Origin of the sequence: Oryzomicrobium sp., from assembly GCF_021287045.1 — a bacterium.
Lineage (GTDB): Bacteria > Pseudomonadota > Gammaproteobacteria > Burkholderiales > Rhodocyclaceae > Oryzomicrobium.
In genome coordinates this window covers 56,687-114,357 of the sequence record NZ_JAJTBG010000011.1, presented here as the reverse complement: position 1 = coordinate 114,357, position 57,671 = coordinate 56,687, and the positions used below count along the sequence as shown (strand labels likewise).

The following is a 57,671-nucleotide window of genomic DNA, read 5'->3' as shown; positions in this document are numbered from 1 at the left end:
CCAAGTCCACGTTGGCGCGCAGCACCGCCATCACGTCGCCGTTGCCGGCCACGTTGGGGCGGATGCCCAGGAGGGCGCATTCCTCGCAGAAGGCCTTGAGGCTATTCACATAGGTGCCCGCGTCGTCGAGCACCAGCATCTTGCTGGCCACCTGGGTCCGGGTATCCACGCTGGGCGGTCCTCCGGCCTCAGGCGATGGCACGGGCGACATCCGCCGAGCCGCCGGCCGCCGCCCCGTCCTCGCTGCCGGCCGGCGCATCGGCCGTCACGGCGATTTCCTCGCCGCGCACGGCAACCTTCTCGGGCAGGGTCACCACCGTCTCGAAGCGCCGGAAGTCGGCTCCGGCGGCCCCGTCCAGGAAGCGCACGGCGATCTTGCCGCCCTCGCGCCGGATCAGGTCTTGCACCGCATCCATGCCGACGCCGCGGCCGGACACTTCGGTGACCGCCTCGGCCGTGGAGAAGCCGGGGCGGAAGATCAATTGAGCCACTTCTTCGTCGCTCAGAACGTCGTCCGCACCGATAAGTTGCTTGTCCAGGGCGATGCGGCGGATGCGCGCCAGGGCCAGGCCCCGGCCGTCGTCGCTCAGGGCCAGTTGCAGGCCGTCCCCGACCAGGGCCAGGCGCAGGGTGATCTCGCCGGCGGCGGGTTTGCCGGACTCGCGGCGCACGTCGGGTGTTTCGATACCGTGGTCCATGGCGTTGCGCACCAGGTGCATGAACACGTTCTTGAGGGCGCCGGACACCTGGTTGTGCAGGAAGTAGCCGTTGTCCTCGATGCTCACCACCGGTGCCACCTTGCCCAGCTCCTTGGCCAGGGAAGGCAGGGAATCGAACACTCCGGAGAGGATCTGGGCCACGGATTCGGTGCCGAGCAGGCGCAGCACGCGCTGCACCTGGTCCCGGGCCGCCACCAGCTCGTGCAGGTTGCCCGGATTGACCTTTTCCAGGCGGTGCAGGGTTTCCTGGATCTGCTCCCGGTCCACCAGCAGGTAGCGCTCGCCGCCGCGCCGCCCGGGGCCCTTACGGCCCAGGCTGACCTCGTTGATCTTGGCGTACTGCTCCACCTCGGCTCGCACCGCTGCCAGTTGCTCCAGCAGGGCGGCCGAATCCCAGGCCACGGTGGGGCGCGGCTTGCGCAGCTCGTCGTAGATCTGCTCGGCCCCGTGCACCGTGTTGGTCAGGTGGCGCAGGCCGTAGGTGCGGGCGTTGCCCTTGATGGTGTGCATGTTGCGGAACAGCTGGGCGACCACGTCGGCGTCCTGCTTGGGCGTGGCGCGGATCAGCTGCTCGTTCTCGTCGATGAACTTGAGGGCGCCGGCGATGAACTCGTGGAACTTCTCCTGGCTGACGGCGAGGATTTCGCCGATCAGCTCCAGCTCGCGCTTCTGCTCCCGGGCCTCGGCGGCCAGGCGGCGCAGTTCGGTGACATCGCGCACGCACAGCAGCAGGCGGACCACCGTGTTGTTGTCGTCCACGATCGGCGACCAGTTGAGGTCGAGCACCTTGGTCCGGCCGCCGGCCAGCCGCTTCTCGATCTCGCCGACCAGCAGGTGGGCGTTGAACTCGAAGTTCATGGCGTCCTCGCCGATGCAGGCGCCGACGGCGGCCTCCACCTGGGACAGGGCATCGGCCCCCAGGTCGGTGTCGGCGAACACCAGTTCCATGACGTCTCGGCCGGCGATGTCGGCGGTTTCCAGGATGCTTTCGAGGAAGGCCGAGTATTCCGGATGGACCCGGTTGCCGGCAGCGATGGTCAGGATGCCCTGGGGCATGTGCTGCAACATGGTCTGGATGTCGGTGGTCTTCTGGCGCAGCAGGCCGGAGCTTTCCTCGATCTTGGCGACCATCACGTTGAAGGCACCGATCGAGCGACCGATCTCGTCCTTGCCCCCCACCGGCAGACGGCGGCTGAAGTCCTGGCTGTCGGCGATCTCGCTCATCATCGCCTGCATGCGGCCGATGGGCAGGACCACCTGGCGGTAGAGCAGGTAGCCGACCACGCCCAGGGCCAGGATGGTGGCCAGGCTGACGGCGGAAATGGTGGTGACCGTGTTCGACAGGCTGTCGTTCAGGGCGGCGATGGCGCTGTCCTTGGAGCGGTTCTTCTCGACGCGCAGGGCATCGACGATCTGCTCCATCTCGCGCTGGTACTGGGCCACGTTGGCGAACAGGTTGGCCTCGGCCAGGGAGGTCTGGCCGGCAAGCTTGAGCTGGGCGGTCTGGTCGATCTCGCCGAAGTAGTTGGCCAGGCTCTCCTTGGCCTGGTCCACCAGGCCGGTCTGGGCGCTGCCCGTGGCCTGGTGGGCCTGGAAGTCGAGGCTTTCCTTGAGTTGCAGTTGCTGCTTGAGCAGCTTGTCGCGGGCCTGGGCGGCGATGGTGGTGTCCGGGGCGGACACCAGGGCCATGGTGGTGAGCTGCACTTCCTTGAGCAGCGACACCAGGTCGGCCGAGGCCAGGGCGCTGGTCACCACGCCTTCGGTGACGCCCCGCACTTCCCTGGCGTTGGACCGGGACTGGATCACCGAATAGCCGCCGATCAGGGACAGGGCGACGAACGTCAGGGCAACCAGCAATATGATGCGGCTTCGAATAGTCATCTTGAGATACCCGCCTGAGGTGGTAAGCGAGGCCCCGCCGGCGGCCCGATAAGGCCTGCTGCGGGGGATTCCGGACATGGCCGGGAGAACGGGCGGGATTATCTAAGTCGAAAGTTATAGCCGCATTACAGTCATGAAACCGCGATGTAGGTGACGGCAGGATGACGGCACCGCCAAGCGGCAAACCCACGCTCCGGCGCTTCCGGCAGCCGGCACGCCGGCCCGTCCGCGGCGGCGGGACCCGCCACGACGGCGTCACGAAAACCGGCGAGTCGCCGGCAATGGCCGGTGGGCAGGCGCCGCGGCGCGGTTCGGGGCAATCTTCAGGCAGCGCGAAGCCGAGACCGGGAAACGCCCCCCGGCTGGCTGCCCACTGGGCCAGATCGGCCCAGACCTCAGCCCCGCGTCAGGTTCAGTGAAATTTACTGACTGGCGCCACCGCCTCGCCCGCCTTTGCCGCCCATGCTCCGGAAACCCCCATCCGGCAAGGGTTTGACCTCGCCGTGGAAAAGCGGCACTACGTCACGGCACGGGTTTCTTCGCCCGGGCATGTCTCGGATTTGCAATAGCGCTGTAACAATTCCAGACTACTTTGCACGGGTCATCCCACACACGGAGCATCCATGTTCAAGACTGCCCTGCGCACGACTGCCATCACGGCCATCGCCTTTGCCGCCCAGACCGCCTTCGCCGCCGAAATCACCGGCGCCGGCGCTTCCTTCCCCGCCCCGATCTACGCCAAGTGGGCCGATGCCTACCAGAAAGCCACCGGCAACAAGGTGAACTACCAGTCCATCGGCTCCGGCGGCGGCATCAAGCAGATCACCGCCAAGACCGTCGACTTCGGCGCCTCCGACATGCCCCTCAAGCCCGCCGACCTGGATAAGGACGGCCTGGTGCAGTTCCCGACCGTGATCGGCGGCGTGGTGCCGGTGGTAAACGTTCCTGGCATCAAGCCCGGCCAACTCAAGCTGACCGGCGCCGTGCTGGCCGACATCTACCTGGGCAAGATCACCAAGTGGGACGACAAGGCCATCGCCGCCCTGAACCCGGGCCTGGCCCTGCCCAGCCAGGACATCGGCGTAGTGCGCCGCGCCGACGGCTCCGGCACCACCTTCATCTTCACCAACTACCTGTCCAAGGTGAGCACCGAGTGGAAGCAGAAGGTCGGTGAAGGCACCGCCGTGCAATGGCCCCTGGGCCTGGGCGGCAAGGGCAACGAGGGCGTGTCCGCCTTCGTGCAGCGCCTGCCGGGTTCCCTGGGCTACGTCGAGTACGCCTACGCCAAGCAGAACAAGCTGACCTACGCCCAGCTGCAGAACAAGGACGGCGTGTTCGTCGCCCCCGACGACGCCACCTTCAAGGCCGCCGCCGCCAGCGCCGACTGGAGCAAGAACGCCTTCTACGAAATCCTCACCGACGAGCCGGGCAAGAACTCCTGGCCGATCACCGGCGCCACCTTCATCCTGATGCACAAGCAGCAGGCCAAGCCGGCCCAGGCCGCCGAAGTGCTGAAGTTCTTCGCCTGGTCCTACCAGAACGGCGACAAGATGGCCGAGGACATGGAGTACGTGCCCCTGCCCGACGCTACCGTCAAGCTGATCCACCAGTCGTGGAACCACATCGGTGACACCGCCGGCAAGCCGGTGTTCTCCGGGAAGTAATCCGCCCCCCCATCGGCGATACGGCGTTGGGGGCTGCGGCCCCCAACGCCGTTCATACACGAGCCCCTTCCCATGAGTCAGCCAGCCAATCCCGCCGCGGCATTCTCTACCGCCGCCCTCGAGTCACCCGAGTTGCAGCGCAAGCCGCACAGCAAGTTCGGCGACCTGGTCTTCGCCGGCATGGCCCGCGGCTTCGCTTTCCTTGCCCTGGCCTTGCTGGCCGGCATCATCATCGCCCTGGCCGTGGCCTCCTGGCCCAGCATCGAAACCTTCGGCGCCCGTTTCCTGGTCAGCACCGAGTGGAACCCGCCGGCCGAGCGCTTCGGCGCCCTGGTGCCCATGTACGGCACCCTGGTGACCTCCCTGATCGCCCTGGTGATCGCCGTTCCCGTCAGCTTCGGCATCGCCCTGTTCCTCACCGAACTGTCACCGGTCTGGTTGCGCCGCCCCCTGGGCACCGCCGTCGAGCTGCTCGCCGCCATTCCCAGCATCGTTTTCGGCATGTGGGGCCTGCTGGTCTTCGCCCCCCTCTTCGCCACCCACGTCCAGCCCCTGATCGCCAAGACCCTGGGGGTGCTGCCCCTGATCGGCCCGCTCTTTTCCGGCCCGTCCCTAGGCATCGGCCTGCTCAGCGCCGGCATCATCCTGGCGATCATGATCATTCCCTACATCGCCTCGGTGATGCGCGACGTCTTCGAGCTGACCCCGACCATGCTCAAGGAATCGGCCTACGGCCTGGGTTGCACCACCTGGGAAGTGATCTGGCGCGTGGTCCTGCCCTACACCAAGTCCGGCGTCATCGGCGGCGTCATGCTCGGCCTGGGCCGCGCCCTGGGCGAGACCATGGCGGTGACCTTCATCATCGGCAACACCAACTTCCTCACCTCGCCGTCCCTGTTCATGCCGGGCAACAGCATCACCTCTGCCCTGGCCAACGAGTTCGCCGAGGCCTCCCCCGGCCTGCACACCTCGTCCCTGATGGAGCTGGGCCTGATCCTCTTCGTCATCACCCTGATCGTCCTCATCCTCTCCAAGCTGCTGCTGATGCGCCTGGCCGTGGGTGAAGGCAAGAAATGAGGGGAACGGCCATGAATCTCTACGTCAAACGCAAAGCCATCAACGGTCTGGCCCTCGGACTCTCCCTGTCGGCCATGGCCTTCGGCGTGTTCTGGCTGACCTGGATCTTGTGGACGGTGCTGGACCTGGGCTTCAGCGCCCTCTCCCTCGACCTGTTCACCCAGATGACGCCCCCGCCGGGCGCGGAAGAAGGCGGCCTGCTCAACGCCATCGTCGGCAGCCTGATCCTGGTCGTGCTGGGCACCGCGATCGGCACGCCGATCGGCATCCTGGCCGGCATCTATCTGTGCGAATACGGCCGCCACACCCTGCTCGGCCGGGTCACCCGCTTCGTCAACGACCTGCTGCTGTCGGCGCCGTCCATCGTCATCGGCCTGTTCGTCTATGCCCTGGTGGTGGCCCACACCGGCAAGTTCTCCGCCTGGTCCGGCGGCGTCGCCCTGGCGCTGCTGGTGCTGCCCATCGTGGTGCGCACCACCGAGAACATGCTGCAACTGGTGCCCAACTCCCTACGCGAGGCGGCCTTCGCCCTGGGGGCACCGAAGAACGTGGTGATCCGCCGCATCACGCTGCGGGCGGCCCGTTCCGGCATCGTCACCGGCGTGCTGCTGGCGATCGCGCGCATCTCCGGCGAAACCGCGCCGCTGCTGTTCACCTCGCTCTCCAACCAGTTCTGGAGCCTGGACCTGAACGCGCCCATCGCCAACCTGCCGGTGACCATCTTCAAGTTCGCCATGAGTCCCTTCGAGGACTGGCAGCGCCTGGCCTGGGCCGGCGTGCTGCTCATCACCGTCGGCGTCCTGCTGTTGAACATCCTCGCGCGGGTGGTTTTCCGCGCCGAAAAGACTAACTAAGTCGTTTTGGGAATCCAGACCGTGCAAACCACTACCGACTCGCAAAAACACGTCCCGCAGATCCAGTTCAAGGATTTCAACTTCTACTACGGGAAGTACCACGCCCTGAAGAACGTGACCTTCGACATCGCCAAGAACAAGGTCACCGCCTTCATCGGCCCGTCCGGCTGCGGCAAGTCCACTCTGCTGCGGACCATCAACCGCATGTACGACCTCTACCCCGAGCAGCGCGCCGAAGGCACCCTGATGTTCAAGGGCATCGACCTGCTCGACCCCAAGGTGGACGTGGCCTCGCTGCGCGCCAAGGTGGGCATGGTGTTCCAGAAGCCCACCCCCTTCCCCATGTCGATCTACGACAATATCGCCTTCGGCGTCGGCCTGCACGAGCGCCTGGGCAAGGCCGACCTGGCGGACCGGGTGGAATGGGCACTACGCAAGGCCGCCCTGTGGGACGAGGTGAAGGACAAGCTGAGCCAGAGCGGCATGAGCCTGTCCGGCGGCCAGCAACAACGCCTGTGCATCGCCCGGGGCATCGCCGTGAAGCCCGAGGTGCTGCTGCTCGACGAACCGACCTCAGCCCTCGACCCCATCTCCACCGCCCGGATCGAGGAACTGGTGGGCGAGCTGAAGGACGACTTCACCATCGTCATCGTCACCCACAACATGCAGCAGGCGGCGCGGATTTCCGACTTCACCGCCTACATGTACCTGGGCGAGCTGATCGAGTTCGGCGTCACCGACGAAATCTTCGTCAAGCCGTCGCGCAAGGAAACCGAGGATTACATCACCGGGCGCTACGGCTGAGAAAACGCGTCATCGCCCAGCAAAACGGCAGGGGATCCCCTGCCTTTTTTCATTCGCGGCCGAGGCCCGTGGGTTTCCGGATCACCGGTCCTGCCCGCCCCGCTTCGCTTGCACGGCCGGCCCCTTGTATTGGCTGGCCCGCCCGCCCATCGCGTCGGCCTCCTGTTCCAGGGCCACCTCGTCATTCACGGGTACGCCGCCGGTGTGCAGGGTGGGGCTCACCCGCCCCTGGGCCTGCTGCACCACGTGCCAAGCCTCGTGGGGCAGGTGGCGCTCCTGGCCCGGGGCGACGTGGATGTCGCTGCCCTGCGCGTAGGCCAAGGCATTGAGCTGGGCCGGCTGGGAGGAGTTGTAATGCACCCGCACCGAATCCAGGGAAATGCCGGACAGGGCCTCGATGCCCGTTTTCAGGGAATCGGGCAGCCCCGTCTCATTCCTGCCGGCGGCACCTGTAGCTACGGGGGCCTGACTGGCGCCCGTAGCCGCCTTGCGCTGGACCTCGTCCTCGTCCGCCGCCACCCGTTGCAGCGGATCGAAGCGGCCCTGCAGCGGCTCCTCGTCGTCGGCCTGCAACTGGGCGGTCTTGGCCTGCATAGGGGCCTCGTCCTCTTCTTCGGCCTGGCGCTGCGACACCCCATCCGGCTGGAGGGCGGCCAGCTGCCTTACCGCCAGGCTCCCATCGGCCTTGGCCTGCAAAGCCTGGAGCCCCGCCTCCCGTCCGCCGCCAGCGGAAACGTGGCTGTCGCCTTGGCGGCGCTCATGCTCGGTAGAAACGGAGGATGTCATCGGTTTTTCGCTGTAGGCCCGCATGGCGTTACTCCAGGGTTCGAGGCGTGAATGGGATGGCACAGGTGGTAAAAGGACAAGGAAGCGCTTGCCGGGTCAGGGGATCTGCTGCTTTTTCTGCTGGTAGTCCCATACGGCATAGACGATGATGCCCAGTAGCACCAGGAAGAGCAGGCCATTGCCTTCGGCAATGCTCTCCAGGGCCGGGTCGCAATAGAGCATCGCCATGCCGATGACGAACAGGGGCACGACGGTGCCGCCGAGGAACCAGAGGAAATGGCGGCGGAAGGTGCCCCGGCATTCGCAGCACCCGGCGAAGGCCACCAGGAAGGCCAGCGACACCATCAGGAAGCAGTCGAAGGCCAGCCGGAACAGCCAGCGGTTGGGGCAGACGATGCCGCACACCGCCGAGCTCTGGTTGGTTTGGGTCGGGTAGAACTCGTTCTTCAGCACCTCGTCCGCCGGCAGCCCGGACGTCCCCGTCGGCAGCCGCCAGAAGCCGATGCCGTTGAAGTTGTCGCCCATGTAGATCACGTCGTCGTCGATCCGCGCGCGGCCGTCGGGAACGATCACCGGCACCGTCATGCGTTGCAGGTTGCGCCGGTCGTCGCCCTTCAGGTTTTCCTCCAGGCTGCGGCGCAGAAGCTTCTTGTCGTCCGTGGTGGGCTCCCGCAGCAGCACCAGGATCAGCATGCGGTCCGCCTCATATTTGCCCCGGGCGTCGGCGTCGTAGAGATCGGCCCATTGCAGCAGTTTGGCGTGGTTGAAGATGCCCTGGCCCAGGGCGTCCGACGGCAGCATGAGGTTCACGAACTGCCCTCGGCCGGCCAACCGGCCATGGAGCTGGACGAGGAAGCCTTTGAAGTCCTCGATGAATTCCGGGTCTTCCGGGTAATGCTCGAAGAACAGGGTGACGCCGTTGCCCAGGCTGGGCCGGTCCGTGCCCAGGCTCAGGTAAGGACGGATGGCCGCCATGGCCCCCGTCGGCGCGATGGATAGCAGGCGGTCGAGCTCGCCTGCCAGGGCGGCGAAGGCCGCGACCCGCTTCTCCCGGTTCAGCAACGCCCAGGACGACCAGTCGCTGCGGCGGACGACCAGGTCGACCTGGGTGCGGTACTTGCGCGCGGTTTCGAACACCTGGCTGCTGGCCGCGTTCCAGTGGGCCGCATTGCTCACGGTGCCGGAATCGTCGAAGCCCACGGCGTAATAGCCGATGCGGCTGAGCACGCTGAAATCGACCGACTGGCTCTCCCCCGCCAACCAGAAGGGATAAAAACCGTACACCTGCTTTTCCATCTTCTTGGGCCGGCACTTGCAGTCCGGGACCGGCTGCCACTCGACCGGTTTGGCCGGGTCCGGCACGTGCCGCTTGCGCGCCTGGTCGGCCAGGAAATCCTGATAGTCCGCCACCCTGGCGCGCTGCGCCTGGAACACGGTGTCGATCTCGGCCAGCAGATCCCGGGGGGTGGCGAAATCCCGGCCCTTGAGCGGTTGCAACGTCCCGGCCAGGTCCTCCGGAATCTTGTTGGCCTTCAGCCAGGCGAAGAATTTGTCGTCCAGCTGGGTCAGGCGCTTGCCGGCGACCTCGCCCTGGATCGTTTTGGCGTATCCCTTCAGCCCGGTGCCGATGCGTCCCTGGACGGCGGAAAGGAATATGCCGCGCAGCGGATAGTCCACCCCCTCCATGCCGTCGAGCATGGGCAGGGCATAGCTCGGCACGGCGCCGGCCGCCGCCAGCAGCCGGTTCCACGAGGCGGTGGAAAGCCGGTACGCGGTGCTGTCGTCCACCTGTGCCAGGATCAGGGGAAGCCATTTCCGCGCTTCGTCCATGACCTCCTGGCACGCCTGGGACAGGGAATCGGCCCGTTCCTTGGCCGTGCCCATGGGCTTGCCTTGCAGGCGCAGGCTGACCTCGTCCGCCAGCCCCGAGCCGCCACCGGCCCCGGGCAGGGACGCGCCGCCATCTCCGGCAGCAGCAGCGGGGGCGGGGGCTGTAGGGGCGGCAGCCGTTTTCGGCGCCTCGGCCGGCACGGCGAGCTTTTTCGTCCGATAGGCCGCCAGTTCCTGGTCGATGCCGGCCAAGACCTCCTGCAAGGCCTTTTCGACGGCCGCCCGGCTTGGATAGCCCGGGTCCTCCAGCTCCCCCAACTGGTCGAGCAGGTAGGCCGGCACCCGGGCCGCCTTGAGCCGGGCCATGCCCTGGGGCGTGAGGGAGAAGACCGACATGGACTCGGCGTAGCGCTGCACCACGCCCGACCAGGCCCCGGCCTGGGCCTGGAGCAGTTCGCGCACCTGGGCGGAAAAGGCCTCCTGCTCCTGGAAGCCGGCGTCCTTCATGACCGCCAGGGCGGCCAGGGCCTCCTGCCGGGTCCCCAGGGCCTTGAAGTCGTCGGCCAGCAACTGGTAGGAGATGCCTTGATCGTCGAGCCAGCGCTGGCGCCCGGCCGTGCCGGGCGCGGGCTGGTACTTGAGGAAGCGGTCGATGATGTCGATCACCTGGGCCGCCGACCCCGATTTGATCTGGGGCGGGATCTGGTCCGCGTCCTTCTGCTCGGTCTGCCAGATGGCGAACGCCCGGCTGGCGACGATGCCCCGCCACTTGTGGAACACCCGGTCGATGGCCGCATCCCGCAGCAGTTCGGCCACCAGGGCCTGGCGCGAGGCCATGTCCCGGCCGATGGTCATGTCCTGCTGGCCGCAATAGGCGGCCAGCCCTGCCCGGGTGTCGATGCCGACGATGCCGTCGATGCGGTTGCCATAGAGGCCGAAGTAGGCCAGGGCGATCTGGACCTGGCGGGCGTCGTCCGGGGTCAGGTAGGCAAAGGTGTCGCGCCCCACCTCGCATCCCGGCTGGCCTGCGGGGGGAGCGGGTTTTGCGGCGGCAGGCGCGGCGGCGGGACGAGCCGGATCGGGTGCCGAGGCCAGCGGCAGCGGCAGGCAGCACACGGCGGCCAGCAAGGGCAGGACGATGGCCTGGGCCAGGCGGTTCGTGGTCATGCGATGGACTTTCCTTCTTTGAAGCGTTCCCGGGCGATGCCCGCCAGCAGGTCGTCGCTGCACACGCGGGCCCGCTTGCGCTGTAAGGCGCGCAACACCGCGTAGCGCGCCACGTTGGCGATGGCCCCGCCGGCCAGAGGATGGTCGGCGGCGATCCGGGCCAGATCCACGTCGTCCGCCAGGCGGGTGGCAGGGTCGAGCATGCCGTGCCACAGCCGCAGGCGCTGCTCGGCATCCGGCAGGGGGAAATAGATGGCGGACTGGAAGCGCCGGGCAAAGGCCTCGTCGATGTTGGCGCGCAGGTTGGTGGCCAGGACCACCATGCCGGGGAAATCCTCGATGCGTTGCAGGAGGTAGGCCACCTCCTGGTTGGCGTGGCGGTCGTTGGAATTCGACGTCTGGGTGCGGCGCCCGAACAGGGCGTCGGCCTCGTCGAAGAACAGCACCCAGTTCTTGTTCGCCGCCTGGTCGAAAACGCCGGCCAGGTTCTTCTCGGTCTCGCCGATGTACTTGGAAACGACCATGGACAGGTCGATGCGGTACACGTCCACCCCGGCGCTGGCGCCGATCAGGGTCGCCGTCAGGGTCTTGCCGGTGCCCGGCGGCCCGTAGAACAGGGCCCGGTAGCCCGGCTTGACGGAGCGCTCCAACCCCCACTCGCGCATCACCTCGGGCCCCCGCTCCAGCCAGGTCTGGAGGTGCCCCACCTCTTCGAGGACCTGGGGCCCCAGCACCAGGTCCTGCCACCCCAGGGGCGTGGTGATCAGCTTGGCCGGAAAGGTGGCGCTGAAATCGGGCTTGTGCCGGGTGCCGGCGATGAGCAGGTGCAGATATTCGCCGCTCAGGGTGAGGGCGCTGCTGAACAGGGTCTCGGCCCGCTCGCCGTGCTCCAGGCGCAGGATGCCCCGGCGGGCGAAGAAATGATCGTTCTCGAACAGCGGGATCATGCGGAAGCGCCGCTCCAGGTCGGTGCCGGCCGCAACGAACAGCGCCGTCTCGCAGGTCGGCAGAAAGCCACCGTGGTTCTTCCCCGGCCAGCCGCCGAACTCGGTGAAGGCCCGCTCCAGCGCCCGGTTGCGGGTGAACAGCGGGTCCAGCGCCTGGGGACGAACGTGAGGGATGAGGGCCAGAAGCAGCACCAGCCGCTCCTCGGCGCTCATGTCCAGCTCCCGAACCAGTTCGGCGTAGGCGCCCTGCGCCGCCGTCAGGTCCGGCGGGGGCAGGTCGTCGAGCCCCCAGGGGCGCTGCTCGAAATAGGCGGTCAGGCGCGTTTCGAGCACCTTGGAGAACCAGTCCAGCTCCCCGGACAGGATCGCCGCGTTGTCGTCCCCGGGCCAGGAGGCGGTCCGGGGTTCCCGTTTCTGCATCGTGATGGCCGTCATCGCCACTCCACCATTACCGGTGCCGCCATCCACGGATGGCGGATCACCGAAAAGCCCCAGGGCAGCCGATCCATCAGCACGTCGATGGTCTTTGGCTCCACTTTCAACCGCCAGGCGTCGTCCTGGCGGGACAATCCCCCGCCGCGCTGCAGGAAGGCTTCGCGCAGCCCGGCCACCGAGGTGCCGCCCAGGGCCTTCCAGTGCGCGATCATGCTGGCGAGCATGCCGTCGATGGCGGAGCGTTCCCGCTCGTCGATCTCGATCCCGGCATCCAGGGGCTCGTGCAACTCCAGCCCGCACAGCAGCTTGTTGAGGGCCAGCTCGTGCTCGGGCGCAGCGCATCGCTCGTCCACCATGAACTGGAGGAGATGGCAGGCCCGCCGGGCATTCTCGCCGTCGATGAAGCGACCCTGTTCCAGCAAGCCCAGCATGGAGAACAGCCGGGGCAGGTAGGGGGAGGCCAAAACCTGGCCGGCATTGGCCACCTGGATGCCCCGCCCCGCCAGCGGAGCCGGCGGCGCCGATGGCACCGCACCGGGGGCCGACGCGCCGCCCTTGCCCCCCAGCCAGAACAGGATGTGGCGCGTCACCATGCCCGGCGCCGCCGCCGACTCCAGGTACGCACGCAGGGCCTGGCGCGCATCGCCCGGCGCCGGCCAGTCCGCCGCCAGGAAATCGATGTAGGCGCTGACGAAGGGCGCGGCGGAAGCGAAGCGCACCTTCGGGAACAAGGTCCCCAGCAGGAAACGCCAATGGCGGCGGCGGCGCTCGGCCTCGCCCATCCCCAGGTTGGCGGCGGTAACCGCCTCGGCATAGGGCAGCAGCCGGGAAAAATCCGCCCCGCGGAAATAGTGGGCCAGGCGGGACAGCAGGGCATCCGGGCACGCCTCAATCAATCGCGCCGCGCCAACCCGGCTCTCCAACAGGGGCAGGAGCACGGCCTCGAGGCCGTTCGGATCGTTTTCCAGGGCGTGCTCGATCCAGGCGGAATCGGGAAGCGGTTCAGGTTGAGCAGCGGTAGACGCGGCCGGCGGAGAGGAATGGCGGCCGGCGGAATCGGAGACCATTCCTGACTCCGCCCCGGTGGTGTTTCCGGTGGCCGGGCTCCCCAGCCCCGCACCGGGGACCGACATGGTCGCCCCTCCCGCCGGCGAGGCAGCGACAGACGCGATTGCCCCACGGCTTGGCTCGGCAGTAGCGCCCTCGGCAATTGCAGTGGTTGCCGCGGTTACGGCAAGGCCGGCATGGCGTTCATCGCCCCGGCCGACCTCCGATTCGGGCACCCCTCTTGTCGGCGTTGCTTGCCGGGGAACGACCTGTGCGTCGATTTCCCCAACGGGCACCACGGAGGCTCCCGAGGGTGCCGTTGAATTGGCCGAAGAAAAACGCTGCCCCTCCCCGGACTTTGCCGTCGGCGCACCGCCAAGCGCCGCATCCAGCCGCCCCCCTCTGGAGCGTTCAGGCCCGGCAGATAGCCCTTGAGGAACGGCGCCATGCCCCTCCACCGCCAGCCCAGCCGGGGATGCCCTGTCCGCAGTGGAGACGGCAGCAGCCCGCTCGCCCCCCCCGACGAGATCAGGCGTGGGCAGCGCCATGGTGCGCTCCACAGGCGCTGCACCCGATGCATCATCCCCGGGCATGGCAGGTGCGGACGACGAGGCTGTCGGCTCCGCTGCTCCGTCGCTACCCGTCGGGCTCACGCCCTCTTCCACTCCGGGCCCGGCAGACAGTCCTTTGCCAACCGGATCAGGAGGAATGGCGCCATGCCCCTCTGCCGCTCCCCCAGCCGGGGATGCCCTATCCGCGGCAGAAACGGCGGCAGGCCGCTCGCTCCCCCCGATGGGGTTGCGCATGGGCCGCGCCATGGAGCGCTCCACAGGCGCAGTACCCGATGCGGCATCGCCTGGCATGGCGGATGCGGACGGCGGGGCCGTCGGCTCCGCCACCCCGCCGCCGTCAGCCGGGCTCACTCTCTCTTCCACTCCGGGCCCGGCAGACAGTCCTTTGCCAACCGGATCAGGAGGAATGGCGCCATGCCCCTCTGCCGCTCCCCCAGCCGGGGATGCCCTATCCGCGGCAGAAACGGCGGCAGGCCGCTCGCTCCCCCCGATGGGGTTGCGCATGGGCCGCGCTATGGAGCGCTCCACAGGCGCAGTACCCGATGCGGCATCGCCTGGCATGGCGGATACGGACAGCGGGGCTGTCGGCTCCACCGCTTCGTCGCCACCCGCCGGGCTCACTTTCTCTTCCACTCCGCGTCGATCGACAGCGCCCGCCATGGCGGCAACGGCGCCCACGCTGGGGATGAGCGCCGCCGGGCCGACCCGTGGTCCCGCCGCCACAGACGAGCTTTCATCCCGCTCCTCACCCGGCGCTACGGCGGACCTTTCCGTGGTCCCGTCCGATGGGGGCCGCAACGTTAAGGCGTCCCCCTCGGCGGCAAGCGTGCCCGAGGGCATCGCGGTTTTGCCGTCGGCCGCGGGATGCGGCGAGGTTTGCTCCGCGACATCCGATAACGCCGCTCCTGGCCTCGCCTTACTGTCGCTGCCGCGGCCGGACATTGATGCCGATGCCGAAGTCAGCGGGGACAGGGCAACGGGGGCCGGAGCCTCCTGGCGTAACCCGCCGCCAGTGCGATGCGTCAGCGGGGCACTCCCCAATTTCCCAGGCGCCGCCTCGCCCTCTGGCTGCGATGCGCGCTCCTGCGGCGGAGACCCATGACGTGGTTCCTCCGGCCCACCCGTTGCCGCCGACGGCGGGAACAGGCCGGCCGGGGGTACGGACACAGCACCAGTCCGTGCCGCCGCACCCTGCACGGAGGCGGAAGGCGCCGAGCCTTCCACCTCCCGCACAGTTCCGCCCGGCAATACGGGCGCGGCTTCGGACCGCCCCGGCCCGAAAGCAGGGTTCGGATTCGGTTCTTCAACGCCGTTCCGTCGAAGGGCGGCATCCCCCTTCTGAGGACCAGGAGGGGGGATGCGTTGCTGCCCCGGCGAACCGATCGTCGCTCCGCCTTCCGGCAGCAGCATTACCGTCCCTGGCGGCTCATGGCCGCCAACCTCTGAGCCAACCTCTGAGCTGCCCGTAGCGGCCGGTAGCGCGGATTCCGTCCTTCCTGGCCCATGCGTCATCGCGCCCGCCTGCGTGGGAGTGGGGACCGTACGCGCTTCCGCTTCCTTCGCTCCCCTGCCCAGCGATGCTTTCACCTCCCCGTGCAATACGGGCAGGCGCTCCTCGGCTGCACCGAGAGAATCGTCTCGTCGCGCCCCGGGCGCATCGGTCGCGGCAACGTCCTCCGGCGGCGACTCAGCCACGGGCGGCCAAGGTGCCGGAACCTCCCTCGGACCCCCGAGATTTTCCACTGGAGGCGGCCGCGAGGTTCCCGGTAGCGAGATTTCCGGTAGCGTGGGCATCACATCACCATGAGCCGTCATCGGCATCGACGCTGAAGCAGCAGGTGCCGCCCCCTCCGGCGCACGGACTTCCCTACCCGGCACGGCAGCCGCCGCGTCGGGTCGCCCGGCTCCAGAAGCAGTGCTCCGATCTTGCTGCGGAAGGGTGTCCTCCCCTTCCACGGCGCCCAGAGGGGCGGTCCGTTGCCGCCCTGCCCCTCCCGGCAATGCCACGTCTGCCGACGGCGGCTTCACATCCCGTGGTCGGGTGGCGTGCTCATCAGTCCTGGGCAACGCGTGTTGCGCAAACGATGGCGCACCAGTTCCCGCCGGAGCACTCCTCGGCGCATCGCCATGGGGCGTCGCCCGCCCATTCCCGGCGGTGGACTCACCCTGCTTTCCGCCGCCCCCTTGTGCAAAGGGCATGGACTCATCCGCTGGCGCTTGAAAAGCGGCACCGGCAGCAGCGCGGTCGGCGGCTCCAGACGAAGGGCCGCCGGACGCTCGGTCCGCCCTCCCGGATTCCGGCATCCCCCGCCCGGCCGCAGTCACCAGAGCGGCGTTGCCGGCGGTTGCTTCCCTTGGACCGGCGCCTGCCCTCCCGGGCACCTTTGCCGTGGGCTGCTGAGCGGCCTGGCCCCCCTCAACATCGCCCGGCATGGCAGCCATGCCACCCCGCCGCGTCTCCTGGCCTCCCCCTTTCCTCACCAGCCCCTCGGAAGAAGGAGCGTCCCATGCTCGGGGGGCGCCTAGCATGGCGCGCGCGCCACCGAGCATCGGGAGGTCAGGCGCATCCGGGCGCCCCATCACAGACGGCAAAGCGCCTTCGCCCGGGGAAAGGTCGGGGCGCTGCCCCCCCGCCACCGCAGGCTCACCATGTGCCGCAGCGGCGTCTACCGGCAGGTACCCAGCTCCAGTCGTGGGCAGCACACCATCGCGCCCTTGGCCAAGACCGGGCGGAGAATCGGAGGGAATCGTAGCGCCGCCGGGAAGTCGCGCTTGATCGCCCCCCAGGCCATCCGTTGCCGCTCCTGGCGGGTTGGCGGTTGCGCCGACCGATCGTGGCGCTTCTTCTAGCGCCATGTCGCCGGAAGCAACGCGCGGCGCCGGGCTTGCGGGGATGACGCCATCGCCCGGCCTGGCCGGTAACGGCGTTCCACGCGTAGTACTCGTCGCCCCTTGGTTGAACGCCGGTAACGACTCAACGCCAGGCGAAGGGACGGTAACAGGGGGCCGCCCGATTTCGCCGGGCAGCACCGATCCTTGACCATCGCGGGCGCCAACGGCGTTCATCCCGCGCTCCCCCGCTTCCACCGCCCGAACCGGGGCGCTTGCCATGGTAGCCCCGTGGCCGGATGCTGTAGCGGCACCTCCTGCCGCCAGAAGCCGCTGGCGCTGCGCCGCGTCCACGCAGGAAGCTGGCAAGGCATGACCGGACGGAGAGCCGAGGTCGTGTGCTGACGCGGAGCCCGTGCCGCCAGGAGTCTGTACCCGTGAATCAGCGGCCCACGGAGCACCGCCCTCCCCGGCTCCGCCTACGTCCGCCTGGGATGCAGCCGGCCGGGATCGAGACTGGGATTGGGGTGAAAGCTGAGGCGTGGCAGCAAGCCCAGCTCCTGCCTCGATCGGCAGCGCGGAATCCTGTCGAGGCCCACTCCCCACCGCGCCCCGTTCCGCCGACGAAGCCATGCGCCCTGCATCCGAGAGGTGGAGTTTCCCCTCATTGCCCACGTCGTGGATTGGCAGAGGCCGCATCGATGCGGAAGCGGCGGACTCCCCGGACGCCACGTCTCGGGAAACGGCGGACGATCCGGTCAGGGGCAGAATCGCCGCGACAGCCGGAGGCATGGCTTGCCCAGAGGCGAGGGGGGCCGCTCCACCGGAAATGGCTGCCTTCGATACGCCAGCGACGCCGCCCCCATCCTCGTCACGGCCCATGCCGAGGGGGCGCCCAGGCTCCTGACCTTCGGGTTGCCCCGCTTCTTGCTCCGCCGCCGTTTCTGGTCCTGGAACTACGGGGACAGCTACCGTCGTGCCTACGACCACTTGCGGGACATCGGTTCCGCCCCGATTCGATGGCGCGAGCGGCGCCCCCAGCGCTTTCGCATCCAGCCGCCCCTGGCCCCCTCCCAAGGCTGCCGGGGCGGAAAACGGCGATGCCTCCGCGCCCTGCGCCTCTACCACTTCTGCCACAGGAGTGCGCTGCTCCTCTCGTACATCGGCGCTCTCGACTACCGGGCCCTGGTCGCCAGGCTGCCCGGCTGGATCAGCTTGATCGTTTCGACGGCTGGCGGCCGGGGCGGCGGCAGTGGCGAGTTGAGCCGCCCCAGGCTCCAGTGTTTTCTCCCGCGCAGCAACGGCCCTGGAGGCCGGGCGCTCCAGTGCCTCGCCCTGGCCATGCTCTCCAGCGGCAATGAAGGAGGCCCCCACTTGAGAACCATCCGGCCGTGCCAGCGGCGCACCATGCCGGCTATCGTCCTCCCACGCCGTTCCGGTGGCCACGGGAAGATCTGCGGCACGGTCCGCAAGGCTCGGTGCGACATCCCCTGACCCCTGCGGCGGTGAAGCATCCGCCTGTTCCCGTGCCACGACCTCCGCAGCACTGGACGTAGACAGGGCGGCCATCGCCGGCGGGGAAACCGCGCCCTCGCCCGCAGTGACATTCACGACGCCAGGCACCGTGTTGCCGCCACTGTGCAGCTTGCTCATTTCCTGGGCATGGACCGCACTACCCACCACCGTCCCCAGCTTCACCACTGGCTCCCGGCTGGAGCCGCTCGTAGCGGCCCGCTGCGGCGATGGCGGCTCTCCCTGAGGCATGGTGCCATCCGGAGACGATGCCCCCACCTCGCGGAACGGTAAGGCCAAGGCCCGAGAAGCGGCGTCCTCACGCCCGTCCCCGGACAGCACGGGCGGTTGCGCCATCGATGCTTTTCCGGCCCCTGGACCTGCGCCCGCCCGCCGCGCGCCACCGCCTGTGGAGCCGCCGCTCGGCCCTTCCGACCTTCCCACGCCGTCCACACCGCCGGACGCCACCGGCACGGCGGCATCCACGGCGGACGCATCATCGATCACCAGGCGCATCGCCTCGCGCCAGATGCGGAAGCGGGTATCACCGCGCCGCGCCGAGGCCGCTCGCTGGGCGACCCGGTCCCAATGGCGGGCCGAGCCTTCGGCCCGGCTTCCGGGGTACAGCAGGGCCAGGCATTGCGCCAGTTCCGGGTCCTGTAGCTGGCGGATCATCCGCTCCTGCACCGCAGCGTCCTGCCGCAGCAACTCCAGCAGGCGCCGCCGGTTCGGTCCGGCCTGGCGCAGGAGTGTGGCCGCCAGCGCGAACGGCTCGTCGCCGGGGACATTCCAGGGCAGCACGCCGTTTTGCAGGTAGCTGGCCAGCAGTTCGAACTCGGCGGCATGGCCGGGAATGATCCTGGCCCCGTCTTCGCTCCCTTCCAGGAGGGCCGCGATCCTGTCCCGCAGGCTGCGGCGCAGGGCATCCCCCAGGCGGGTGCACAGCTCATCGGGGGTGAGCCGGTCGGACACTTCGCCGAGATCGACCTCCAGGCGGTCGATCGCGCATATCGCGCCGGCGGGAACATCCAGCCCGTCGAACACGCTGTCGATCACGGCCGCCAGGCGGTCGCGGCACAGCCCGGGCCAGTCGCTCCAGGGCGGTTGGTCCGCGTCCACGCCTGGCCCCATGCCGGTTTCGAAGCGCAGTTCGTCGATGAAATGCCGGCGCCCCATCCTGCCCCCTAGATCCACCGGCCCCGCTCGCCCGACTTGCGGGCGCAGCGTTGCAGAAACAGGGCCAGCACCCGGGCCGCCTTGTCGGCGTCGCCTTCGCGCTTCTGGGCCAGCCAATCGCCATGCAGGCCCTCGAAGATCGCCATCTGGTCGAAATCGAGCCACAACACGTCGACCTGAAGGTGGGCCGGGCAGCACAGGGCGAAGCTTTCCTCGACCAGCTTGCGGAACTCCGGGTTGTCCAGCCGGGGCGACCAGGCGGGAAACACGGCGCTGATGCGGAAGGCGTAGAACTCCTGCCGATCCGCGGCAACCGCCTGCCCATTTCCAGGATGCCCGGGATACAGCAGCAGGTGCTCGACGAGATGGAAGCCGATGCTGCCATGCACCAGCGCCGCCATCCGTTGGGCAAAGCGGTTGGCGACTCGCGCCGCATCCGCCCGGCTGTCATGGCGGGAAAGCAGGCAGCCCCCTTCCGCCCCTTCCAGGGCGAAGCACAGTTGCACGTCGCCATCGTCGCCGACGATGCGGTAATTGCCCAGATCGCCTCCACCGTTCAACAAGGAACGGCATAGCACGGGCGGCACTGGGGCCTCATCCCCGGAGCCGCCCGGCAGCTCGGCCAACTCCGGCAGGTGGGGCACGGCGTCGCCGCCGCCGAGTGCGCTGGCCGGAATGGCCTCCAGGCCGGCCTCGCGGCAAAAGTCCCGGTCGGCGACGTAGCGCCAGCCCTGCTCCTTCAGCAGGCCCGAGACCCGGGTGCCGCCGTGGGAATCGAGCCCCAGCAACAGGCCGACCTTCTCGGCCAGGGCCGGCACGTTGTCGGGGCCTGCCGGACGGCGGTAGTTGAATGCCCCCATGCGCCGGGCGTTCAGTTCCGGCGCCTGCCGGGCGAAGGCGATCTTGTCGCGGAGCAACGCCGCCTCCAGCGCATCGCCGGCCAGCGCGGCGAAGTTGCGCAGGGATTCCTGGGTGAATTTTTCGCCGTGCAAGGCCAGCAGGACGTCCAGGCTGCGGGAACGGCGCCCGCCGAAATCGTCCAGCTCGGCCAGGGTGGCCGCCAGGGCGGCGTCGACCCCCTGGCGCCCGCCCTTGTACAGGGGTTCGATCCCCGGCAGGTCCCGGTTGCCCAGGACCTGCTGGAAGTAGGTGCGGCCGAGCCCCTCGTCCAGGGAATAGAGGTCCGGCAACCCGGCCAGTCCCTGCATGAAATTGGCCATGACCTGGTCGAAGATCGCCAGGTAGGCCTGCAACTGCCGCGCCTGGGCCTTGCGTTCGGGGGAGGCCGAAGCCGGCACGCCGTAATCGCCCAGGCCGTATACCGGCGGGAAGTGGTGCTGGACCGAGGTATAGGCGTTGGCCTCCGCCGGCACACCGGTCGGCAGGGGCGATTCGGGCTCGTAGGGGGGGCAGCCGTGGCGGCGGGTATCCAGGGCGAAGGCCAGCCGGGCCAGGCGATCGCGGAACTCGGCCACCGGAACGTTGCGCATCTTGCCGGCCAAGCGCAGGACCAGGCGCTGATCGTCGTCCCCGGCCGGCAGCCGCAGGCGGGGCATCCGGCGCAGGGCGGCATCGCCATCTACCGGGCGGTAGGCCTGCCCCTGGTCGTCCACCAGGTCGAGGGCCACCACCCGCCCGACGCCGGCAACGCCGGCCACGGCCCGCACCAGCTCGGAAACGATCGAGGCGCTCCAGGGCCGGAAATCCGGCACGTCGATACGGCCGTGGCGGGTCAAGGGGCCCTCGAACACCAATTCCGGCGCTTCACCCGCCGCCTCGTGGTAGGGGCGCGTCGCCAGGGGGGGCGAAATGATCGCCAGGGCGGCGAGAAACACATCGGCCAGGGTTTCGGCCACCGGCCGTCCGCCGTCAATCTCGATCTCGCCCACCAGGCGGTAGTCCACCTGCTCGACCAAGCCGATCGTGCCCAGGTCTTCTCCCAGGTTGCGGTGTTCCAGGTACAGCGCCGCGGCCTTCTGCATCAGTTCGGCGGCCTCGTCGGCGCCGGCCTCGACGTCGTCCGCCAGCAGGAAGTGGATATCCAGGCGCCCCGGCGGCCCAGGCTGGGTCGACGGCGCCACCCAGACGTTGCGGATTTCGGGCAATTGGTCGGCGAACAGTCGCCGGTAATCCCCGGGGGTCATGGGGCGGCAGGGCAACGCCTCCTCCGGCGGCAACAGGGCATGGCGCGGACCGTCGATGCGCCCGTCGGCGCCGAACAAGTAGTCCTCCGTGGCGAACCCCGTGCGGTACACCACGTCGGTGAGGCCGTAGCACAGCTGCTCCAGCATGGTGACGCCGGGGTCGTGGAGGTTGTAGTCGGTCCACACCTCGCCGCACAGGGCCTGCAACTGATCGATGCCGGCCTGGCGCAGGCCGTCGAAGTCGAGCCCCGCCGGATCGGGCCGGCGCCGGGCGATGGAGGGCAGGTCCGCCGGAGTCATGGCCACCCCGTCACCCCCCGTTGGCACCGGCAGGAGCGGCACCGGGGGCCGCCCCGGCAGCCCGGATGTCGCTGCCCCGCATGAAGGGATCGAACCAGAGGTCGGTCAGGTAGAACTGGATGGCGACGTGCTCCCCGTAGGCGCAGCGGGTACGCAGCTGCAAGGTGTAGGCATGGGTGTCGCCGACCCAGCGCAGGTCCAGCTGGTCGCACCGGGAGCCGTAGTAGGACTGGTGGGGCGTGACATGGCCCTTGCGGTTGAAGGTGTTCAGGGCAAAGGCATGGAGCAGGGCGTAGCGCCCGGCGTCCTTGTCGCCCACGCCGGCCATGACTTCGAAGGCCCGGCAACCGTCCAGGGGACCGGCGATGTCGTGCCACTGCCCATCGGCCTTGACCGATGCCCCCCGGCTGCCGATCCGCCCCTTGGCCGCCACCACTCCGTCCACGTCGAGTTCGTGGGCCGGGTCGGCCTTGTTGATCCCGACCCGGGTCGCCTCCTGGTCCCCCACCGTCTCGGAGGACAGGGTCAGCACGGGCTTTTCGCTCTCGCTGCCGAAGAAGAGGCGCCGGCTTCCCTGGCTCAGGCGCATGAACCAGGACGGCCGCCGTACCGCGATGTTCTCGAAGAAGCTGATCAGCTTGCCGGTCTTGCCCAGCTGGGCGACCCGGAAGCCGTCCTCGTCGCTGCGGTCGAAACCGTCGTCCACCACGTTCAGCGCCGAATCGATCAGATCGGCGAACGACTCGGCGGAAGGCTGAGCACCTTCGCTGAAGGCGTGCTTGAGGGACGTTCTATTCTTTTTCGCCATGATGCTTCCTGGATACGATGAAGGTCGCGCCGACCTGCAACTGCGAGATTCCCGATTTCCACGGCCCGGGCCCGTCGGCCGCATCCCGCTCCACGTCCACCAGGTGGTGGCGGAAGGGCAGGACGATGCTCCAGGGGTACAGGGGGCCGGTGTTCATCGGCCCGTGTTTGGCCTCCCGGGCGGTGTCGTGCAAGGAAAAGCGCTCCTGGCCGTCCTCGACCACCCGGAGCAGCGACAGCCCCCAGACGGAATCCACGTAGGGCAAACCCTGAAGGTAGCCCTGTAGCTCCTGGCAGCGCAGCGACCAGCCGAAACTGGCGCTGTTGCCCGCCACACCGCCGGGGGCGATGAACTCGCCGATGTCCCGGTTGAACTGCTTGATCAGCAGGCCCTGCGCCCCGCCGTTGCGGAAGCGCACCGCGCAGCGGACCTGCACCCGCTCGATCACCGGGTTGCGCACGTCGATCTGCACGAAGGGGGATGCCAGCGGCGCCAGGTAGTCCTTGATGTCCTGGAGCACCAGCACGTTTTCCTTGAGGTGGTCGCTGCTGTCGCTGCCTTCGGGACAACGGGGAATGACCGCCACCAGCACGTGCCCCGGCCGGTGCCACTGGGCCGGGTCCACCGAAAAACACGTGTTGATGAAGCACTTGACCTTGTGCAGGTGGGGAAACTGCTGCAACACCAAGCGCTCGTAGTCCCACGCAGTGACGGCGCGCTGCCGGTGCTTGAGCCGCTCGCCGGCGCGGATCGCCATGGCGGCGCGCTCCTCCTGCGGCAGGCCGCCGAACGAGGCTTCGGGCTGGAGGATGGCGGCCACGCCGGGAATGGTGACCTTGGCCGCCTGGATGCTGCCAGCGGGCAAGGGGCCCGGCGCAGCGGCCCCGGAACCCTGCACCCGCGCCACCCGGACGCCATTGACATGAACAGCGTGCAGGCTGCACAGGCTGGCCACCGGGCCGTCGGCCCCCAGGCGTAGCCAGAACAGGCCGTCATCCATGACGGTGTTGCCCTTGTCCATGTCCCGGGGAAGGTCGAGCTTGACGGTGCCGGAGGTCAGGAACCCCCGGGTCGAGTCGGACAGGACGCGGAAGCCTTCCAGGGGAATCCAGCGGTTACGTTGCAGGTGGTACCAACGGAAGCTGGGACGCGGCGCGTCGATGTTCATGTCCGAATCGGGCCGCAGGTGGAAGTGCAGGCTCAACGGGCCGCCCAGTTCGGCGGCGGCCAGGCCGATGAACAAGGAGGCATCGTGGGGCGCCACGGGGAGCAGCCGCGTCTCGCCCCGGGCGTCGAGCTTCAGGGTGTCGACGCCGAACGGATGGAGGTGGTGAAGCAGGTCCCGGGACGCCGCGACACCGCCCTGGCGGAGCGAAATGCTGGCCTGGGCGGTGTAATCCAGGGAAATGGCGCTGACGAGCGGGGTGTACGGCGGCTCGGGTATCTCGGCCGCCGCCCAGCGCCCCAGCAGCCGGCGCAAGGGCCCCAGGGCCTCGCGCTGGGCATTGCGGGTGAACGCCTGGGCCAGCAGCAAGGGATAGCTGGCGTGGCCGAAGGCCTGGGCCGGCGCCGCCAGCGTCAGCTTGAGGAAGCCGCCCCGGGCGTGGGGGCCGTATTCCCCGCCCTCCTCGCTGGGATGGAGGTAGGGCAGGACCCGGGCGCAGTCGTACCGGGCTGCGCCGTGCGCATCGACCTGGCCCCATAGCGGGATTTCGATGCGCTCCCCGGGCTTGACCGGTTGCCAGCCGTGCTCGTCCAGGGACGAGAGGGTGGCCCGGAACGACGCGGCTTCGATCCCCGCGCCATATCCCCGGTAGTGGCGGGCCAGCCCCTCGGGAGGCAGGTCGTCCCATTTGATGCGCAGGCCCAGGCGGGTCAGGTTCTTGGCGAAGGCTTCCCGGCTACCGACGATCAGGTGGGAACCAACCTTGGGCAGGGGGCCGAAGGGGACGAACGGGCTGGTGGCGTTGAGAGCCCCGTGATTGTTGTACAGGGTGAGCTTGCGGCTGCCGGAGACGTCCACGGTGATCAGCGCCTCGAAAACCGTCAGGCCGGCCAGGAACTCGTAGGGGAACAGGTAGGCATCCGGCTCGATGGTGAAGCTCAGCACCGGGCAATCGGCGGCGAAGTTCTCTCCATGCACCTCCTGCCGGTAATCCACGACCGGGGGAAAGGTTTCCGGCAGCTTGAAGGCAATCTCCAGGCAGTCGGGCGGAATTTCGCCCGAGACGATGCTGCTGCTCGGGATGAATTCGGGGACTTCCGCCCAGCCCTCCGGCACGGTCACGCGTACCCGGAACATCTTGGCGAAGGCCCGGAAGAACGCCCCTTCCGGCGACATCCCCGGCGCCAGCTCGCAGATTTTCTTTACCAGGGCATCCAGGTTGTAGCGGCCCGCCTGGAAATACAGCGCGATACGCACGTCCCGGCTGCCGTCCTCCAGGCGCAGCACCGGGCTCGACACGGCAAAGCCGAGGCGGGCGGGCTGCCCGGCCGTCCCGCCGCCCAGGCGCCGGGCGGCGCCGAAGAGGGAGAAGTAGCGTTTGCCGGGCGTTACCGGGATGGTGCTGGTGGTCGCGGCCGTGGCGAACCCCAGGTCCCGCTCCGGCGAGCGGTTGGGATCCCGGTCGAAGAACAGGGTATGCAGGGCGGCGACCCGGACGTTGCACACGCGCAACTCGTCCTCGGCGGCATACAGAGTCTCGCTGCCATCCCCGGCACGAGCCACGAACATGGCCCCCTTGGCCACCACCACATCCTGGGCCACCCCGTCCGGCGCCAGCACCAGATCCGCCCGGTCCGAGACCATGGGCCGGGGGGCGAACCCCAGCACCCGTTCATAGTAGAAATCCTGGTAGCGCTGGCTGAAATCGTCGATGCCGCCCTTGGCCTTGAGGAAAAGATTGGCGAAGGCCAGGTAGAGGCCCGCCGCAGGATCATGGGCACCGCTGCGCAGGGACTCGGGAAAGGCCGTCTCCACCGCCTTGCGGACCACCGCCAGAGCACTGGCGAAGGTCAGGAAATTTTCGCGGAGAAAGTGGGCGACCTCATCCGGCCGGGCGTCGCGGGCAGGCACCGTGCCCCCGCCGTGGCACCAATCGGCGCCAAGGCGCTGCCGCAGCAAGACGGTTCGGTCCCGGTCGTGACGCGCCATGAACGTGGTCAAGCCATCCAGCGCGGGGGCCAGGGCCGTCTTGCGCAATCCGTCGAGCAACTGGTGCAGCCGTCCGGCCTCGGCGCCGCCGTTCTGGCCGCACCAGAGCCACCAGTCCCGGATGCGGACCGCGATCCGGTAGGCCGGCACGTCCTGGGGCAGGGGGCAAGGCGCCACCCCCAGCAGCAGAGCCTGGATGCGATCGACGAACCCGTGGAGAGAACCGCGCAGGGCCGCCAGCTTCCGGGCCTCGACCAGGATGCCGCCCAGCAGGGCGCTTTCGTCACCCAGGAACAGGGGTTGCCAGTCACCCTCCGCACCGGCCGGCCCGACGTAGCGCAGTTGCTGGGCGATGCGCTGCCCCAGGAACAGAAGCTCGGGCAAGCCCATCTCGTCGGGACGGAAATAGCCCGGCTGCAGGGCCGGTAGTCCCCGGTCCTGCTGGCTGGTTCCGTCGCGGATGGTCATCCCCATGCCATGCTGACAGCCGGTGGCTAACGCACCAGGCTGGTCCCCTCCAGGAAGTAGAAGGGATAGACCATGTTGCTGCGGGTGTTGGTGCCCCTCACCGTGTAGACCAGGTCCAGGTGCAAGATTCCTTCGGCGGCGCGGCTTTCGTCCACCTCGACGCTTTCCAGGTCGATGCGGGGTTCGCAGAACAGCACGGCGCGGCGCACGGCATCCTGGATGGCGGTGACGGCGCTGGCGTCGATGACGGTGAACACCATGGCGCGCAGTTCGCAGCCGTAGGTGGGCTGCATGACCCGCTCACCCTGGGCCGTGGCGAACAGGATGGCCAGGCTTTCGCGGATGTCGTCCTCGCCCGAGGTCATGGCCGCCCGCCGGCCGCCATGGTCGAACGACGGCGGGAAGCGCCAGCCGGTACCGAGGAAAGGAGCGTCGGAGGCCACGCCCTAGCCTCCGATCATGACGGTGAAGCAGCCAAGCACGATCTTGCCGCCGTGGGCCGTGGTATCGCCCAGGCGGGCGGCTGGGCGGTTGTTGATGAGCACGGTGGATGACCCCATGGCGATGGTGTCGGGCGGGCCGACGCACACGCAGTTGTCCCCGACGACGGCGGCCGGCAGCTTGCCGATCAGGACCGTGGGGACCCCGGGGCCGACGATCGGCCCGCCCACATGGGGGATGGGCGGCAGGCCGGGCGTCTGCATGGGGCAGGTGTGCATGTCGGTAAGGCGGGCGGCGGGGGGCATGGCTGGCGTCCTCAGTTGATCATGACCATGGCACCCTTGACCGTGGTCTGGCCCGAGGCGGACAGCTCGGCGGTGGCGTTGCCCTTGGCGGTGAAGCCGACCTTGGCCGTATGGCTGATGTTCAGGCCGGAGACGGTGGCGTCCTGGGTGGCGGAAATTTCGACGTTGTTCAGGGCAGACAGGGAAATCTTGCCCTTGGCCGACAGGGTGATGTCCTTGGGACTGTCCAGGGCAATGCCCGAGGTGCCCAGCTTGGCGGTGTTGCCGTTCTGGTCCTTGAGCAGGATGGACTTGTCGTCGTCGCTGATGACGATGGTGTTGTTGCCGGGCGTGACCAGGGTGATGATCTTTTTCTCATCGTCGTATTCCAGGGTCAATCCGCTGCGGGTGGTGATCGCCTTGGTGTTGTTGGCATCGGCGAAGTCATAGCGCGGCTTGCGCGAGCTGCTGTAGAGGCTGCCCAGGATCACCGGCGCCGAGGGGTCGTTGTTGAAGTAGCCGAGCACCACCTCGTCGCCGATCTCGGGCAGGAAGAAGGCGCCCTGGCCGCTGGTGGCGTGGAACTGCATCAGCCGGGCCCACACCCCGTCGGTGCTCGCCTGCATGACGGGCACCGACACCTGGACCTTGAACTGTCCCTCCGGGTCGCTGGCGAGTTTCTTGACCACCCCGACGTGCAGCCCTTCGATGCCCGGCACCAGGCCCGACGCCCCGGGCGCCGCCAGGTCGCCGCGCTCGGCGTACCAGGTGGGGGACATGCCGAATTCGACCCGGGTCAGCCAGTTGCCCTCGCGCAACTCCTGGGTGACGGAGCTGACGTAGACGTTGCCGTTGAAGCGTTTGCCCACGCCCTCGAGCTGGATGATGCCCCCCGGCTTGGCCTTGGCCGAGCCTTGGAAGGCCATCGAACCGCGCAGGCGGGACAGCCCGGACTTGAGCTGCTGCCCCTTGGCCCAGGCTTCGAGGGCGCCGCTTTCGAGAGTGGCGGGGGTCTGCAGACCGAAGGGCTCGCTGCCGAGCACCTTGGCCAGGGTGGCGGAATCCAGGTCGCCCTGTTCGTTGAGCCCTTCGGGGCTGGCCTCGGCGACGATAACGGCCTGGTTCTTGATGTCCCAGGCGGTCGCCTTGACCTTGGCGAACTGGTCCCGGGCCTCCAGGCTGGCCTGGAATTCCATCAGGTCGTAGCCGTAGGTGACCTTGAGGTCAGCGGAGGCCGACGTGTCGGGCGCCTTGAACCCGACAGTGCCGTCGCTCACCGTCACCACGAAGCCGTTGGCTTCGGCCCGGGCAACCAGGAAATCCCAGTCCGAGCAGTAGTACTGGACCAGTTCCTTCCACTGGGTGCTGGTAGAGGACACGTCCGCCGTCAGGCCGGCGGCGTTGCCGATCAACGTGGAGGCGATGTCGCTGTCCTTCTGGTCCACGTAGTTGGCGTTCTTGCGCCCGACCGTCATGGCCACGGCCTTGTCGCGGCACTCCACGGTCAACGTGGCCAGGTTGCCCTCGCCGATGCCCAGGCGCTGGCCGACGACGATGCCGGAAAACAGGACCGTGGCCTCCTGGCCGTACCCCGCGCTGATGGATATCTCGCCCCCGGGCTTGAAACTGTCGCCCTCGCTGGCGGGAAACGTCCCCGTGGGCATGTCGCCGTCGCGGATGACGATCTCCGCCTGGGCGATGCGGTTGACGGCCTTGAATACCCGGACGGACATCACTTCCAGGTCGTCGGCGATGTTTTTTCCGGCGGCACTGATCTCGAGCTTGAGCGGGCCGTCGCTGTTGAGGGCGGGCGAAACGGTCATGGCTTAGCGCAGGGGAGGAAAAAGCAGCTTGCGGCCGGGTGCGATGGCGCGGAAGTTGGTGATGCCGTTGTAGCGCGCCACCGCGGCGTAGTAGCTGCTGTCGTCGTAGATCCGGTGGCACAGCAGGGGCAGGCTGTCGCCGGCCTTGAACTCGACCACGTGGGTCAGGTCCGGCGACGAGCGCTTGCTCTGTAGCGACTCTTCCTTGGAGCTCATGCTGCCGACGAACGACAACCCAAGCTTGGCACGCAGGGGTTCGCCGGATGGCTTGAACAGGGTGTAGTCGATGGTCATCGACGTCAGCCGGCCGTAGAAGAGGAAGCCGCCCCACAGCACCCGCACCACGTTCGGTTCGTGCTTGCCGCCGTCGTAGTCGTAGGCCACCTTCTTCAGGAACTTGATCCGTTTCAGCACGCTGCCGTCGGGCGTCACCGGCTCCACCGCGCCGGTGGCGTCGATCAGCAGGTCGAACGACAGGGTGTCGCCGCCCGCCGTGTTGAACTTAACGTCCTGGCTGGCCTTGCCGAGGGCCGTGGTCCGGTTGTAGGTGATGTTCAGGTTGTGCTTGTAGGACGAGGGATTGAGCATGGTCTCGAAATTCAGGTCCTTCGAGACCGTGGCCCGCCCGTTGCGGAGCGTGCAGGCGGCGATGGAGAGGCGCACCTTGGACATGGTCAGCGCTCCCGCTTCTCGCGGCGCAGCTCGGCAAGCAGGCGCCGGCACTCGTCAAGCAGGCGGCCCAGCTCCTGCTCGGCGGCTTGCTTCGCCTCTTCCGGCATGCCACGGTTTTCCGGCCCGGCGGAATGGACGACCTGGGTCTTCACCACCATCTGCTTGATCTCGATGCTCATCAGTGGCTGCCGTCGCGCACGAAGCCGTTGAAGGCGAACTCGATCTTCTCGATCGCCAGTTCGTTCTTCTGGGAATTGAATTCCGTGGCCTGCCACTTGACCGGGTAGGCGCCCTGGAACGACCAGCTGCGCAGCGGATTGCCCTCGGCGTCGAGCAGCAACACCTGCAGCAGGCGGGTCTCGATGGGCTTGGCCAGCCCGCCTTCCAGGGTTTCCTTGCACCACGTCACCAGGGGGGACGAGGCGGCCGCCATGCCGCGCGACACGACCAGGTTCTGGTGCTTGACGCCCTTGGGCAGGCGATGGACGAAGGTGTTCTCGCCGCCCTCGTTGTACGTCTCCAGATCCATCTCGGCGACGATGCCGGACACGTCCTGGAAGGAAACGTCGGTATCGCTCCCCGGCGCCCCGGTCTTCACCTTGAAATAAAACGCCGCGGGCAGCACGTCTTCAGCCATCGCATTCCACTCCCGATCGGCGGGGGGAGCTCACTCCCCCCGCCCTGATCACACGGATCACTTGTTGGCGATGGTCAGACCTTCATGGACGATCTCGATGGTCTCGACCGCCACTTCGTTGCCTTCCGCCTTGAGGTCGGTACCGGTGATCTTGGTCGGCCAGGCGTTCTGCAGGGTCCACACCATGGTCGGGTCGCCGTTCTCGTCGAGCAGGCTGATGGTGACCGGCACCCGCTTGATGGTGTTCATCTTGATCTGGTCGAACCAGTCCCAGAACTTGTTATCGCTCTTGAAGATGCCCTTCTTCATGGTGACGTTGCCGTACTTCTTGAGGCCGGGCATCTTGATCGGGGCGAACACCTTGCTGTCGCCGTGGCGGTACTTGATCTCCTCCGACTGGACGTCGAGCCCCGAGACTTCCTGGAACGACATCACGTTGGAATCCCACTTCACCTGGAAGTAGAACTTGGGCAAGGGCCAGTTGGTGTCTTGCTTTTCACCTGCCATGATCGGGTCCTCCTATCTATGTTTGCAGTCCGACGCCGCGTCAGGACTTCTGCATTTGCTGTTGGAACGTGATTTCGATGAATTCGGCCGGGCGGCTGATGGCCACCAGGACGGTGACGCGCAGGATGCCCTCGAGGATGTCCTCGGGCGTCATGGTCTCCCCCAGGCCGACGAACACCGAGAAGGCGTCCCCGGGCACCGCGCCGGCCAGGCCGCCACGCTTCCAAATGCCGGTCAGGAAGTTGCCGATCATGCTCTTGATGGTCACCCAGGTATTGGCGGTGTTCGGCTCGAACACGTAGGCCTTGGTGGCCAGGCGGATCGACTCCTCAAGCATGATCATGGTCCGGCGCACGTTGAGGTAGCGCCAATCCAGGCTGTTGCCGTCGAGGGTACGGGCGCCCCAGACCAGGACGCCTTCGCCGATGAACGAGCGGATGGCATTGATCGACTTGCCCTGGGGGGTGACGTTGAGGTCTTCCTGCTCTTCGTGGGAAATGCTCACGGTGGGCGACACCACCGAGGTCAGGCTGACGTTGGCCGGCGCCTTCCACACGCCCCGGGTGTCGTCGACCATGGCATACACCCCGGCCATGGCGGCGCTGGGCGGCAGCAGGTTCAGGGTGACCGCCATCTGCTCCAGCAGGCGGCTGTAGCCCGGGCTCATGGAGATCAGCGACTGGTTGAGCATCGCCTTGATGGTCGGCACGTTGTCCGCGGGCACGGTGGTGTCGGCGGACCAGTCCTTGACGACCTTGGCAACCTCGTTCTTCTGCTCCAGCTGGCGGGGCTTCAGGCTCGCCTCGTCCACGCCGGTGATCCCGAGCTCGTCCTCCAGCAGGCCCACCAGGGCGGTCTTGCCGTCGGCGCTCAGGGAATCGAAATTGAGGGAGCGCTCACTGGTCACGCTGGTGTTGAGCCAGGGATAGTAGGCGGTGCCGTAGCTGAGGAAGTTGATGCCCACCCGGTCCCGGAAGACCTGCACCGGATCGGACGGCGGGTCCTGGCGGCTGCGGAAGCCGTCATAGACGTCCAGGACGGCGATGCGGTTCTTCATGGTCAGGCCGCAATGCTTGAGGGCCGCGCCCTGGACCACGGCGCAGTCGTCCAGGCTCAGCTTGACCGCCTCCGGGATCACCACCATGGTCGGCTCCTGCTCCTTGATGAGCAGGTCGATGCCGGCGGAGAAACGGCCCGGATCGAAAGCGTCGCTGTAGGAGCCCACGGACACGATGTAGCAGGGTCCGCCACCGTTCTGGAAGAACAGGCGCATGCTGTAGTACAGCAGGTAGGGGGTCGAGGCCTGGCTCAGGTAGTAGGTTTTGCCGGCGATGGTCAGGGACGACGCGGCGCCCTGGGGCGCCTCGGTGCCCAGGTTGAACTGAACGTCGGGCCCCATGCCGAAGTAGTTCTCGAACTCCGCCATCGACGTGATGCGCCACGGCTTGTTGGCCAGGGACATGCCCTTGTTGTCGGCCTTTTGCGTATGCCCGATGAACGCCGGGACGGCCGTGGCCACCTCGACGACCGAATTGGGAAACGCGTTCTTCTCCACGATGTAAACACCGGGTGTCTTCATTTGCCCCATGACTACTCCTTACGGTTGGACGGCTGATCAAGTTCGCCGGAGCAAGGCACCCGGCGCAGTGCTCCACTACAGATTGACGAATACCGGCGATACCCATCCCTCGCCGGGCAGCGCCGCATCCCGGGAAAGATCCCCCGCCGCCGGCAAGGGCAGGTTCCGAACCACCACGTGACCGTTGAAGCGTTCCCGGAGCGAATAACGCTCGCCCGACTCCCGCAGCAACGGCAGGGCGCTCCGCGAGCAATACAGGCTGGCGGGACGCTGGTTGGGCAAGACCACCTCGCCCTGGTAATCGAATGCCTCTTCCCCGCTGGCCGCGGCCACGTAGAAATCCGCCCCGTTCACGCCCTTGCCGCTGACGTAGTAGCGCCAGGTGGTGCGGCGGGCACGGAAAGGCACGGCGTAGGAGACCCCGGCCGGCCATTCGCCCCCGATCACGATCCGGACCATGAACAGCGGCGGCGCCTGCCAGTACAGCAATTCCTGCGGTACGTCGGACGCCTCCGCCATGTCGGCCTCCGCCGCGTGGTCGCCCTGGCTGAGCCGCCCGCCTTCCCCGGCGCGGCGGCTGTCGAAATAGAGGTAGCGCTCTTCACCGTTGAAACGGATGTCGGTGTAGCGCAGGAAATCGCCGTCTCGGGAATAGGCCCAGAAGTCGAACTCGCCCCGGTCGGGCAGGGCGTCCTCGCTGACGGCCTCGTAGAACACCGACACGCCCCCCTCCCCGGTGCGCAGTAGCAGGCCGCTGCGGGTCAGGGCGCTCCGGCAAGCGCGCGTCGGGACGAAATAGACATCCGGGCACACCCCACCGGCGTGGTGCTCATGGGTCGCCACCAGGGAAAAAAGGGACCGCACCCTAGCCATGGCGCGTCCTCAGCCCGGTTTCGACCCCCAGAGCAGCCGGTTCCAGCGAGCGCACGTCCTGGGAATCGAAGGTGATCATGCGGACCCGATAGAGCACCGAAGGCAGGTACTTACCGCTCAGGACCCCCCACAGGTTGGCCATGTCCTGGCGGTTGAGGTTTTCGATGTCGAGGATGAGCTTGTCGATCCGGCCGTCCAACCCCGGGCTGGTCTGGTGGTCGAAGATCGGGTTCTTCTGGAAGAACTGAATGGCGGCGGAAATCATCTTGAGCGCCTCGGGGTAGTTTCCACCGCCGAAATTGGCCGCAACCATGACATAGAGGTTGAGGTGAACGGGAAGGTGGCGGCGCATCACCACCTCGGCCCCGGGCCGGCCTCCCCCGATGCTGGCAGGGGAAGAATCCTTCTCGATGCAGGTCAGGAAAAGCACCAGCTTGTTGGCGATGCTGGGCGAAACGGTGCCGTCCTGTTCGAGCAGGCTGGAGACCACCACGAGGTCCTCGGATATGCCCGCCCCGCGGGAGAGGGATTCATTCAGCCGTTCGGCCAGATGAAACAGCGCAGCATGGATCACACCGCCCCTCCACAAAAACCAAAATAATAAGACAAATTTAAAATTTTTATGACAACACACAAACAATTCAAAGCAAAAACCCGTGTGGCAGCTCAAGCCTCAACAGCAGGAGAACCTATATATCACAAGGGGTAAACGCACGGGAAACTATCGACTGACTTCATGCTCACCGCCCCCAAAACAAGACTTTCGTCATAAATAAAATTAAAACAAAAATAATAAATACATGACGAAAGGATTGGTGGATTTGCCGCACCAGTCAAGCCATCCGAAATATCATTGACTTCTAATTTAGAAAAATCTAAATTAGAAAAATGCAATACACGGATACCGGCTCTTCGCCACTCCCCGATGCCGACCAAGCCGCGGCGCTGCTGCGCGATTTGCGGCCCAACGCGGAGCTGGCGGCGCGCCTGCTCAAGGCCATGGCCCACGAGGAGCGGCTGCTGATCCTGTGCCGCCTGCTCGCCGGCGAATGTTCGGCGGGGGAACTGGCCCGAGCCTCGGCCCTCAGCCAATCGGCCTTCTCCCAGCACCTGACGGTGCTGCGCGGCGAAGGGCTGGTGAAGAGCCGCCGCCAGGCCCAGGCCGTCTTCTATTCCCTGGCCCGTCCCGACGTGGCCGACATCCTCTACGTGCTCAAGCGCTCCTGCGGCGCCTGAGGCTCTTTCCCCTGAAGCTCTTTCCCCTCTTTTCCTTTTCCTTCCTTCACACCAGGTGCCCCCATGTCGATCCAGTCCCACAAGTCCCTCACCCAGGATGTGTCCGCCCAGCTCGCCAAGCTGCGCCAGAGCCAATCCGAAGTGATGGCCGGCTTTTCCCAACTGGCCCAGGCCGCCATCAAGGACGGCGCCCTGGAGAAGAAGACCAAGGAATTCGTTGCCCTGGGCATCGCCGTGGCCAGCCGCTGCGACGACTGCATCGGTTTCCACGTCCAGACCCTGGTCAAGCTCGGCGCCACCCGGGCCGAAGTGGAGGAAGTGCTGGGCACCGCCGTGTACATGGGCGGCGGCCCGTCCCTGATGTACGCCGCCCACGCCCTCAAGGCCTACGAAGAATTCGCCGTCTGAGCGTTCTGTACTCGCTTTCGCATTAACTCCCCTCTCCGCACCGATGCCCCAACTGGCGCGGGACGGGGCAGCCCCAAGCCATCCACGCCGTCCCATGCCCATCCAGCCCTCCCGATGCCCCGCCGCCCGCCGCCTTGCCCTGCTGGCGGCGTTCCTGATCGCTCCGCTGGCCTCGCCGGCTCGGGCGGGCGAAGCAACTCCGCCCCCCCTGGCCGCCATCACCGTGGGCAGTCGGATGGACGCAGCCGCCTACCAGGCCGAGGCCCGGGTCGAAGCAGTGCGCCAGGCGGCCCTGGCGGTGCCGGTGGCCGGCGCCGTGACCGAGCTCAAGGTGCTGGCCGGCGACCGGGTGGCCGCCGGGCAGATGCTGTTGCAGGTCGAGGGCAAGGCTGCCGCCGACCAGGCCGCCGCCGCCCACGCCCAGATCGCCGCCGCCGAGGCCCAGCGGGTCCAGGCCCGTCAGGAATACGCCCGGGCCCAGGCCCTGGCGGCCCAGAAGTTCCTCTCCGCCGCCGCCCTGGACCAGGCCGAAGCCAAGTTCCGTAGCGCCGAGGCCCAGGCCCGGGCCCAGATCGCCTCGGCGGGCGCCGCTGCCGCCCAGGCCGGGCTGTACCGCCTCACCGCGCCGTTTGCCGGCTGGGTATCGCAGGTGGATACGGAGCGGGGCGACGTGGCGGTGCCGGGCAAGCCCTTGCTCACGGTCTACGACCCCTCCGCCCTGCGCGTCACCGCCACGGTGCCGGCCACGGTGGCCGAGCGGGTGCGGCGCGACGCCCTGCCCGAGATCGCCATTGCCCCGGACGGTGCCGCCCCGCTGCGCCTGACCCCGAGCAAGGTCACCTGGCTGCCCAGCACCGACCCCCTGGCCCAGACCCGCACCGTGCGCCTCGACCTGCCCGCCGGCGCCGAGGTGCAGCGACTGCCCCCCGGCACCTTCGCCCGGGTGGCCTTTCCCCTGGCCGCCGGCAAGGCCGAGGCCGCTCCCCTCACCGTGCCGGGCAAGGCCCTGGTGCGACGCGGCGAATTGACCGCCGTGTATGTGCTCGATGCCGCCCAACGCCCCCGGCTGCGCTATGTCCGCCCCGGCGTCGCCCTGGCCGACGGCAGCGTGCCGATCCTGGCCGGACTCAAGACTGGCGAGCGGGTCGCCCTCGATCCCGAAGCCGCCACCCGCCAGGCCCCGGCCGGGACGCCGCGATGAGCGCGGCGCACGACGTCGACCGCCTGGGCCTGGCCGGGCGGCTGGCCGCCTACTTCCAGAATGCCCGCATCACCCCGCTGATCGCCCTGACCGCGCTGCTGCTCGGCCTGTTCGCCGTGCTGGTGACGCCCCGGGAGGAAGAGCCCCAGATCAACGTCACCATGGCCAACGTGCTGGTGCCCTTCCCCGGCGCCAGCTCTGCCGACGTGGAGGCCCAGGTGGCCCAGCCGGCGGAGCAGGTGCTCGGCCAGATGGCCGGCATCGACCACCTCTACGCCGTCTCCCGCCCCGGGCTGGCGGTGCTTACCGTGCAGTTCCAGGTGGGGGTGCCGCGCACCGAGGCCCTGGTGCGCCTCTACGACACCATCCACTCCCACGGCGACTGGCTGCCCGCCAACCTGGGCACCCTGCCGCCCCTGATCAAGCCCAAGGGCATCGACGACGTGCCCATCGTCACCCTCACCCTGTTCGCCCGGGATAGCCAAGGCAGCACGGCCTCGCCCCTGGTGCTGGAGCAGGTGGCCCACAGCCTGGAAGCGGAATTGAAACGGGTGCCCGGCACCCGGGAAGTGACCACCTACGGCGGCCCGCACCGCACCATCGGCATCGAACTCGACCCCCAGCGCCTGGCCGCCCAGGGGCTCACCGTGGCCGACCTGCGCCAGGCCCTGGCCGGGGCCAACGCCAACTTGCCCGCCGGCGACCTGCTGGTGCCCACCGACCGGGGCGCCCAACGCCTGGCCGTCGAGGTGGGTCCCTATCTCGACAGTGCCGCCGCCGTGGGCGAGGTGGTGGTGGGCGTCCATAGCGGCAAGCCGGTGTTCCTGCGCGATGTGGCCAATCTCAGCGACGGCCCGGCTCCGGCGACCCGCTACGTCTGGCACGGCACCGGGCCGGCTGCGGCCCAGGGCGAAGCCGCTGCCGCCGGCACCGACAAGGCCATCCCTCCCGGTGCCGACCACCCCGCCGTCACCCTGGCCATCACCAAGAAGCCCGGCGAGAACGCGGTGCAGGTGGCCGATGCCTTGCTCAAGCGTGTCGATGCCCTGCACAACACCCTGCTGCCCGAGGGCGTGGAGGTGGCGATCACGCGCAACTACGGCGAGACGGCCAACGACAAGGCCCAGAAGCTGATCCACAAACTGCTCTTCGCCACCGCCTCGGTGGTGGCCCTGGTGGCCCTGGCCCTGGGCCGGCGCGAGGCGGGCATCGTCGGCCTGGCAGTGATCCTCACCCTGATGGCCACCCTGTTCGCCTCCTGGGCCTGGGGCTTCACCCTCAACCGGGTGTCCCTGTTCGCCCTGATCTTTTCCATCGGCATCCTGGTGGACGACGCCATCGTGGTGGTGGAAAACATCCACCGCCACCGCCTGCTCGACCCGGAGGCGCCGCTCCTGGCCCTCATCCCCCGGGCGGTGGACGAGGTGGGCGGCCCCACCATACTGGCCACCCTGACGGTGATCGCCGCGCTCTTGCCGATGGCCTTCGTCAGCGGCCTGATGGGCCCCTACATGAGCCCGATCCCGATCAACGCCTCCATGGGCATGGTGATCTCCCTGGCGGTGGCCTTCGTCGTCACTCCCTGGCTGGCGGCGCGCTGGCTGCCCAAGCAGGCGGCCCATCACGACGGCCTGGCGGCCAAGCTGCAGCCCCTGGCCGCCAAGGTCTTCGCCCCCTTCCTCGACGACGCCCGGGGGCCGCGCCAGCGCCGCCGCCTGGGGCTGGCGGTGGCCGGGCTGATCGCCCTCTCCCTGGCCCTGCCGGCGGTGCAATGGGTGGTGTTGAAGATGCTGCCCTTCGACAACAAGTCCGAGGTCCAGGTGGTGGTGGACCTGCCCAACGGCACGCCCCTGGAAACCACCGCCGCGGCCCTGGGCGAGATGACCGCCTACCTGGCCACGGTGCCCGAGGTGGCCGATTACCAGGCCTACGCCGGCACCAGCGCGCCAATCAACTTCAACGGTCTGGTGCGCCAGTACTACCTGCGCGACGGCGGCGAGGTGGGTGACATCCAGGTCAACCTGGCCGACAAGCACCACCGCAGCGCCCAGAGCCACGCCATCGCCCAGCGGGTGCGCCCGGCCCTGGCCGCCATCGGCGCCAGCTACGGCGCCCGGGTCAAGGTGGTGGAAGTGCCGCCGGGCCCGCCGGTGCTCTCGCCCATCGTCGCCGAGATCACCGGGCCGAGCGAGGCCGGGCGTAACCAAATGGCCGAAGCGGTGCGCCGGGTGTTCCAGCAGACGAGCGGGGTGGTGGACGTGGACAGCACTCACAACGCCCCGGCGCCCAAGACCCTGCTGGTGGTAGACAAGGACAAGGCGGCCCGGGCCGGGGTCAGCCAGCAGGCCATCGTCGCCACCCTGGCGGCGGGCCTGGCCGGCGAGGACGTGACCTACCTGCGCGATGGCGCCAAGTACCCGGTGCCCCTGCAACTGCGCCTGCCCGATTCATCCCGGGGCAACGACCAGGACCTGCTCGCCCTCACCGTGCGCGGCGCCGGCGGCGCCCTGGTGCCGATCCGCGAGCTGGTCAGCCCCCGCCCGGCCACGGTGGACGAGGCCCGCTACCGCAAGGACGGCCTGCCGCTGACCTACGTGATGGGCGACGTTTCCGACTACGGTGACGGAAAAACCCGCGCCGGCCTGCCGGACAGCCCCCTCTACGGCATGTTCGCCCTGCGTTCGGGCATCGGCGAAATCGTCGCCCCGGACGGCGGCCCGGTCGCCGAGACCTTCATCCGCCAGGCCGACGACGCCTACCGGGGCTACGGCCTGAAGTGGGACGGGGAATGGCAGATCACCTATGAAACCTTCCGCGACATGGGCGCCGCCTACGCCGTGGGGCTGATCCTCATCTACCTGCTGGTGGTGGCCCACTTCGGCTCCTACCTGGCGCCCCTGGTGATCATGGCGCCGATCCCCCTCACCCTGATCGGCGTGATGCCCGGCCACGCCCTGCTCGGCGCCCCGTTCACCGCCACCTCCATGATCGGCATGATCGCCCTGGCCGGCATCATCGTGCGCAACTCGATCCTGCTGGTGGATTTCATCCGCCTCGAAGTGGAGGCCGGCGTGCCCTTCAAGGACGCCATCGTGCACTCCGCCGCCACCCGGGCCCAGCCCATCGCCCTGACCGCCCTGGCGGCCATGACCGGCGCCTTCTTCATCCTCGACGACCCGATCTTCAACGGGCTCGCCATTGCGCTGATCTTCGGGATTCTCGTCTCCACCCTGCTCACCCTGGTGGTGATCCCGCTGCTCTATTTCGTCGCCTACCGCCAGCGCGGCGGGCGGCTGTGATCCCTCTCATTCATAAGGAACCCGCCATGACCGTCGAACGTGCCATCCGCTTCTTTGCCGGCCTGATGATCCTGATCAGCCTGGCCCTGGGCGCCCCGGCCAGCCCGCTGTACGTGTCGTCCTACTTTCTTTGGCTAACCGCCTTCGTCGGCGCCAACCTGTTCCAGTTCAGCCTGAGCAATTTCTGCCCCCTGGCCCTGGTGCTGCGCAAGTGCGGCGTGCCGGACGGCCAAGCTTGCGGGGCATCGTCCCAAACCCCGCGCCAGTCCTAGCGTTTGGACTAGACCCTCTGGAGATCGGCCAGGGGCGCGGCTTTCAGGGAAGGCATCACGGAAGTGCCCGTGAAGCTTGCCTCCCAGGCCGGTGCCCCAAGGAAGTAGCGCACCGCCTTGAGGCGCGGATCGGCCCCCAGGGCGAACCAGTGCTCGGCCCCGGCCGGCACTTCCAGATAATCCCCGGCCGCCACTTCGAGCAGCACCTGGCTGCCGTCGGCGGCGACGAAGCCGAAGTAGCCGACCCCGTCCACCACGTAGCGCACCTCGTCGTCGTCATGGCGATGGGGCGTGGCGAACTGCTCGCGCAGGGCCGCCAGGTTGGGGATGCCCTCGTGCAGCACCACCAAATCCCGTGCAGGGGCCGGGGACGGGGCTTCGGCAGCGGCCTCAGACCCTAGCCCGCCCCGCTCCCGCCCACGTCGCACCAGACGCTCGACCCAGGGGGCGACGTGGGCATCCACCGCCGCCAGCACCGTCGCCTTCTCCGCCTCGGCCAGCACCGGCTTGGCCAGCAGGTCGACGATGCGCGAAGGCGGCGGGCGCCAGTCCAGGTGGGCGCCCAGGGCCGCCACGGCCCGGGCCACCGCCGCCGGGGCGGCGACCACGGTGCCGTCGGGATGGATCAGGCGGGCCACGGGCCGGTTCCTCTCGCTACCGGCTTACCAGGACGCCGTGTAGGCGCCCTTGAAGGTGGTGTTGATGAACTGCTTGACCGGTTCGGAGCGGTACAGCTTGACGAACTTTTGCACCGTCGGCGCGTTCTTGTCCTGCTCCCGGGCGGCGATGACGATGCGGGCGAAAGGGGTGTTGGGGTTTTCCAGGGCGATGGCGTCGCGGCTGGGCACCAGGCCGGCGGGCAGGGCGTAGTTGGAATTGACCGTGGCCGCGTCCAGGTCGTCCAGGGAGCGGGGCAGCTGGGCCGCTTCCAGTTCGACGATCTTCAGCTTCTTGGGGTTGTCGACGATGTCCAGCACGGTCACGGCGGAGCCCTTGTCGGCCTTGAGCTTGATCAGCCCCTGGTCTTGCAGCAGCAGCAGGCCCCGGGCGCCGTTGGACGGGTCATTGGGGATGCCCACCTTGGCGCCGTTGGGCAGGTCCTTGAGGTGCTTGACCTTCTTCGAGTAGGCGCCGAACTGCATCAGCACCGCGTCGCCGGCCACCGCCAGCTTGTAGCCCCGGTCGCGCACGGTGGCGTCGAGGAAGGGCTTGTGCTGGAACACGTTGGCGTCCAGGTCGCCGGAGGCCAGGGCGGCGTTGGGCTGCACGTAATCGGTGAATTCGACGATCTGGATCTTGAAACCCTGGGTTTCGGCGTATTTCTTCACGGCTTCGAGGATCTGGGCGTGGGGGCCGGCGGTGACGCCGACCTTGAACGGCTTGGCCTCGCTGCCGTCGCCGGCATGGGCCGGGGAACTGCCCAGGCCAAGGCCCAGGGCGGCGCCGAGCACGGGCACCAGGGCCAGGGAGAGCAGGCGGCGGCGGGCGACCAGGACGGAGACGGCGGGACGGGAAGTGCGCATGGAAACGGTCCAATCGAAAACGGGAATGGGGCCATGGTAAGCCGCAAAGGAATAACCATTAAGACTGTTTTTTCATTTTTTTAGTACCGAACGAAATATCCGTAAAAACACTTAAGGAATTTATTGACGCCACCCTGACATAAGTCATAGCAAATCAGGCACATATCGGTAGGATGTGCACGGGGAGACAATATTCGAAATTGCATTGCATAGGATGTAACTTGAAGACCAACCTGCCTGTCACTTCCACCGAAATCCCCTTCCCCACCAACCGCTACCTCGTCTCCACCACCGACCTGAAGGGTGTCATCACCGACGCCAACGACGCCTTCGTCGCCATCAGCGGTTTCACCCGCGACGAACTGATCGGTAGCAGCCACAACGTGGTGCGCCACCCGGACATGCCGCCGGAGGCCTTTGCCGACATGTGGCGCCACCTCAAGTCCGGTCTGCCCTGGCGCGGCCTGGTCAAGAATCGCTGCAAGAACGGCGACTTCTATTGGGTCGAGGCCTTTGCCGTGCCGGTCAAGAAGAACGGCCAGACCGTGGGCTACATGTCGGTGCGCACCAAGCCCGACCCGGTCCAGGTACGGGAAGCCGCGGCCCTCTACGCCGCCCTCAAGGCCAAGCCCCGCCCCTTCACCATCGCCCGCACCGGCCTGACCGGCTGGCTGGCCGGCCTGTCGTTGCAGGTACGGCTGGGCGCCATGTTCGCCTTCATGAGCCTGCTGCTGCTGATCGGCGCCGCCATGGGCCTGTACGGCATCCAGCGCACCCACGCCGACCTGGATCGCCAGGTGGCCCACATCCAGGCCCCGGCGGCCAAGGCCCAGCGCCTCGTCTTCCTGCTGGCGGAGAACCGTTCACAGGCCCTGCTCGGCCTGCAACACGACCCGTCCAACCCGCTCGCCCGGCTGCACGACCACCCCCTGGCCACCCACCTGGACCACATCCAGGCCAACCAGGCCGAAATCGACGCCCTGCTCGACCAGTTGCAGCAGGTCGATGCCGTCCCGGCCACCCGGGAGGCCATCGGCAAGCTCGCCACCCTGCGCGTGCGCTACGCCAAGGAAGGCCTGCGCCCGGTCATCGACGCCCTGTCCGCCAGCCAGTTCCAGGCGGCCAACGAGCACCTGCTCAAGCAGCTCAACCCGATCTACGCCGAGTTGAGCGCCGCCAGCGGCCAGGTGCTGGAACGCTTCCAGCAGGACGCCCGGGACGCCCTGGCCAACTCCGACCAGCGCGCCAACCTGATCCGCAACCTGGCCGTGGCCGGCATCGCCTGTTCCCTGCTGGCCGCCCTGGCCGGCTGGTGGCTGCTCTCCCGGGCCATCGTCCGCCCCCTGTCCCGGGCCGTGCGCCACTTCGACCGGATCGCCGAAGGCAACCTGACCGACTCCATCGCCATCGACGGCCGGGACGAAGCCGGCCGCCTGCTCAGCAACCTGGCCACCATGCAGGCCCACCTCAAGGCCATGCTCGACAAGATCGACAGCGCCGCCACCGGCATCGCCGGGCGCAGCGACGACTTGCAGGAGCGCATGATCGCCGTGCAGCAGCAGTCGGCCCGCCAGGCCGACCAGGTGGCCAGCGCCGCCGCCGGCACCGAGGAGTTCAGCCACTCGGTCCAGGGCGTGGCCGGCAGCGCCGCCGAAATGGCCGATGCCGCCGGCAACGCCCGCCAGCTGGTGGAAAGCAGCCAGCAGCAGATCGACGCCAGCATGGCCGCCACCCAGAAGGTGGTGGACACGGTGACCGCCTCCAGCACCACCATCGACGCCCTGGGCCGCTCCATCGACAAGATCGGCCAGATCACCCAGGTGATCCAGGAGATCGCCGCCCAGACCAACCTGCTGGCCCTCAACGCCGCCATCGAAGCGGCCCGGGCCGGCGAGGCCGGCCGCGGCTTCGCCGTGGTGGCCGACGAAGTGCGCAAGCTGGCCGAGCGCACCACCCACTCCACCGCCGACATCGCCGCCACCATCGGCGAGATCCAGGCCGCCGCCGGCGAGGCGGTGCGCACCATGGACCAGGCCCAGGACGAGGTGGCCAGCGGCATCGGCATGTTGCGCGAGAGCGTCGCCGGCCTGGCCGGCATCACCACTGCCTCCCAGCAGGTGGCGGCCATGGCCAGCCACATCTCGGAAGCCTCGCGCCAGCAGGGCGCCGCCAGCGAGGAAGTGGCCGGCAACATGGAGCACATCGCCGAACTGATCGCCCGCAACACCGCCAGCGCCGAAGAGGCCCGGACGGCCACCGAGGAATTGCGCGCCACGTCCGGGCGCTTGAAGGCTATGCTTCAGGGCTTCACCCTCCACGCCACTCCCTGATGCCGCGCTTTTCCCCCTTCCAACGCCGCCGCCTCACCGCCGCGGCGTTTTTCCTCGTGGCGGCCCTGCTGCCCGCGGCCCCTGCCCTGGCCGCCGACCTGCCCCCGGCGGCGCGCCAGATCCTGGCCCAGGCCGACCTGCCGGCCGGCGCCCTGGCAGTGGTGGTGGCCCCCGCCGACGGCGGCCGGCCGCGCCTGGCCCTGCGCGCCGACGCACCGGTCCAGCCGGCCTCGACCATGAAGCTGGTGACCACCTACGCCGCCCTGGACCTGCTCGGCCCGGCCGCCACCTTCCGCACCGAACTGCGCGCCACCGGCCCGGTGGAGGACGGCGTGCTCAAGGGCGACCTGGTGCTGGTGGGCGGCGGCGACCCGCGCCTCACCGCCGAATCCCTGTGGAGCCTGTTCCACAGCGCCCGGGCCCGGGGCATCCGGCGGATTGCCGGCGACCTGGTGCTCGACCGCTCCGCCCTGGCCCCGCCACCCCACGACCCCGGCGCCTTCGACGGCGAGGGCCTGCGCCCCTACAACGCCGGCCCCGACGGCCTGTTGGTGAACTTCCACGCCCTCAAGCTGACCCTGGCCCCCGACCCAGCCCGCCAAGCGGTCCAGGCGGTGCTGGAAACGCCCCTGGCCGGACTGCGCGTCCTCTCCCGCCTGCAACTCGTCGCCGGCCCCTGCGGCGACTGGCGCGAACTGATCCAGCCGTCCTTCGGCGACAACAGCGACACCCTGGTGCTGTCCGGCAACTACGCCGCCGCCTGCGGCGAGCAGAGCCTCTACCTGTCGCCCCTGCCGCCGGAACGGTTCTCCGCCGCCATGGCCCGGGCCCTGTGGGAAGAAAGCGGCGGCGAGATCGGCGGCCAGGTGCGCGACGGCGCGCTCCCGCCGGGCAGCCGCCCGGTGGCCGCCATCGACTCGGCCAGCGTCGGCGAGCTGGTGCGCGACATCAACAAGTTCAGCAACAACGTGATGGCCCGCCAGCTGTTCCTGCTGCTCGGCCGCAACACAACCACCGCCGGCAATGCCGTCCCCGCCGGGCCGGACCAGGCCCGGGAACGGCTCCAGGCCTGGCTCGCCGCCCGGGGGCTGGCCGGCGAGGGCATCGTGGTGGACAACGGCTCGGGCCTGTCGCGCAGCGAGACCGTCACCGCCCTGGGCCTGGCCCGGCTGCTGCAAAGCGCCTGGGCGAGCCCGGTGATGCCCGAACTGCTCGCCTCCCTGCCGGTGGCCGGCGTGGACGGCACCCTGAAGCGGCGCTTCCAGAATTCCCCCGCCCGGGGCCGGGCCCGGCTCAAGACCGGCAGCCTGGACAATGTGCGCGCCCTGGCCGGCTTCGTGCCGGACCGCAGCGGCCGCTGGTGGGTGGTGGTGGCCATCGCCCAGCACGCCCGCGCCCGCCAGGCCCTGCCGGCCCTGGACGCGGTGGTGGACTGGGTCGCCGGCGGCCGGCCATGAGCCCGTCCGCCGGCGCTGCCCGGCTCCAGCGCCGGGCCCGCTGGACAGTCCTGGCCGCGGTCCTGGCCGCGCCGGGGTGCTTCGCCCCGGCCCTGGCCGCACCCCGGACCGCGCCACCGCACGCGGTGCAGGCGGCGCCGGCGGTCCAGGCCGTGCATATCGGCGTGCTCGCCTACGAAGGGGTGGAGGCCGCCCACTACGACTGGTCCCACGTGGCCGAGCGGCTCAACGCTGCCCTGCCCCAGCGCCGCTTCGTGCTGACCTTCTACGACAACCCGGGGCTGGCCGAGGCGGTGCGCCAGCGCCAGGTGGATTTCGTCATCACCAACGGCGGCCAGTACGTGGCCCTGGAGGCGGAACAGGGCGTGTCGCGCATCGCCACCCTGGACTCCCCCGCCACCGATGCCGCCGCCGCCGTCGGCTCGGCCATCGTGGTGCGGGCCGACCGCACCGACCTCGCCACCCTGGCCGACCTTCCCGGCAAGCGCCTGGCCGCCGTTTCCCCGGACGCCTTCGGCGGCTACCTGGTGGCGGCCCGGGAGATGCAACGCCAGGGCATCGACCACGAATCGGCCTTCGCCGAGCGCCGCTTCGTCGGCTTCCCCATGTCCCAGGTGCTGGAGGCGGTCCACGACGGTAGCGCCGACGTGGGCATCGTCCGCGCCTGCCTGCTGGAGAGCCTGGCCAAGGCGGGCAAGCTGCGCCTGGACGACTACCGGGTGCTGGCGCCGCGCCAGGCGACGGGCTTTCCCTGCCTGCTGTCCTCCGACCTCTACCCGGACTGGGTCATCGCCACCACCACCGCCACCGCCCACGATTCGCCCCAGCTGGCCAAGGCGGTGGCCACCGCCCTCCTGTCCATGCCCACCTCGCCGGAAGGCATGGCCTGGACCGTGCCGGCGGACTACCAGTCGGTGCGCGAGCTGTACCAGGACTTGCAGACCGGCCCCTACGCCTACTTGCGCGAATCGACCCTGCAGGGGCTGGCGCGGCGCTACTGGCACTGGCTGGTGCTGGTGTTCCTGGCCCTGGCCGGCTGGGTGATCCACGTGGTGCGGGTCGAATACAAGGTGCTGGACCGCACCGCCGAGCTGCGCGCCGCCCTGGCCGCCCGGGACGAGGCCGAGGCGCGCATGCGCCACCACCAGGAGCAGGCCGAGCACCTGTCGCGGCTGTCGATCCTGGGGGAACTGTCGAGCACTCTGGCCCACGAGCTGAACCAGCCCCTGGCCACCATCGGCAACTACGCCAGCAGCCTGATCCGCCGCCAGGACGCCGGGCGCCTGGCCCCCGAGGCGGTGCGCGAGGCCAGCCAGGAAATCGCCGCCCAGGCCGAACGGGCGGCGGCGATCATGCAGCGCATCCGCGCCTTCTCGCGCAAGCGGGCGGCGGTGCGGGAGCCCCGCGCCCCCGGCGAGGTGGCCGGCGAGGCGGTGGCCCTGCTCACCGGCATGATGGCCAACGCCCCGGCCATCGAGGTGGACGACCGGCTGCCGGCGGACGCCACGGTGGACATGGACCCGCTGCAAATCCAGCAGGTGCTGGTGAACCTGCTCAAGAACGCCGCCGACGCCACCCAGGGCCTGCCCCCCGGGCGCCGCACCGTGACCCTGCGCCTGGCGCCGGACCCGGAGCGGCCGGAGGACAAGGTGCGGATCGCGGTGATCGACCGGGGCCCGGGGCTGCCCGACGGCCTGAGCGAGCGCCTGTTCGAGCCCTTCTTCACCACCAAGCCCGACGGCCTGGGTCTGGGGCTGGCCATCTGCCACTCGATCATCGAGGCCCACGGCGGCCGCCTGTGGGCGGAGCCGGGGAATTCAGTCGATTTTGGCAATGCGGACGATCCGGCAGGTAGCCAAAATGCCGATAGCCCGGGACTGGCCCTATGCTTTACCCTACCCCGCCATGAGCACCCTGCCGCCCCTTGAAGACGCCCTGATCCACGTGGTGGACGACGACGCCGCGCTGCGCCGGTCCATCGCCTTCCTGCTCGAATCCGTCGGCTGGCGGGTCGCCACCTACGCCAGCGCCGAGGCCCTGCTCGACGCCTACCGGCGCGGCCCCCCGGGCTGCCTGGTGGTGGACATCCGCATGCCCTCCATGAGCGGCCTGGAGTTGCAGCAGGAAATGGTCGCCCGGGGCTTCCGCATCCCGGTGATCTTCATCACCGGCCACGCCGACGTATCCCTGGCGGTGCAGGCGATGAAGCAGGGCGCCGCCGACTTCATCGAGAAGCCGTTCAAGGACCAGGTCCTGATCGACGCCGTGGGCCACGCCGTGCGCAAGAGCGGCGAGCTGATCAGCGCCGCCCAGCGCGCCGAGGACGCCCGCCGTTCCCTGCACGCCCTGTCGCCCCGGGAGATCGAAGTGGCCCGCCTGCTCGCCCTGGGGCACCCCAACAAGCGGGTGGCGGCCCGGCTCGACATCAGCGAGCGCACCGTCCACGCCCACCGCCAGCACATCATGGAAAAGACCGGCGCCAACTCCGCCGCCGACCTGGTGCGCCTGATGCTGGCTGCCGATCCGAAGAGCCTGGACTGAACGCCCCGGCGCCTGGCGCTACCGTAGCCCCAGGTTCCAAGCATCCGCACAAAAAAACGGGGGAGCAGCTGCCCCCCCGTTTCACGTCGCCCTCCCCCCGGTGGGCTGCTTCCACATCGCTCCGGCGTTACACCCGCACCACCTTGGCCGGCAGGCCCTGGCGCACGGCGGTGCCGGACACCGGGTCCACCCAGAGGCCCCGGTCCTTGCGGGTCGGGTCGGGCACCCCCAGGTCGTTGAGGTTGATGCCCGCCGCCAGATGCGGCTTGTGGGGCTGCTCCCGGTCGCCGATCTGGTGGGCGCGGGCCCCCAGCTCCTTGTGGCCGAAGCCGTGCTCCACCGCCACCACGCCGGGCATCACCCCGCCGTGCACCAGCACCCGGGAGCGTACCGCGCCGCCCGGAGTGCGGATCTCCACCCGGTCGCCGGTGGTCACGCCGATGGCCTCGGCGTCCTGGGGATGGAGGATCACCGGGTTTTCCGGATGGACCCCGAGCAGCCGGTCGGCGGCGATCGAGTAGGAGTTCTGCAACGCCGACTTGAAGCTGATCAGCTGCATCGGCCACTTGCTCTCCGGATAGACCTGGCGCACCGGGGTGCCGTCGGCGAAGCGGGCCGGCTGCCAGCTCGGGCAGCCGACGAAGCGCTTGCCGGTGATGCTGTGGCGGCTGCCGCCCACGTTGTCGTTCCACACGTGCAGCATGGCTTTCAGGCGGTTGCGCATCCACTCCGGGTTGTCCTCGTCGCGGACGTCCTTGGCCGGCTGGTAGCGGCCGCCCCGGGACAGCAGGAAGGCCACCTTGCGCACCTCCTCGGGCTTCAAGGTCGCCTCCAGCAGCGGGCGCAGGCGCTCCACCCCGGCCAGGATGATGTCCTCGTCGCTGGCGTCCGCCACCGGCTCCTTGCCCAGCCAGGCGATGTTGGCGCCGCCGCGCAGGTACCAGTCCTCGGCACGCTTGAGGGGATAGGCATTGCCCTCGGCGTCGCTGATCGCCTTGTCGCCGAAGCCGGGCAGGTCCATGGCCTTGGCCAGGGCGATGAAGAAGCTCTCCATGGCGATGGGCTGGCCGTCGGGCGTCTTGGCCGCCTTGGCCTCCACCACCGGCCAGCGGGCGGTGCACGCCTTGGTCGGCACCCCGTTCCAGGCCGATGCCCAGCCCCAGCTCTCGTAGAGTAGCGAATCCGGGACGATGTAGTCGGCGTAGGCGTTGCTCTCGTTGATCAGGGGGTCGATGGAAATGATCAGGGGCAGCTTCTTCGGGTCGGCCAGATCCTTTTCCACCTGGCGGCGCAGGCCGGGGATGCCGTAGAGCGGGTTGCTGCTCCACAGGATCAGGGCCTTGAGCGAGTAGGGGTAGCCGGACAGGGCCGAGGTGAACCACTCGGTGACCAGCCCCGGGGCGTTGGGGAACCAGGGGGCCTGGGCCGGGTAGGCCTTGCCGGCGGCCTTGTTCTTGGCGAACTCGCTGGTCTTCTCGAAGGGCACGTTGCGCCCCAGGGGAATGCCCGTGGGCTTGACCATGCCGGCGAAGCTGTCCAGGTTGTAGCGCGGCCCCTCGCCGTCGTCCTTGAAGCCGCCGCCGTTGGCCACCAGGCCGCCGGGGCGGTTCACGTTGCCGATCAGCACGTTGAGCATGATCACGCCGAAGGCATTGTAGAAGCCGTTGCCGGCCATCATGCCGCCGTGGGCGATGGCCGCCGCCTTGCGGCCGTGGGCAGTGAATTCCTCGGCCAGGCCGGCGATGACGTGCTCGGGCACGCCGCAGTCCCGGGCATAGTCGGCCAGGGTGTGGGCCTCGGCCTCTTCCTTGAGCAGTTGCAGGGCCGACTTGACCCGCAGGGGCTTGCCGCCAACCTCGATCTCGGTGTCCACGAACAGGGGCGCCGGGCCCTTCGCCTGGCCGATCGGCACCGGCTTGCCGCCGGCATCGAGGGGGCCGCTCAGGGTGACGAAGGGGTCCGCCTCCTTGTAACGGTCGACCTCCTCCACAGGCAGGCCCAAGTCCGAGCCGCGCAGCATGCGCCCTTCCCGGGGATGGCCGGGCTGGGCCACCACCAGGTGGGTGGCGTTGGCGAAGGACGGCTCGCCGGCGGCCTCGGCCAGGGCCTGGTTGGGCAGGGCCAGGAAGTCGGCGTTGATGCGGCCGTTGTCGAACATCCAGCGGATCATGCCCATCACCAGGGCGCCGTCGGTGCCCGGGCGGATCGGCACCCAGCGGGCCCGGTCGCCCACGGCCCGGTTGTCGGCATTGGTCAGCACCGGGTCCACCACCACGTAGTTCATGGCGCCGGTGGTGCGAGCCTTGGCGATCAGGGTGCCCTGGCGCTTGAACGGGTTGCCGGCCTGGCCCGGAGCGGTGCCGATGAACAGCACGAACTCGGCGTTCTGGAAGTCGGGCTTGCCGTGGGGCATCTTCTTCATGTCGCCGAACACCGCGCCGGAACCGGAGCGGTAGGCGCCGCCGCAGTAGGAGCCGTGGCCGACGAAGTTGAGGGTGCCGTAGGCCTTCTGCATGAAGCGCCGGGCGAAGTTCTCGCGCCCTTCGTTGGTGCTGTTGAGCACCGCCACCTGGTTCACCTTGGGGCCCAGCTCGGGACGTTCCGGATCGATCGGCGAGAAGTCGCGCAGGGCCTTGAGGCCGGCCACCGGGCCTTCGCCGAACAGGTCGCCGCCCTCGGTGACTTCCTTGACCAGCTGGGCGAAAGAGATCGGCTGCCAGCGCCCGGAGTTGCGCGGCCCCACCCGCTTCAGCGGGGTGAGCACGCGGAAGGGCGAATCCATCTGCTGCAACACGGCGTTGCCCCGGCCGCAGGCGGTGGAGCGCCCGGCCAGGCCCTTTTCGTTGAAGCGCGACAGGGCGACGAAGCTGTCGCGCACGCTGGCCTTCATCGGCAGGTGGGGGTCGGTGGACAGGGGGCTGTAGGGGTTGCCGGCGACGCGCAGCACCTTGCCGCTGGCCCGGTCGATGCGCACCCGCACGCCGCAGAAGGTGGTGCAGCCGGTGCACATGGTGTAGCTGACCTGCTGGGCCGGGTTGATCCACAGCTTGCCGCTGGCCGGGTCGATGCGGAACTCGGGCTCCGGCGCCTCGCCGGCGGTCTTGTGCTTGGGCGCGTCGTGGCCGAGGACCTTTTCGCCCATGCGCACGGCGGTTTGCGAGAACCCGGCGGCGAAGGCGGTGGCCCCGCCGGCGGCGAGCATCTGGCGACGGGAGAGTTTGGGCAGTTTCATGGTCGTTACCCCGCGAAGGTTCCTTACGCCCGCCCGGCGCGACGGGTGTCGTCGCCCCAGGGCAGGAAGGAGGTGAGGAGGATGAAGAGCAGCAGCCACAGGCCGGCGGTGCCGACGATGCCGAGCAGGCCGTCGTGGCCCAGGGGCAGCTGGTAGCGGTAGTAGCCGGCGCCGATCTTGGGGATTTCCTGGCCGCCGATGAACACGGTCCAGCGCATCATCCAGGCCGAGTGCAGGGCGATCAGCCCCACCAGCAGGCCGTGGGCGGGACGGCGCCAGGCCAGCCACAGGGTGGCGGCGGCGGAGCCGGCGGCCCACAGGGCGGTGATGCGCCAGGCGGCGGAAGGCGCCACTTCGGCCAGTGCTTCGGCGTGGCTCGGCGACAGGCCGAACAAGCCCAGGGTCAGCCATACCGCCCCCACCAGCAGTGCAGCCACCTGGGTGGCGGCGAGCACCCGGTTGAGGCGCGGCAGGGTATCGGCCGGTTCGGCGGCGAAGCGCCGCTCCAGCAGCAGGACCAGGCCCACGGCGCCGGCCAGGGCGGTGACGGCGAACTGCACCGGCAGCAGCGGCGTATCCCACAGGGGCCGGGCGCGCACCACCATCACCTCCATGCCGGTGTACAGCAGCACCAACAGCGCCCCCAGGCCGGTGAGCAGGGCGGCGGCGGCGATCGCCGTGGGGCTTTCCAGGCCGCCGTAGGCCAGGCGCCGGTACCAGGGGGCGAGCAGCGGCGCGGTGTCCGGGGACTCGGCCAGGCGCAGCAGGGCGGGCCGCAGGACCAGCCAGGCGTAGAGCATCAACCCGCCCAGGTAGAGGGGGATGAAGAAGGCGCCCCAGGCCATCCAGGAACCGAAGTTGGGATGCAGGTAGAAGTTGAGGAAGCGCCCCGGCTGGTGCAGGTCGGCGAGCAGGGCCACCGGCGCGGTCAGGCCGCACAGCAGGGCGGCGAGCAGGGCGCGCCGGGAGATGCCGGTCCAGCCCGGGCGTTTGAACACCTCGCCGGGCAGGGACAGCAGGAAGGCCCCGGCGGACAGGCCGATCAGGAAGAAGTACTGGACCGCCCAGGGCAGCCAGGCCACGTCCCGGGCCACGTTCACCACTTCGACGATTTGCGGGTTGGTCATGTCAGCCTCCGTGGCTCTTGGGTTGCCAGGTGAGCCCGCTCAGGGCCGGGGTCTGGGTGCCGTCCACCTTGCCTTGCAGGCGCGGGTCGAGGCCGACGTAGAAGACCTGGGGCCGGGTGCCCTGCTCGGGCTTGAGCACCTTCAGCTCGTCCTTGGCGTCGGCCATCAGACGGCGGATTTCGCTCTTCGGGTCGTTCAGGTCGCCGAACACCCGGGCGCCGCCGACGCAGGTCTCGACGCAGGCCGGCAGCAGCCCGGCCTCGACCCGGTGGCTACAGAAGGTGCACTTGTCGGCCTTGCCGGTGTGGTGGTTGATGAAGCGGGCGTCGTAGGGGCAGGCCTGGACGCAGTAGGCGCAGCCGACGCAGCGCTCGCCGTCCACCAGCACGGCGCCGTCCTCGCGCTTGAAGGTGGCGCCCACCGGGCACACCGGCACGCAGGGCGGGTTGTCGCAGTGGTTGCACAGGCGGGGCAGGACGTGGGTGCCGGTGACGGCGGCGGCGCCCTCGCCGGTGGTCACCGCGTAGGTGGACACCACGGTGCGGAAGCTGCCCTCGGGCACCACGTTTTCCATGATGCAGGCCACGGTGCAGGCCTGGCAGCCGATGCACTGGCGGGCATCCACCAGCATGCCCCAGTGGGGCTTGGCGCCTTCGGCGGCCTCGGCCGGCAGGGCGGCCAAGGAGGCGGCACCGGCGGTGACCGCCGGCAGCACCTTGAGGAAGGCCCGACGCCGGCCGTCCGGGACGTCGCCGCCGGAGCAGGAAGAAGCGCAGGGGAGGTCGTGCATGACATCGCTCCACAGGGAGATAGGGACGATGTCAGGTTAAGCCGCCAATACCCCCACGAAAATTGTGGGGATAGCGCAGCCCCATAGGCGCAACTGCCGGTGCGCCTAGGTAAAAGTGCCTAGCGGCACTGCCGGGTTCGGCAATCCGGCGGGGGAAAACGTGGGGAACCGGGGCAACCGGGCGAGCGGAACGGCACGGCGCCCGGCCCGGCGGTAGGCGCGGCGCCCAGGAGCACGGTGCCATCGGCCGGACCGCCCCGGCGTTTCCACCAAGACCGGCCCGTCAACGACAACGGGGAGGCCATCGCCTCCCCGCTGCTTGAATCGCGGCGTCGCGGTAGCCCGGCTCACAGGGCCGCCGCAACGTTTGCCCGAACCTTACTGGACCTTGGACACCAGGAAGTCCACCGCCGCCTTGACCTGGTCGTCGGACAGGGAGGGGTTGCCGCCCTTGGCCGGCATCATCCCGGCCTGGCCGGAGAAGCCTTCGATGGCGTGCTTGTAGAGGGTGTCCTTGCCTTGGGCGACGCGGGGTTCCCAGGCGGCCTTGTCGCCCACCTTGGGCGCGCCGGCCACGCCGGCACCATGGCACATCACGCACACCTGCTTGTAGGGGGCTTCGCCTTCGGCGGCATGGCCGGCATCGGCGGCGGGAGCGGCAGGCGCCGCGGCCTGGGGAGCCGGCGCGGCGGCGGCGGCCGGGGCGGCCTCGGTCTTGGGCGCCTCGTCCTTGCCGCAGGCGGCGAGGGTGGTGGCGAGCAGGGCGGCGGCGAGCAGGGAGAGGGCGGAGGATTTTTTCACGGTGGAAACCTTTCTACGAATTCAGGTATTCAGGAGATGCCCGCCCCGCAAGCCGGGGCGGCTGGCCGGCGGATTCTAGGAAGGCGCCGCCCAGCTGCCTTTGATGGATGCTAAAAGCGTAGGTCGCACCCCTGTAACCGTCCCCTGCCCCCGCGCGCCGCCGGCGCCGCATCCAGAGGAGCGCCGGCCGGCCTGCCCCGGGCAATATATGAATAAATTTCAAGTATCCGGCACGCGCGAAAGACAAAGTCCGCGCCAGCTCTTGAGCTTGGCCAAGCGCGATAAATTAAACATTAGAAAAATTAATACATAGAAGCCAAACAGCCCTGGGTGCCGCCGCACCTTTTCACGCCCACCACCGGCACACGCCCGCCCCGCCGAACGCGGCTCGGACATCCCTATCGGACGCATTTTTCCATCCCACCCGCGCCGCCGCCCGTGCGCGCCCTCGCCCGGGACCGCCCCCATCCTTTACCATGCGGTCCTTACCGGGCGCCCGCGCCCATCCCCACCCGACCCAGGAGACCGCCATGGCCCGTACCATCATCGCCACCCCCAACGCCCCCGCCGCCATCGGCACCTACTCCCAGGCCGTCAAGGTCGGCGACACCGTCTACATGTCCGGCCAGATCGGTCTCAACCCGGCCACCATGCAGCTCGAAGAAGGCATCGACGCCCAGATCGCGCGCGTCTTCGACAACCTGAAAGCCGTGGCCGAAGCCGCCGGCGGCAGCCTCAACGACGCGGTCAAGGTCAACGTCTTCCTCACCGACCTGGGCAACTTCGCCAAGGTGAACGAAGCCATGACCCGCTACTTCGCCGAGCCCTTCCCCGCCCGCGCCGCCATCGGCGTGGCCTCCCTGCCCCGGGGCGCCCAGGTCGAAGCCGACGCCGTGCTGGTGATCGGCTAAACCTCCTCGCGCTAGCGCCCCCTTGCCGCCCCGCGCTGCAAAACCCACGCCCCTCGCCGCCGCCGGCGACGGAGCCACGGCCGCCGCCCTGCCCCCGGGCCGCGGCCCCGACGGGCGCAAGGCCCCGGCGGCGGGCAAGGGCGCGGCGGCCAAGAAAGGCGCCAAGCCGGGCAAGCCCGCTGCAGGAAAAGGCCGGGACGACCTGTTCGCCAAGCTGGGCCTGACCCGGCTGGAAGACTTCGCCCTGCACCTGCCGATCCGCTACGAGGACGAGACCCGGGCCTACCCGGCCGGCCAGGCGCCCCTGGGCGCCCCGGTGGTGGTGGAAGGCCGGGTGGCGGACGTAAACGTCCAGTACCGGCCGCGCCGCCAGCTGGTGGTCAAGCTGATCGGCAGCAGCGGACGGGAAGCCTGGCTGCGCTTTCTCAACTTCTACGGCAGCCAGACCCAGCAGTTCGAAACCGCCCGGGACAATGGCCGCCTGGTGCGGGCCTTCGGCGAGGTGCGGCCCGGCTTCTTCGGCCCGGAGCTGGTCCATCCGCGTATCCGCGTGGTGGACGACGGCGAGGCCCTGCCCGACCGGCTCACCCCGGTGTATCCGACCACCGCCGGCGTCTCCCAGCCGATTCTGCGCAAACGCATCGCCGTGGCGCTCACCGCCCTGCGCCAGGCCGGCGGCTTTGCCGAGACCCTGCCGGAAGCGGTGCGCGCCGACCTGGGCCTGCCGTCCCTGGACGAAGCCCTGACCCTGCTGCACGCCCCGCCGCCGGAAGACGACTTCGCCGCCCAGCTCGAAGAACTCTCCGACCGGCACCACCCGGCCTGGCGCCGGGTCCAGTTCGACGAACTGCTCGCCCAGCAGCTGTGCCTGCGCCGCGCCCACGCGGCGCGCCGGGCCAAGGATTCCCCGGCCTTGAACGGGGCGCCGACCCTGACCGCCGCCCTGCTGCGCCAGCTACCCTTCGCCCTCACCGGCGCCCAGCAGCGGGTGTGGGACGAGATCGCCGCCGACCTGGCCCAGGGCCACCCGATGCAGCGCCTGCTGCAAGGCGACGTGGGCAGCGGCAAGACGGTGATCGGCGCCCTGGCGGCGTTGCGCGCCATCGAATCGGGCTACCAGGCGGCCTTCATGGCCCCCACCGAAATCCTCGCCGAGCAGCACTACAAGAAGCTGCGCGACTGGCTCGAACCGCTCGGCATCGAGGTGCTGTGGCTCACCGGCAGCCTCAAGCCCAAGGCCAAGCGCGAGATGCAGGCCAGGGCCGGGGCCGACGGCCAACTGGTGGTGGGCACCCACGCCCTGATCCAGGACGGGGTCGAGTTCGCCCGCCTGGGCGTGGCCATCGTGGACGAGCAGCACCGCTTTGGCGTGGCCCAGCGGCTGGCCCTCAAGCAGAAGGGTGGCAACCCGCACCAGCTGATGATGTCGGCCACCCCCATCCCGCGCACCCTGGCCATGACCTACTACGCCGACCTGGACGTGTCGGTGATCGACGAACTGCCGCCGGGGCGCACGCCGATCCGCACCAAGCTCATCTCCGACGCCCGCCGCGACGAGGTCATCGCCGCCGTGGACGGGGCCTGCACCGGCGGCCGCCAGGCCTACTGGGTGTGCCCCCTGATCGAGGAATCGGAAGCCCTGCAATTGCAGACGGCGGTGGACACCTTCGAACACCTCAAGACCGACCTGCCCCACCGCCGCATCGGCCTGGTGCACGGCCGCCTGAAAGCCGACGAAAAAGCTGCGGTGATGGCCGCCTTCGCCGCCCACGAGCTGGACGTGCTGGTGGCCACCACGGTGATCGAGGTCGGCGTGGACGTGCCCAATGCCAGCCTGATGGTGATCGAGCACGCCGAACGCTTCGGCCTGTCGCAGCTGCACCAGCTGCGCGGCCGGGTCGGCCGGGGCGCGGCGGAATCGGCCTGCGTGCTGCTGTTTGGACACCCGCTGTCGGAAACCGCCCGGGCCCGGCTCAAGGTCATCTACGAAAACACCGACGGCTTCGCCATCGCCCGGGAAGACCTGCACCTACGCGGCCCCGGCGAATTCATCGGCCACCGCCAGAGCGGCGTGCCCATGCTGCGCTACGCCGACCTGGAACGGGACACCGACCTGGTGGACGCCGCCCGCGACACCGCCGCCTGGCTGATCGCCCATGCCCCAACGACCGCTGATGCCCACCTGATGCGTTGGCTGGGGGGGCGGGCGGATTTGCTTAAGGTTTGACCCTGGGAGCAGGGGCCGGCGCGGCTGCTGATGGCAGGTCAGGGCAGCGGTAATGGAGAGGAGGCGTGAAATCGCTTCCTGCTGAATGCAGAATTGCATCTGCCCTAATCAGCACAAATCGACCCGTTATGATCCAAGTCGATTAGTAGCCCTAAGGGGCATTACCAAACCTCGATTGAGGGAGTGAACTCCCCCTTCCGCTCTGTGTGCCAAGCCCGCATTTTGATACGCGACGGAATAAAACTATCTCCTTTATATTCAGGCTCCACGACCAGCTTATTAATCAAACCATCACTAAAGTAGCGCACCAGCATTCCTGTAACTTTATTTTTAGCATCACCAACCCCTATCGGCACAAAAATAGTATTCAAAGGGGTTTCTTGCCCACCAAACTCACGAGGAAACAAAGTAATTTGTTCAAGCTTTCCTTGCGCGTACAACGCTTCAGCTTTTTCGCGACTTGTAATATCGGAAAAATCCAATTTTTCCCCTGCCTGCACAGTAAACACCCCAAAAATACACAAAACAAAAGCAAACATCGCCTTCATGACTCACCCCCTAATGTCAACCAAAAAAAACCATCTCCACTACGCAAAATCACCAAACAACTTGAATCACCCCGGAACTGGTAGACACTTCTGAGCCTTAAACTTAAGGTCACAGGGAGGCGTTATGAGCAGCAAGCGCCGCTCAGAAACCCAAGATTGAGGCAGTCAAGCAGGTGTCCGATTGACTACACTGCTAGATGCGTAGTGGTTATTGTGAGCGCTTAATGGCATTGGCCAATTCCCATGCCTTGTTACGGAGTTTTGCAAATTCTTCGTTCAGTTCAATGCGCCGTGATTTCCAATCGAAAACACCATTGTTGTAGCTTTGGCCAAGAACAACATCGTTGATTGAGCCCATGCCACCGTAGGCTGAAAGCAGATATTCAATACCTGAGTAGTCTGAGTTGAGCAGGTGTGCCTTGGCCTTTCGCACCCAGGCACTCCAGTGCCTACCTCCGTCGCCGTCAAGAAGGGCAGCGAGCTTATCGAGGACGCTAACTAGCTCCTGAGTTTTCGGCCCCAATTGAAAGCACCTAACGTGTTAGGCGAGGGGCCGCCGAAGCGGCGAAGCCGCGTAGGGAACCGAGAAACGCAGCTTCTCGGCGGCTCCTCTCAACCGGCGGGTTAAAGCTCACTTTCGCGCCGCCAGCAAAGAAACTTTGCGTTTGATGCACTTCCCATAGCACGGATAACGGCCTCATTGTCGAAACCCGGCAACTGCTGCAATTTGAGCAAAAGCTCCTTGGTACCTTCGGCCTCACTCGGAGCCAGGCAACCA

General features: G+C 68.5%; 44 protein-coding genes and 1 pseudogene (2 of these 45 running past the window's edge). 16 read left to right on the top strand and 29 right to left on the bottom strand.

Annotation, left to right across the window (positions count from 1 at the left end):
- Together LWW89_RS13470 and LWW89_RS13465 are read right to left on the bottom strand one after the other, a co-directional pair.
- On the bottom strand, positions 1-169 hold the start of the coding sequence (locus LWW89_RS13470; RefSeq protein WP_293264999.1) for a chemotaxis protein CheX. It extends 809 nt beyond the left edge of the window; the window shows 169 of its 978 coding nt (coding positions 1-169); it begins with the start codon at positions 167-169; its stop codon lies beyond the left edge, outside the window.
- A 19-nt stretch (positions 170-188) separates the two neighbouring features.
- On the bottom strand, positions 189-2,600 hold the full coding sequence (locus tag LWW89_RS13465) for an ATP-binding protein (RefSeq protein ID WP_293264997.1): 2,412 nt from the start codon (positions 2,598-2,600) through the stop codon (positions 189-191).
- Positions 2,601-3,223: 623 nt separating this feature from the next.
- Here LWW89_RS13465 and pstS point away from each other — a divergent pair.
- From pstS to pstB, 4 genes are all read left to right on the top strand, one after another.
- Positions 3,224-4,264 carry a phosphate ABC transporter substrate-binding protein PstS gene (gene pstS / locus LWW89_RS13460; protein ID WP_293264995.1) on the top strand — a complete coding sequence of 347 codons (1,041 nt, stop codon included), beginning with the start codon at positions 3,224-3,226 and terminating at the stop codon, positions 4,262-4,264.
- Positions 4,265-4,336: 72 nt separating this feature from the next.
- Positions 4,337-5,341 (top strand): phosphate ABC transporter permease PstC, encoded by a 1,005-nt coding sequence (gene pstC / locus LWW89_RS13455; protein ID WP_293264993.1) that lies wholly within the window; start codon positions 4,337-4,339, stop codon positions 5,339-5,341.
- 11 nt (positions 5,342-5,352) lie between these two features.
- On the top strand, positions 5,353-6,195 hold the full coding sequence (gene pstA, locus LWW89_RS13450; RefSeq protein WP_293264991.1) for a phosphate ABC transporter permease PstA: 843 nt from the start codon (positions 5,353-5,355) through the stop codon (positions 6,193-6,195).
- Between the two features lie 21 nt (positions 6,196-6,216).
- On the top strand, positions 6,217-6,999 hold the full coding sequence (gene pstB / locus LWW89_RS13445) for a phosphate ABC transporter ATP-binding protein PstB (RefSeq protein WP_293264989.1): 783 nt from the start codon (positions 6,217-6,219) through the stop codon (positions 6,997-6,999).
- A gap of 81 nt (positions 7,000-7,080) precedes the next feature.
- On the opposite strand, the gene LWW89_RS13440 is transcribed toward pstB, so the two are convergent.
- The 4 genes from LWW89_RS13440 to LWW89_RS13425 all read right to left on the bottom strand — a co-directional run bounded on the left by LWW89_RS13440 (position 7,081) and on the right by LWW89_RS13425 (position 13,231).
- Positions 7,081-7,785, bottom strand: a complete 705-nt coding sequence (locus LWW89_RS13440; RefSeq protein ID WP_293264987.1) for a DUF4157 domain-containing protein — start codon at positions 7,783-7,785, stop codon at positions 7,081-7,083.
- A 96-nt stretch (positions 7,786-7,881) separates the two neighbouring features.
- Complete coding sequence (locus LWW89_RS13435; RefSeq protein WP_293264985.1) at positions 7,882-10,782, bottom strand: hypothetical protein; 2,901 nt, start codon at positions 10,780-10,782, stop codon at positions 7,882-7,884.
- Positions 10,779-12,164, bottom strand: a complete 1,386-nt coding sequence (locus tag LWW89_RS13430; RefSeq protein WP_293264983.1) for an ATP-binding protein — start codon at positions 12,162-12,164, stop codon at positions 10,779-10,781. Before LWW89_RS13430 ends, LWW89_RS13435 begins: the two co-directional genes overlap by 4 nt.
- Entirely contained in the window at positions 12,161-13,231 is a 1,071-nt protein-coding gene (locus LWW89_RS13425) for a contractile injection system tape measure protein (protein ID WP_293264981.1), read from the bottom strand. The genes LWW89_RS13430 and LWW89_RS13425 overlap by 4 nt, the downstream gene beginning before the upstream one ends.
- Before the next feature lie 4,308 nt (positions 13,232-17,539).
- Between LWW89_RS13425 and LWW89_RS13420 the strand changes: the two genes are divergently transcribed.
- Entirely contained in the window at positions 17,540-18,106 is a 567-nt protein-coding gene (locus LWW89_RS13420; protein ID WP_293264979.1) for a hypothetical protein, read from the top strand.
- Between the two features lie 570 nt (positions 18,107-18,676).
- On the opposite strand, the pseudogene LWW89_RS17570 reads toward LWW89_RS13420, so the two are convergent.
- From LWW89_RS17570 to LWW89_RS13355, 14 genes and pseudogenes are all read right to left on the bottom strand, one after another.
- Positions 18,677-19,300, bottom strand: a pseudogene (locus tag LWW89_RS17570) (contractile injection system tape measure protein); the annotation flags it as partial.
- An 8-nt stretch (positions 19,301-19,308) separates the two neighbouring features.
- Positions 19,309-21,744 carry a hypothetical protein gene (locus LWW89_RS13415; protein WP_293264977.1) on the bottom strand — a complete coding sequence of 812 codons (2,436 nt, stop codon included), beginning with the start codon at positions 21,742-21,744 and terminating at the stop codon, positions 19,309-19,311.
- 10 nt (positions 21,745-21,754) lie between these two features.
- Positions 21,755-22,552, bottom strand: a complete 798-nt coding sequence (locus LWW89_RS13410) for a hypothetical protein (protein ID WP_293264975.1) — start codon at positions 22,550-22,552, stop codon at positions 21,755-21,757.
- On the bottom strand, positions 22,536-26,174 hold the full coding sequence (locus LWW89_RS13405) for a hypothetical protein (RefSeq protein WP_293264973.1): 3,639 nt from the start codon (positions 26,172-26,174) through the stop codon (positions 22,536-22,538). The genes LWW89_RS13410 and LWW89_RS13405 overlap by 17 nt, the downstream gene beginning before the upstream one ends.
- Before the next feature lie 26 nt (positions 26,175-26,200).
- Positions 26,201-26,617: a GPW/gp25 family protein gene (locus tag LWW89_RS13400; protein ID WP_293264971.1), complete on the bottom strand. Its 417-nt coding sequence runs from the start codon at positions 26,615-26,617 to the stop codon at positions 26,201-26,203.
- Between the two features lie 3 nt (positions 26,618-26,620).
- Positions 26,621-26,920: a PAAR domain-containing protein gene (locus LWW89_RS13395; protein ID WP_293264969.1), complete on the bottom strand. Its 300-nt coding sequence runs from the start codon at positions 26,918-26,920 to the stop codon at positions 26,621-26,623.
- A gap of 11 nt (positions 26,921-26,931) precedes the next feature.
- On the bottom strand, positions 26,932-28,722 hold the full coding sequence (vgrG, locus tag LWW89_RS13390) for a type VI secretion system tip protein VgrG (protein WP_293264967.1): 1,791 nt from the start codon (positions 28,720-28,722) through the stop codon (positions 26,932-26,934).
- Positions 28,723-28,725: 3 nt separating this feature from the next.
- Positions 28,726-29,394: a hypothetical protein gene (locus LWW89_RS13385; RefSeq protein WP_293264965.1), complete on the bottom strand. Its 669-nt coding sequence runs from the start codon at positions 29,392-29,394 to the stop codon at positions 28,726-28,728.
- Between the two features lie 2 nt (positions 29,395-29,396).
- Positions 29,397-29,573 (bottom strand): DUF5908 family protein, encoded by a 177-nt coding sequence (locus LWW89_RS13380; RefSeq protein ID WP_293264963.1) that lies wholly within the window; start codon positions 29,571-29,573, stop codon positions 29,397-29,399.
- Positions 29,573-30,031: a phage tail protein gene (locus LWW89_RS13375; protein WP_293264961.1), complete on the bottom strand. Its 459-nt coding sequence runs from the start codon at positions 30,029-30,031 to the stop codon at positions 29,573-29,575. The genes LWW89_RS13380 and LWW89_RS13375 overlap by 1 nt, the downstream gene beginning before the upstream one ends.
- A gap of 57 nt (positions 30,032-30,088) precedes the next feature.
- Positions 30,089-30,538 (bottom strand): phage tail protein, encoded by a 450-nt coding sequence (locus tag LWW89_RS13370; RefSeq protein WP_293264959.1) that lies wholly within the window; start codon positions 30,536-30,538, stop codon positions 30,089-30,091.
- A gap of 40 nt (positions 30,539-30,578) precedes the next feature.
- Positions 30,579-32,117, bottom strand: coding sequence for a phage tail sheath C-terminal domain-containing protein (locus tag LWW89_RS13365; RefSeq protein WP_293264957.1), 1,539 nt, complete (start codon positions 32,115-32,117; stop codon positions 30,579-30,581).
- 75 nt (positions 32,118-32,192) lie between these two features.
- Positions 32,193-32,990 (bottom strand): hypothetical protein, encoded by a 798-nt coding sequence (locus LWW89_RS13360; protein WP_293264955.1) that lies wholly within the window; start codon positions 32,988-32,990, stop codon positions 32,193-32,195.
- Positions 32,983-33,564 carry a DUF4255 domain-containing protein gene (locus tag LWW89_RS13355; protein WP_293264953.1) on the bottom strand — a complete coding sequence of 194 codons (582 nt, stop codon included), beginning with the start codon at positions 33,562-33,564 and terminating at the stop codon, positions 32,983-32,985. The genes LWW89_RS13360 and LWW89_RS13355 overlap by 8 nt, the downstream gene beginning before the upstream one ends.
- Before the next feature lie 314 nt (positions 33,565-33,878).
- On the opposite strand from LWW89_RS13355, the gene LWW89_RS13350 reads away from it, so the two are divergent.
- From LWW89_RS13350 to LWW89_RS13330, 5 genes are all read left to right on the top strand, one after another.
- Positions 33,879-34,226 carry a metalloregulator ArsR/SmtB family transcription factor gene (locus LWW89_RS13350; protein ID WP_293264951.1) on the top strand — a complete coding sequence of 116 codons (348 nt, stop codon included), beginning with the start codon at positions 33,879-33,881 and terminating at the stop codon, positions 34,224-34,226.
- Positions 34,227-34,289: 63 nt separating this feature from the next.
- Positions 34,290-34,634 carry a carboxymuconolactone decarboxylase family protein gene (locus tag LWW89_RS13345; protein WP_293264949.1) on the top strand — a complete coding sequence of 115 codons (345 nt, stop codon included), beginning with the start codon at positions 34,290-34,292 and terminating at the stop codon, positions 34,632-34,634.
- Between the two features lie 94 nt (positions 34,635-34,728).
- Positions 34,729-35,835 carry an efflux RND transporter periplasmic adaptor subunit gene (locus tag LWW89_RS13340; RefSeq protein ID WP_293264947.1) on the top strand — a complete coding sequence of 369 codons (1,107 nt, stop codon included), beginning with the start codon at positions 34,729-34,731 and terminating at the stop codon, positions 35,833-35,835.
- On the top strand, positions 35,832-39,134 hold the full coding sequence (locus LWW89_RS13335; protein WP_293264945.1) for an efflux RND transporter permease subunit: 3,303 nt from the start codon (positions 35,832-35,834) through the stop codon (positions 39,132-39,134). The genes LWW89_RS13340 and LWW89_RS13335 overlap by 4 nt, the downstream gene beginning before the upstream one ends.
- Before the next feature lie 26 nt (positions 39,135-39,160).
- Entirely contained in the window at positions 39,161-39,406 is a 246-nt protein-coding gene (locus LWW89_RS13330) for a DUF2892 domain-containing protein (RefSeq protein ID WP_293264944.1), read from the top strand.
- 8 nt (positions 39,407-39,414) lie between these two features.
- Here LWW89_RS13330 and LWW89_RS13325 read toward each other — a convergent pair whose 3' ends face one another.
- Entirely contained in the window at positions 39,415-40,044 is a 630-nt protein-coding gene (locus LWW89_RS13325; RefSeq protein ID WP_293264943.1) for a cupin domain-containing protein, read from the bottom strand.
- A gap of 24 nt (positions 40,045-40,068) precedes the next feature.
- On the bottom strand, positions 40,069-40,929 hold the full coding sequence (locus tag LWW89_RS13320; RefSeq protein ID WP_293264942.1) for a MetQ/NlpA family ABC transporter substrate-binding protein: 861 nt from the start codon (positions 40,927-40,929) through the stop codon (positions 40,069-40,071).
- Between the two features lie 221 nt (positions 40,930-41,150).
- Here LWW89_RS13320 and LWW89_RS13315 point away from each other — a divergent pair, with 221 nt between their 5' ends.
- The 4 genes from LWW89_RS13315 to LWW89_RS13300 are packed head-to-tail and all read left to right on the top strand — an operon-like array spanning position 41,151 to position 47,257.
- Positions 41,151-43,259, top strand: coding sequence for a methyl-accepting chemotaxis protein (locus tag LWW89_RS13315; RefSeq protein ID WP_293264940.1), 2,109 nt, complete (start codon positions 41,151-41,153; stop codon positions 43,257-43,259).
- Positions 43,259-44,716, top strand: coding sequence for a D-alanyl-D-alanine carboxypeptidase/D-alanyl-D-alanine-endopeptidase (gene dacB, locus LWW89_RS13310; protein WP_293264938.1), 1,458 nt, complete (start codon positions 43,259-43,261; stop codon positions 44,714-44,716). The genes LWW89_RS13315 and dacB overlap by 1 nt, the downstream gene beginning before the upstream one ends.
- The gene (locus LWW89_RS13305) at positions 44,713-46,644 is read left to right on the top strand and encodes a PhnD/SsuA/transferrin family substrate-binding protein (protein ID WP_293264936.1); all 1,932 of its coding nucleotides are present in this window, start codon (positions 44,713-44,715) and stop codon (positions 46,642-46,644) included. The genes dacB and LWW89_RS13305 overlap by 4 nt, the downstream gene beginning before the upstream one ends.
- Positions 46,631-47,257 (top strand): response regulator, encoded by a 627-nt coding sequence (locus LWW89_RS13300; protein ID WP_293265042.1) that lies wholly within the window; start codon positions 46,631-46,633, stop codon positions 47,255-47,257. The genes LWW89_RS13305 and LWW89_RS13300 overlap by 14 nt, the downstream gene beginning before the upstream one ends.
- Positions 47,258-47,384: 127 nt before the next feature.
- Here the strand turns inward: LWW89_RS13300 and LWW89_RS13295 are convergent, their stop codons facing one another.
- The 4 genes from LWW89_RS13295 to LWW89_RS13280 form a co-directional block, all read right to left on the bottom strand.
- Positions 47,385-50,489 carry a molybdopterin dinucleotide binding domain-containing protein gene (locus LWW89_RS13295; RefSeq protein WP_293264934.1) on the bottom strand — a complete coding sequence of 1,035 codons (3,105 nt, stop codon included), beginning with the start codon at positions 50,487-50,489 and terminating at the stop codon, positions 47,385-47,387.
- A 23-nt stretch (positions 50,490-50,512) separates the two neighbouring features.
- Positions 50,513-51,616 carry an NrfD/PsrC family molybdoenzyme membrane anchor subunit gene (gene nrfD, locus LWW89_RS13290; RefSeq protein WP_293264932.1) on the bottom strand — a complete coding sequence of 368 codons (1,104 nt, stop codon included), beginning with the start codon at positions 51,614-51,616 and terminating at the stop codon, positions 50,513-50,515.
- Between the two features lies 1 nt (position 51,617).
- The gene (dsrO, locus tag LWW89_RS13285) at positions 51,618-52,406 is read right to left on the bottom strand and encodes a sulfate reduction electron transfer complex DsrMKJOP subunit DsrO (protein WP_293264930.1); all 789 of its coding nucleotides are present in this window, start codon (positions 52,404-52,406) and stop codon (positions 51,618-51,620) included.
- A 378-nt stretch (positions 52,407-52,784) separates the two neighbouring features.
- A complete protein-coding gene (locus LWW89_RS13280) occupies positions 52,785-53,207 on the bottom strand; it encodes a c-type cytochrome (protein ID WP_293264928.1) in 423 nt (140 codons plus the stop codon).
- 530 nt (positions 53,208-53,737) lie between these two features.
- Between LWW89_RS13280 and LWW89_RS13275 the strand changes: the two genes are divergently transcribed.
- Both LWW89_RS13275 and recG read left to right on the top strand, forming a co-directional pair.
- Complete coding sequence (locus LWW89_RS13275; protein WP_054621047.1) at positions 53,738-54,118, top strand: RidA family protein; 381 nt, start codon at positions 53,738-53,740, stop codon at positions 54,116-54,118.
- Positions 54,119-54,140: 22 nt separating this feature from the next.
- Complete coding sequence (gene recG, locus LWW89_RS13270; RefSeq protein WP_293264923.1) at positions 54,141-56,345, top strand: ATP-dependent DNA helicase RecG; 2,205 nt, start codon at positions 54,141-54,143, stop codon at positions 56,343-56,345.
- Positions 56,346-56,506: 161 nt separating this feature from the next.
- Here recG and LWW89_RS13265 read toward each other — a convergent pair whose 3' ends face one another.
- The 3 genes from LWW89_RS13265 to LWW89_RS13255 all read right to left on the bottom strand — a co-directional run.
- On the bottom strand, positions 56,507-56,893 hold the full coding sequence (locus LWW89_RS13265) for a hypothetical protein (protein ID WP_293264921.1): 387 nt from the start codon (positions 56,891-56,893) through the stop codon (positions 56,507-56,509).
- A gap of 208 nt (positions 56,894-57,101) precedes the next feature.
- On the bottom strand, positions 57,102-57,326 hold the full coding sequence (locus tag LWW89_RS13260) for a hypothetical protein (RefSeq protein ID WP_293264919.1): 225 nt from the start codon (positions 57,324-57,326) through the stop codon (positions 57,102-57,104).
- A 191-nt stretch (positions 57,327-57,517) separates the two neighbouring features.
- Positions 57,518-57,671: the 3' end of a hypothetical protein gene (locus LWW89_RS13255; protein WP_293264917.1), read on the bottom strand. 212 nt of this gene lie beyond the right edge of the window; the window shows 154 of its 366 coding nt (coding positions 213-366); the start codon falls outside the window, past its right edge; its stop codon occupies positions 57,518-57,520.

Coding starts and splice junctions, on each gene's coding strand:
- LWW89_RS13370 (WP_293264959.1), bottom strand. CDS start 30,538: ATGGCAGGTGAAAAGCAAGACACCAACTGGCCCTTGCCCAAGTTCTAC.
- LWW89_RS13440 (WP_293264987.1), bottom strand. CDS start 7,785: ATGACATCCTCCGTTTCTACCGAGCATGAGCGCCGCCAAGGCGACAGC.
- LWW89_RS13415 (WP_293264977.1), bottom strand. CDS start 21,744: ATGACTCCGGCGGACCTGCCCTCCATCGCCCGGCGCCGGCCCGATCCG.
- LWW89_RS13365 (WP_293264957.1), bottom strand. CDS start 32,117: ATGAAGACACCCGGTGTTTACATCGTGGAGAAGAACGCGTTTCCCAAT.
- LWW89_RS13345 (WP_293264949.1), top strand. CDS start 34,290: ATGTCGATCCAGTCCCACAAGTCCCTCACCCAGGATGTGTCCGCCCAG.
- pstA (WP_293264991.1), top strand. CDS start 5,353: ATGAATCTCTACGTCAAACGCAAAGCCATCAACGGTCTGGCCCTCGGA.
- dsrO (WP_293264930.1), bottom strand. CDS start 52,406: ATGCACGACCTCCCCTGCGCTTCTTCCTGCTCCGGCGGCGACGTCCCG.
- vgrG (WP_293264967.1), bottom strand. CDS start 28,722: ATGACCGTTTCGCCCGCCCTCAACAGCGACGGCCCGCTCAAGCTCGAG.
- nrfD (WP_293264932.1), bottom strand. CDS start 51,616: ATGACCAACCCGCAAATCGTCGAAGTGGTGAACGTGGCCCGGGACGTG.
- LWW89_RS13380 (WP_293264963.1), bottom strand. CDS start 29,573: ATGAGCATCGAGATCAAGCAGATGGTGGTGAAGACCCAGGTCGTCCAT.
- LWW89_RS13350 (WP_293264951.1), top strand. CDS start 33,879: ATGCAATACACGGATACCGGCTCTTCGCCACTCCCCGATGCCGACCAA.
- LWW89_RS13360 (WP_293264955.1), bottom strand. CDS start 32,990: ATGGCTAGGGTGCGGTCCCTTTTTTCCCTGGTGGCGACCCATGAGCAC.
- LWW89_RS13465 (WP_293264997.1), bottom strand. CDS start 2,600: ATGACTATTCGAAGCCGCATCATATTGCTGGTTGCCCTGACGTTCGTC.
- pstS (WP_293264995.1), top strand. CDS start 3,224: ATGTTCAAGACTGCCCTGCGCACGACTGCCATCACGGCCATCGCCTTT.
- LWW89_RS13430 (WP_293264983.1), bottom strand. CDS start 12,164: ATGACGGCCATCACGATGCAGAAACGGGAACCCCGGACCGCCTCCTGG.
- LWW89_RS13375 (WP_293264961.1), bottom strand. CDS start 30,031: ATGGCTGAAGACGTGCTGCCCGCGGCGTTTTATTTCAAGGTGAAGACC.
- LWW89_RS13335 (WP_293264945.1), top strand. CDS start 35,832: ATGAGCGCGGCGCACGACGTCGACCGCCTGGGCCTGGCCGGGCGGCTG.
- LWW89_RS13320 (WP_293264942.1), bottom strand. CDS start 40,929: ATGCGCACTTCCCGTCCCGCCGTCTCCGTCCTGGTCGCCCGCCGCCGC.
- LWW89_RS13395 (WP_293264969.1), bottom strand. CDS start 26,920: ATGCCCCCCGCCGCCCGCCTTACCGACATGCACACCTGCCCCATGCAG.
- LWW89_RS13265 (WP_293264921.1), bottom strand. CDS start 56,893: ATGAAGGCGATGTTTGCTTTTGTTTTGTGTATTTTTGGGGTGTTTACT.
- LWW89_RS13305 (WP_293264936.1), top strand. CDS start 44,713: ATGAGCCCGTCCGCCGGCGCTGCCCGGCTCCAGCGCCGGGCCCGCTGG.
- LWW89_RS13275 (WP_054621047.1), top strand. CDS start 53,738: ATGGCCCGTACCATCATCGCCACCCCCAACGCCCCCGCCGCCATCGGC.
- LWW89_RS13340 (WP_293264947.1), top strand. CDS start 34,729: ATGCCCATCCAGCCCTCCCGATGCCCCGCCGCCCGCCGCCTTGCCCTG.
- dacB (WP_293264938.1), top strand. CDS start 43,259: ATGCCGCGCTTTTCCCCCTTCCAACGCCGCCGCCTCACCGCCGCGGCG.
- LWW89_RS13425 (WP_293264981.1), bottom strand. CDS start 13,231: ATGGTCTCCGATTCCGCCGGCCGCCATTCCTCTCCGCCGGCCGCGTCT.
- LWW89_RS13405 (WP_293264973.1), bottom strand. CDS start 26,174: ATGACCATCCGCGACGGAACCAGCCAGCAGGACCGGGGACTACCGGCC.
- LWW89_RS13385 (WP_293264965.1), bottom strand. CDS start 29,394: ATGTCCAAGGTGCGCCTCTCCATCGCCGCCTGCACGCTCCGCAACGGG.
- LWW89_RS13295 (WP_293264934.1), bottom strand. CDS start 50,489: ATGAAACTGCCCAAACTCTCCCGTCGCCAGATGCTCGCCGCCGGCGGG.
- pstC (WP_293264993.1), top strand. CDS start 4,337: ATGAGTCAGCCAGCCAATCCCGCCGCGGCATTCTCTACCGCCGCCCTC.
- LWW89_RS13330 (WP_293264944.1), top strand. CDS start 39,161: ATGACCGTCGAACGTGCCATCCGCTTCTTTGCCGGCCTGATGATCCTG.
- LWW89_RS13435 (WP_293264985.1), bottom strand. CDS start 10,782: ATGACCACGAACCGCCTGGCCCAGGCCATCGTCCTGCCCTTGCTGGCC.
- LWW89_RS13410 (WP_293264975.1), bottom strand. CDS start 22,552: ATGGCGAAAAAGAATAGAACGTCCCTCAAGCACGCCTTCAGCGAAGGT.